Raw genomic sequence first — 48,407 nt, 5'->3', positions numbered from 1 at the left:
CCCACACACGCAGGCACATCATCAAAAGTGAAAGCTCACTACCCCAGAGGGCAGTCCGAATCAGATTGATTCTGCTGCAGAGACTTCGGTTCCAGTGGAAGCGGGGCCGCACCATTTAGAAGATCTTATCTTCGGCCTGGGGCCCGCTCGCTTCGGTGTTTTCCGTCCGAGCAACGAGGACTACTTTACACACAGTTCAGCGCGGGATGCAACTTTGCGCCGAAAGCATTTCCTGAGACCAGAAGATCCGCAGATTCTCGCGCCAAAACGGCCATTCAGCGGACGCGCAGCAGGGCTTATTCACCAATCTGCCACGTGTGAACCGGCTCACCTTTTGCCTGGTTCTCCATGTATTGTTCGAGCATGAGAGCCAGAGCTCGCTGTCTTTCGGGACTGCCCGGAGCAGTTTTCTTCGGCCTGATGCTGCTCAGGGTCCGCAGCTGCCACAGAGCACCGTTCTGCCTGCAGACAGCCCGGCCGTCGATGATTCCCATATAGCGCTCGATGAGCTTGTCGTTCACACCGAGCTTTTCGAGCCCCCTGCGCGCCTGCGGCACCAGGTGCTCGTGCACGAGCTTCGCCACGTCAATTGCACCGAGGGTCGGCCATTCCTGCCGGGCGTACAGGCCGGAGCGGGCGGCCGTCATGAAGTTCTTTTCGGCTGTTCTGAAGGGAAGCCGCGACCACACGGGCCGGGTCTGCTCCCCCAGGAACTTGACCAAGCCGTAGTACAGCGCCGCATCGGCGACCATGTCGACAACGGTCGGCCCTGCCGGAAGCAGTCGGTTCTCAACTCGCACGTGCGCCAAACCGTCGGTGCTGGGGGCATAGATGGGCCTGTTCCACCGCCACACCGTTCCGTTGTGCAGATTGAGGTAGTGCAGAGCCGGCGCTTCACCGCGCATGATCGGCGCACCCGAGTCTTCGCGGGATTCCGGCAGCAGAGCCGGGAAGTAGCGGACGTTTTCTTCAAACAGGTCGAAAATGCTCGTGATCCATCGTTCACCGAACCACACGCGCGGCCGCACTCCCTGGACGATGAGCTCCGGTGGGCGGGTTTCAATGGCCTGGGCAAAAACGGGTATGCGGCTTTCGTGCCACACTTTCCGACCCAAGAACAGCGGAGAGTTCGCACTCAGCGCCGTCTGCACACCGGCAATGGCCTGCGAGGCGTTCCACGCCTGAGCAAAGCGCTGCGGCGGCACCTGCAGGTGCAGCTGCATGGATGTGCACGACGATTCCGGTGCAATGTCCTCGAAATCGTGTTTGAGCTCTTCGCGGTCGGCAAGATCGATCGTGACAAGCTCGCCCCGGCTGTCCATCACCGCATTGCTCAGCGCTTTATAGCGATTCTCCTGGGTAACCCAATCGGGGCTTTCGAGGAACTGCTCGGTCAGCGTCGGCAGCGTGCCGATCATCGCGACCGAAGTGTCGTGTTCAGCCGCGGCACTGGCCGCGCGGTCAAGGCGTTCGCGCAGTCCGTCTTCAAGGTCTTGAAGCCCATCTCCCTCAACTGACAGAACCGGGTGGTTCATTTCGAAGTTGAACGAGCCGATCTCACTTTGGAAGTCGTCGTCATCGAGAGTCTTGAGCACGTCGAGGTTCACCGGGGCCGGCGCCATCTGCGCGTCGACCAGGTTGAGCTCAAGCTCCATCCCTATGGTTCCGCGGCTGACGAACTCCGCCTGCTGCAGATAGGCATCAAAGGTTTCGAGGTCATCGTTGAGCGCACGCCGGTAGTCGGTTCGCTCACGCGGGGTGTAGCGCTCTCGTGATACTGCGTCTCCCATAGATCAAGCCAACCACAAACCCGGCCTTTCAACCAGCCAGAGCGGCGTCGCCTCGGGAGAGCCACCTCGGGAAAGCCGCCTCGGGCAACAACCCGGGACGGTCAGTTCTGCGGGACCGGCGGACCCAGGAACAGCAGGAAGGCGAAAAGAGCCGAGACCAGCACAATGCCGACCACAACAGCCAGGACCGGATTCTTCAGAGCCCACAGGCACAGGCGCTCAAACGGGTTGGCCGGCTGCCGCTGCGATCCAAGACTCCAGGTTTCCGGCAGCAGCCCCCTGCGGCGCGCCCAGATCTCAAACGGAACCGTGGCGTAGGGGATGACGGCCGAACCCAGGCCCAGCAGACCGCGGGCTTTGCCCCAGCGCTCCGAGGTCGCCACGAGCACCGTGACAACGCAGTACGCCAGGAACACGAAGCCGTGAACACCTCCTCCGATGCGCACCCCCAGTTCAGTGGTCTGGGTGACGTACTTGAGCACCATGCCGATGATCAGCATGGTCCAGGTGATCGCCTCGGCAATTGCGAGAATCGAAAACAGCCGTTTCGGTGACATTGACCTTTTCCTTGTTTGGAGTGCTCCTGCGCCGAGGCCGGAACAGAAGCCGGACCAGGCGATGATACTTCTGATTCTCCAGGCTGCGCTGTGCGCAGGCGTCAGCCAAAAGTATGAATCGGCCCCGACGGCAGGCAAAGCCGCTCCTGAGAACCTCGCGGACTTAAGCCGCGCTAAGAAATACTGCGCCTGAGCACCCTTCTACCATTGCCTGTGTGGAACAGAATTCTGCTGACTTCAGTGCCGATTCGGGCTTTGGCACCGACGAGGCGGCGGCTTCGGCCGATCGCGCCTCGACCTCGTGCGGGAACGCTCCCGCCACCGACGACCCCCGCCTCATCAGACAGTGGCGCCGCTACCTGGCAAACGAACTCGTTGAAGAGCGGGTCTACCGCAGCCTCGCCATGAAGAAGACCGGCGATGAGCGGCGGATCCTCATTGCGATCGCCAACGCCGAGCGACGCCACCAACAGCACTGGCGCACACTCCTGGGCCATCACGCCGACAAGCCGGGCCGCCCCGACCTCGGCGTGGTCATTCTGGCCATGTTCGCCCGCATGTTCGGGTCGATCTTCGTACTCGCACTTGCCCAGCAGGCCGAAAGCAGCTCGCCGTACATCGTCGATGAGTACGCAACGGAGCAGATGGCCGCTGACGAGCGCGTGCACGCCGAAGTTGTGCGGGCTCTGGCCACCAAGAGCCGCTCTGACATGTCCGGCAACTTCCGCGCCGCGGTCTTCGGGGCAAACGACGGCCTGGTGTCCAACCTGGCACTCGTCATGGGCGTCGGCGCAGCCGGCCTGACCAGCGGACAGGTGCTGCTGACCGGCGTTTCGGGGCTGTTGGCCGGTGCGCTTTCCATGGGTGCTGGCGAATACATTTCGGTGCGCTCTCAGCACGAGCTGATTGACGCTTCGAACCCCGAACCCGACGCCGATTCGATCTTGCGGGACCTCGACATCAACGCCAATGAGCTCGCCTTGGTCTTCCAGGCTCGCGGTATGGCGGAGGACGAGGCGGAGCTTGCCGCCCGCACCGCCATCGGCAGGGCGCGCACTCCCCACGGCGCCACTTTCCTGCCGAACTCGATTGCGCAGGAAAAACACGAGGGCACCGGGTCAGGCCTGGGCGCGGCGGTGAGCTCTTTCCTCTTCTTCAGCGCCGGGGCCGTCATTCCGATCATTCCCTATTTCTTCGGCCTCGACGGCACGCTGCCGCTGCTGATCTCTGCCGTGCTGGTGAGCATGGCCCTGCTGTTCACGGGAGGTGTGGTCGGTGTGCTCTCAGGCAAGGCCCCGATGCCGCGCGCACTGCGGCAGCTGGCAATCGGCCTGGGAGCGGCCGCCGTCACCTACGCGCTGGGCATGCTGTTCGGATCTGTTGCCGGCTGATCTTCCGCAGCGCGGCCCCGCGTTGCTTTCACAACCTCGGCATGTGTCAGTGGGCCGGGATAGCATTCCTGGCAGAAGCTCAAAGCCGCACTGTGAACTGCCTGTGTCGTATCCTGTTGAGACAGAAGACACACAGAAGTTCACACTGATCTGAGGAGACATCATGGGCAAACTCGCTTGGAAGGTCATCGGCGTAGGCGGAGGCACGCTCGCCGCTATCGCAGCACGCAAGGCAATCGGCCTGGCGTGGGAGAAATCGCTTGGCCGTCCCGCCCCGAACGACCCCAATGACACCGACACAGACATGGCTGAAGTCATCGCCTGGACCATCGTTTCGGGTGTCGGAGTCGCCATCGCCCAGATCGTCGTTCAGCGCTACGCCGCTCAGGCCATCCGCAGCCAATTCGGCAACGAAGCTGTTGCGGAATCCAACTGAGCACCCTTTTCTGTCCATCTTTCTGATGGATTTTCAGCGCCCTTGCGAAAGGGCCCCCTGGAGGTAAAACACACATGACAGCCCTGCAGATCGTCGCAGCGATCATCGGTGTTGCTGCGACCATTGTCGGCTGGACGATGTTCTTGACCCGGATCGGCAAGTTCGTCCAGTTCTTCAAGCTCGGCGCACCCACGCGCGCCGGTGAGCGCACCAGCGACGCCGGCGCCCGCACCGGCACCCTCATCAAGGAGTTCCTGGGGCACACCCGAATGGCGCGACTGCCCGTTGTGGCAATCGCCCACTGGTTCACCATGATCTCCTTCGGCGTGCTCACGCTCACGCTTGCTCAGGCCACCATGCAGCTGTTCAACCCGGCTGCGACCCTGCCGATCATCGGCCACTTCGTGCCCTACGAATGGATCACGGAGCTGTTTGCGATGACCGGCCTGATCGGCATCGTCGTCCTGATCCTCGTCCGCCAGTCCAAGAAGCCCAAGGGCGAAACGCTCGATGAGCAGCGCAAGTCGCGCTTCTACGGTTCGAGCTTCTGGCAGGCCTACTACGTTGAGTTCACCATTCTGGGCGTCTGCCTGTGCATTGCCCTGCTGCGCGGCCTCGAATACGTGCTGCAGGGTCACGAAGGCCAGGCGAACCTCATCCTGCACTTCCCGCTGACCTTCTGGATCGGTGAGATCCTCTCCGGCCTGTCGATTCCGGTGGTGTCGGGTCTCATCGTCGCCATCGCACTGGCGAAGATCCTCATCTCCTACGCCTGGATGGTCACGGTTGCCCTCACCCCGACGATGGGTGTTGCCTGGCACCGCTTCCTCGCTTTCTTCAATATCTGGTTCAAGCGCCACGCAAACGGACGCACCTCGCTCGGCGCCCTCCAGCCGATGGTCTCCGACGGCAAAGAACTCGACTTCTCCGACCCCGACGCCATGGACGACTCCACCACAATGGGTGTGGGCAAGGTCGAAGACTTCACGTGGAAGGGCCTGCTGGACTTCTCCACCTGTACCGAGTGTGGTCGCTGCCAAAGCCAGTGCCCGGCTTGGAACACGGAAAAGCCGCTGAGCCCCAAGCTCATGATGATCAACCTGCGCAATCACTCCGCGGCCAAGTCACCGTGGTTGGAAGCCGCCAAAAAAGCGCAGGCCGAAGCACAGCCGCCGGCACCTCTTGCCGAAGACGCCGACAAGAAGGCCAAGCGCGCGTGGCAGAAGGAAATGGACGCCTACGAAGGCATTTCCGACCCGCACGAAAACCTCGACCTGCTGGGCACCCTGTCAGAGGCCGCACAGGCTGAGGCAGTCCGCCCGCTCGTAGGCGCACAGGACGTTGAAGAACTCGCAGAGCTCGGCGTCATCGACCCCGACGCCCTGTGGTCGTGCACCACGTGCGGTGCCTGCGTTGAGCAGTGCCCCGTTGACATTGAGCACGTCGACCACTTCGTTGACATGCGCCGCTACCAGGTGCTGATCGAATCGGCGTTCCCCACCGAGCTCGGAGGTCTGTTCAAGAACCTCGAAAACAAGCAGAACCCGTGGGGCATGTCCCAGCGCAAGCGCCTCGAGTGGGCAAAGGACCTCGACTTCGAAGTCAAGCAGGTCGGCGCCGACATCGAAGACCTCGGCGAAGTCGAATACCTCTTCTGGGTTGGCTGCGCCGGTGCGTTCGAAGACCGCGCCAAGAAGACCACCCAGGCAACTGCGGAGCTTCTCAACATGGCCGGTGTCGACTTCGCAGTCCTCGGCGACGGCGAATCCTGCACGGGTGACCCTGCCCGCCGCGCCGGCAACGAGTTCCTGTACCAGATGCTGGCTCAGGCCAATGTCGAAGTGCTCAACGAAATGAAGGCGCGCAAGATCGTTGTGACCTGTGCGCACTGCTTCAACACGATCGCCAACGAGTACCCGCAGCTGGACGGCAAGTTCGAAGTCGTCCACCACACGCAGCTGCTCAACAAGCTCGTCCGCGAAGGCAAGCTCACCCCGGTCGCTCCGTCCGAAGGCGAAAAGGTGCAGACCCCGGTCACCTACCACGACCCCTGCTACCTGGGCCGCCACAACCAGATCTACGAACCGCCGCGTGAACTCATCGGTTCGCTGCCCGGTGTGGAGTACCGCGAAATGGAGCGCTCCAAGGAAACGAGCTTCTGCTGTGGCGCAGGCGGTGCGCGCATGTGGATGGAAGAGACCATCGGTTCGCGCATCAACGTCAACCGCACTAAGGAAGCCGTGGCCACCGGCGCCGAGCAGATTGCGGTCGGCTGCCCGTTCTGCCGCGTCATGCTGTCTGACGGTCTAACCGCCGAACAGTCTGAGGGCAATGCTTCCGAAGGCATCGAAGTCCTCGACGTCGCACAGATGCTGTTGGCCGGTGTCAAGCGCGGTCAGGGCGGAGCGGAATCCGAACAGGAACCCGCTGAGGTCTGATCAGCTCACTCACGCATGAAGGGCGCCACCGATTTTCGGTGGCGCCCTTCACGTTGTCTGCGCCCGAACACCTCGTCAATCAGCCAGCCGGCAAGCTGCCCGGCACCTCGCCCCCTCGATCCACAACATCCACCCGCACCCGGCACCTCGTCTGCACCCACACACCGCTCAGCAACAAAAACACCCGATAGCAACGGTGGTTTTCGGGAGTTTCTGTTGCTGACGGGAGTTTTCTTACGGCTAAAGCGCAGATCCCGGCTGATGGGTGCCCTTTGGCGATGCCTGCCGCCCAGGACCCCTGCCGAGGTGCCTTCAGATTCTTCAGCGAACTTCAGTCCAGATTGAACGCAGCTTTGCCACGGAAATCTGGCCGGGTGCTGTCGGTTCGTCGTCCAGTGGGGCGAAAGTCGCAGCGGAGCCGAAGTCCCCGCCGAATACCCGAGTGGTCCGACCCAGGGCGCCCATTGAGATTGCAATGATAGGCACCTCGGCCGTTTCGACAGCTGACGAGCAGACTTCCAAGACCCGCGCAACATCGCTCGGGTCCTGGGGCATGACGGCGATTTTTGCGACATCTGCCCCCATGACGATCATGTCGCGGATCTTCGCCAGCAGAACCCCGGTACTCGGGGTGCGGTCGAAATCGTGGTGTGATGCCACCACCGGAATGCCTGCCTCCCCCGCGTGCTTGCGCAGCTGCTCTGCTGCTTCGCGATCGATTTCAATGTCAACAGCGATCCTCGGGTGCGCTTTGCTGGCCTGAGCAGATTCGGCGCAGCTGATGACTTCGGAGACGACGCCCGCGTAACCTGCTTCGTCGAGGTCAGCCTGCCCACCTTCTGCTGCCGACCGCAGTGTGATGAGCACAGGAAGTTCAGATTGGCCTTGAATGGCACGCTGGGCCATCTTCAACAGCTCGGCACTTTCGGCGCTGTGCTGACCAGCGCCGCCCACAAGCGCGTCGACCCGCCACTCGAAGGCATCGGCGCCAGCCTCTCGGGCGCGCCCAGCCCAATCAACTACCGCACGCGCTTGATCAAGCGTGCGCGGCGAAAACGGCACAATGACCTTCGGCCGATTGTTGTTCTGCGCGGTGGCGGGAATGAACGGAAGGCTGAGCATGATCTCAGCTTAGGCAATCATCCGAACAGGGTCTCGCCGATATAGCCGCCCTCAGACGCTCCGGGCGGAATTGCCCAAACCGTCGAACCGACCGGGAACGTCCATTCGTTGAGCAGGTCGCCTTCTGCCAGGCGCTTTTGAATCGGCTTGTACTGCCGTTCGATATCCGCCTGGTAGCTGGCGAACATGAGCCCGGCATCGTTGATCTGGCGGACACCCTCTACGTCGTCCCGGATGGGCCCCTTGGCCAGCGACTGGTAGGAGTACACCCGACGGAAGATCTGCTCTTCGGGCTTTTTGCCATTGCGGGAGCGTGCCACGTGGCTGGCCGGAGAGATCTTCTTGAAGCCGTCGCTACCTACGGCCTCAAGATCTGGGACGTCGTGCTCGCGTTCGCCCGTGAGCGGCGAGCCGTCTTTCATACGCCGACCCACCGAGAAATCGCGGGCCGGTTCGTCTGCCAGGTCCCAGCTTTCCAGGTCCATCACAATGTCGCGCAGAACGAGCGTCGTACCGCCTGCCATCCAGTCGGGGTGCGCCGAATCCAGGTCCGCAGGCGCTTGACCGCGCGGCGTTTCCACCTGCTTGCGCCCTGAACTGCCGGGCCTTTCGGGTGCGTTCGGATCACCCCATACGAGTGCGGCGAAGTCGTCGGTGTCGATTTCAGGGTTGACGGTGCCGTCCACCTGGCCAAAGGGGTTGCGCACCGTGGTTCCCTTCGGGTCGGTGCCATAGGCTCGGCGGAAGCACTCCTTGGACCACGCGATCTCAGAGAATGCGCGCGAATCCTTCATGAGCATGCGCGATGCGTGGGCGAGTGTCAGCGGGTCATCAGAGCAGATCTGCATGAGCAGATCGCCGCCACACAGTTCGGGGCGCAGCCGGTCGATCGGATATTTCGGCAGCGGCTTCAGCCACCCCGGCACCTTGTCGGCACCGGCGAGTTCAACGACTTTCCTGCCAAAGCCGAAGGTGACCGTCAGCGATGCCGGCTGGGCTGCCATTTCGGGTTCCGTGTCCGCCAGCGGTGCCCGGCCGTCGGTGAGTGCGGCCGCAGCGTCGCTGAGGATGCGCAGCCACCGGCGCATGGCAGCTGCGTCAACGTGATCTTTCAGTTCGACGGCAAGGAAGACGGCGTGCGCCTGCGGAGGTGTTTCCACCCCGGCCTGGTGCGCCCCATAGAACGGCACCGTCTGTTTGCCGGAAAAGCCTGCGCTGTCTTCACCGCCGCGGGCGGCGGCACCCATGACCCCATAGGTGCCGCCGATTCCCGCTGCGAGTCCAGCGCCGGCCCCAATGCCCGAAGCACCGAGGAGTCTGCGTCTGGAGATCTCAGTCATTGTTACTTTTTGCCGTCGCCGTGTTCGTGGTCACCGTGTTCGCCATGGTCGTCGTCGCCGCCCTTGTCGTCACTGCTTTCGTCGTCGCCGTGGTCCATGTGCTCACCGTGATCGTTTTCGCCCGGTGCGTACTCTTCCTTGGCGCCGGTGAATTCACGGGCGGCAGCGGTGATCTCAACATCGCCGGCCGAGGTGCTGAGGGTGATCTTGACTTCGTCGCCGGGCTTGATGTCCTTCTTGAGGTCCATGAGCATGATGTGCTCGCCACCGGGCTTGAGCTCAAGCTTTTCACCGGCGGGGATTACAAAGCCGCCTTCTTTTTCTTTCATGCTCATTCCGCCCTTGCCGTCGGACGTGGTCTCGTGCAGTTCCACGGTTCCGGCAACATCGGTTTCAGCATCAGCGATGATGATCTCCTGTTTGCCTTCGTTATCGATTGTGGCGAAGACACCGGTCATGCCCTTGTCCTTGGACACGGCCTTTGTCCACGGTTCGTCGACCTTGAGAACGTCAGCGGCAACAGGATCCGCACCGCAGCCGGCCAGGGTCAAGGTTGCGCCAGCGAAAGCAGCCAGAAGGGTCTTGCGGAGTTTCATGATTGTCCTTTCGCACCCGCTCATGGGTGCACAAATAGGGGGCATGCGCCCAGGGAAGCGGCGCGCGGCCGCGGAATTTTAAGGCCTGCTCGCGGTCCGTTGCCGCGGGGCAGGATGAGGGCTTCCAGCAGAAAGTCCCGTGCGTGTCACACGGCAGCGGGAGGACCGCGCACCGACACCGAGCTGAAACGCTCCGAGGTGCCTGGATTGCGGGTGCGAAACACACCGGGGCGCTGAACGCGGCGGACTTGGGGCAGCGCACCGGCGAGAAGAACGAAGACGAGCGGGCCCACGACTTCGGTTAGCACCGCTTCGATGGATTGTTCGCCGAACAGCACGAAGCCTGCCGTGAGGACAACGGCAGCGATGTGGGCGGCCAGCATGAGCGGAGCGGAGTGGTCTGCGTGGCTCGCGGCGGAGGGCGCAGCGGTTCCCGCTTCGGGTGATACAAGCCCCATGCAGAGCGCATGGGCGGAAGTCTCCAGGAGTGAACCCGATCCGCGAGGTGTCGGTGCGGCGGTCGAGGCGAAGGTCATGAAAACGTGCAGCAACCACTGTCCTGCTGCGACAACGGCAACGACCGAGAAGATGCGCAGCCGGAGGGCCGAAAGGACGATTCCCAGCCAAGCGGCGACGAGAAAAGCGAACAAGCACGCTGCCGCCGAAGCTGCGCCGCCGGCACCGGTGTGGAACACCAGACCGCTGAACACAGAAAAGAAGGCCGCGGCGCAACCGCGAAGCATGCGAGCACGCCGCATGCTGAGCTTCTGTTCAGCAGTCATGCTCGCATTCTATCGAGCGGCAGACTGCTCTCCACGGCCTGCCGAATTCAGTCGACCACAGCCCCTCTTGTCCGCAGATGTCCGCAGAGCCTCATTTCTGCGCGGCAGTGCCCGTCGTCTGTGCGCGCGGAATAGAGGGGAGCTTGGGGTAACGTTTCAATAACAACGAAACGCTTGCATAACCCCTGGTCAGATGGGGTATTCAGACAATTGTCCAAAAAGTGAGCCGAATCTGATCACGCACTTCCAGCCGCCTGAAAGTGCTCTGTGTTTACAGTGGAACGTTGCCGTCGTCCGATTTTCGGCCGTCGGCGCCAATGCCCGCGCCACCCGGCGCGGATGTGCACAGTCAACCGGAAGGTGGCCACCCAGTGGCATTAGTCCGTGCATCGCACGTCTACAAAGTCTTTGGCCAACACGAAAAAGAAGTCATTCGCCGCATTGAGAACGGCGAAGACCGCGACGACCTGCGCGATTTGGGAACCGCGGCCGTCATCGACGCGAGCTTCGAAGTCGAACGCGGTGAAATCTTCGTCGTCATGGGGCTCTCCGGCTCTGGAAAGTCGACCCTCATCCGCACCCTCAACGGGCTGTGGAGCACCAGCTCCGGCTCCGTTGAGATCGCGGGCAAAGACATCTCGAAGATGAACGCCACCGAGCTGCGGGCGGTTCGCCGTGACCATATCTCTATGGTCTTCCAGCACTTTGCCCTCATGCCTCACCACACGGTGCGCGAGAACGCCGCCTACTCGCTTCAGCTGCAGGGTGTGGACAAGGATGAGCGCCTGAAGAAGGCAGACGAATGGCTTGAGACCGTAGGGCTGAAGGGCTGGGAGGACAAGTACCCGTCCGAACTGTCCGGCGGTATGCAGCAGCGCGTCGGCCTGGCCCGCGCCCTGGCCGCGGAGACCGACATTCTGCTGATGGACGAGGCGTTCTCAGCTCTCGACCCGCTTATTCGCCGGGAAATGCAACAGCAGCTGGCTGAACTCCAGCACACCTTGAAGAAGACGATCATCTTCATCACCCACGACCTCAACGAGGCCATGTACCTGGGCGACCGGATCGCGGTTATGCGCAACGGCCGGATCGCCCAGATCGGTACGGCTGAGGACATTCTGTCCAATCCTGCTGACGACTACGTCCGCTCCTTTATTCAGGACGTCGACCGTTCGCGCGTCTACACCGCGCAGTCGGTCATGGGCCCGCCCACGAAATCGATCTACAACACCGCGGGGCCGAACGTGGCGATCAGGGAAATGCAGGAAGCCCAGGAATCGGCCGTTCTCGTCACCGACCGCAGCGGAAAGCTGCTCGGGCTCGTCACCGACGAGGACGCCGTCGGTGCTGCCAACCGCGGCGAACGCACCCTGGACAACATCATCCGCACCCAGGACATCCTCACCTGCCAGCCGGATGCTCAGATCGCTGACCTTTTCGCTCCGTCTGCCGAAGCCCCGGTGCCGTTGTGCGTTGTCGATGACAAGTGGAAGCTCTTGGGCGTTGTTCCCCGAGTCAAGCTGCTGCAGGCAATGGGCACTGAGTCCACCGCCACCGGCGAACTTCCCGCAGTCGCACCGGTACCGCAGCCAGAGACGAACGATGACGAAGACGCAGATACCGCAACCGGAAAGGAAGCGTGAGCATGAACCCGCTTGAACCCCACCTGCCGCTGGGCGAATGGGTCGACACTTTCCTCATCTGGTTCCAGCAGCACTTCGACTGGCTTCTGTCAGCCATCACCGATGTGCTCTCAAGCATGTACTCCGGGCTGAACTGGGTTCTGGAAACTCCGCACCCGTTCATCATGATCCTGATCTTCGCGGCGATCGCCTGGGCTGCCGCCACGTGGCGTCTGGGCCTTGTCACGGTGATCGGCTTCTACCTCATCCTGGCTCTGGGCCAGTGGGAAAACGCCATGAGCACATTCGCGCTCGTGATTGTGGCGGTGATCTTCGCTCTTCTCATCTCACTGCCGATCGGCGTGTGGGCCGCGAAATCCCGCGTTGTTTCGACCATTGTCCGGCCGATCCTCGACTTCATGCAGTCGATGCCCGCTCTGGCCTACCTGGTTCCGGCAATCGTCATGTTCTCCGTCGGTCAGGTGCCCGGTGCGATCGCAACGATCATCTTCGCGCTGCCTCCCGGCGTGCGCTTCACCGAACTGGCCATCCGCCAGGTTGACGGCGAGGTTGTCGAAGCAGCCCAGGCGTTCGGTGCAACACCGAGCCACATTCTGTTCAAGGTGCAGCTGCCCCTGGCGCTCAAAACGATCATGGCCGGCATCAACCAGGTCATCATGTTGGCCCTGTCAATGGTTGTCCTTGCCGGTATGGCCGGTGCTGAAGGCCTCGGCGGCGCTGTCATCGGCGCTATTTCCCAGCTGGACGTGGCTATCGGCGTTGACGCCGGTGTCGCAGTGGTCGTACTTGCCATCTTCCTGGACCGCGTAACGGCAGCACTGGGCAGCCGCAACAGCGAGCACACCACAGTTTGACCCAGACCGACCGATGAAAGAGCCGTGCAGAGCGAAAGCCGCGCACGGCGCGCCGCTACCGAAGCGGACTGATGTGAAAAAGGAGAGAAACATGAAGTTTCCGAGAATTGCAAAGGTGGGAGCTGCGCTTGCCGCTTCCGCACTCGTGCTGACCGGCTGCGGCAGCGCTGACAGCGGCGACGGCGGCGACACCGCTGCCGGAGACAAGAACTGGGCCGACTGCATCCCCGGGTCCGAAGCCAAGGACGTTTCCGGCGAAGATGCTGACGACAACAAAGAGCTCACCATCGGCGCGTTCAACGGCTGGGACGAGTCCTTCGCCGTGTCGAACCTGCTGAAGAACAAGCTCGAAGACGACGGCTACACCGTCGAAATCAAGGCATTCGATGCTGGTCCGGGCTACACCGCAGTTGCCAACGGCGATGTCGACTTCCTCGTTGACGGCTGGCTGCCGCTGACCCACGCCGACTACATCAAGAAGTTCGGCAACAAGCTCGAAGAGCAGGGCTGCTGGTACAACAACGCCAAACTCACGATCGCCGTGAACGAGGACTCCAAGGCCAAGACCATCGAAGACCTCAAGTCGATGAGCGGCGACTACGGCAACACCATCTACGGCATTGAGCCCGGCGCGGGTCTGTCCAAGGCCGCCAAGCAGGCTGTTGAAGACTACGAACTGTCCGACATGGACCTCAAGCTCAGCTCGACGCCAGCAATGCTGGCTCAGCTGAAGAAGTCGACCGAAGACAAGAAGGACGTCGCCGTGACCCTGTGGCGTCCGCACTGGGCCTACGATGCCTTCCCCGTCCGCGACCTTGAAGACCCCAAGGGCGTTATGGGCAAGGCTGAGGTCATCTACTCGTTCTCGTCGAAGGGCTTCGGCGAACAGAACCCGAAGGTCGCCCAGCTGCTGAAGAACCTCGTTCTGGACGACGAGCACCTGTCCAGCCTTGAAAACGTCATGTTCTCTGAAGACAACTACGGAGGCAAGGAACAGGACAAGGCTGCCCGCGAATGGATGGACGACAACAAGGACTGGGTCGAACAGTGGGAGAAGGGCGAGCTCAAGGGCGAACCCAACCCTGACGCCTGATCGCAGACGTCTGATTCAGCCGACAGGCTGAACTTCTACTAGACAGCAGTGGGGCCGCGGAAAAATCCGCGGCCCCACTGCTGTGTGCGCACGCAGCTACATCTTGAGCCAAATATCCTCTGCGGGCTTTTCGACAGCACCCAGCTGGAGGGCATCGTGCATCCAAGCCGGGCGATCTCCGGTGTCGGGCAGAACAACAGCCGTTTCTGCGAACACAACGCTGAACTGGTGCGCCAGAGCGGCAGCAGCGGTAGCCCAGACGGCACCTCGGCCCTCTGCGTCCGGCTCTGAATCGGCGCCTGCCACAATCAGCCTCTCAATGCCCATGTCCTGCAGTCCCAGGGCGAGGTCGTCATAGGACTCAAAGGCGTCCAGGGTGGGTGAGGCCAGAATAAGATCGTCTGCCGTGGGAGCGGCAGCAACCGGATCAGCGCCTTCAATCGGTTCGGCAAAAGCGGACTGTTCTGCCGGAGCAGTCACGTAGGCAATGACGCCGTCGGCCATACGGGCTTTGTCAAGAAGCTGGATCAGCGGTGTGACGGGAACCGCTGATTCGTGCGTGTTGATGAGCATGAGAGCATCCATGCCCCCATTTTGTCACGCCTCTGAGGCGGGCCCTTCCGAAACAGCGCCCTCGGAAGCACTGCCCCTGCGCAGCGCCTCCAGGCCGTCGGCAAAGGCCCAGCGCAGCAGAGCCGTGTCCGCGGCCAGCGACACCATCCGAAAGCCCATGTCGGACCAACGGCGGGCAAGTTCGACGGTCGGGGCGAAGATGCCGGGTACCTTGCCGTGCGCGGCACACGCTTCCAGAACCTGTTCGAGGGCGCGTTCGAGCACGGGAGCGGTGAAGTTTCCGGGCACCCCCAGATTCGTCGACAGGTCGAGCGGACCGACAAACGGCACGTCGACACCGGGCAGTGCGGCGATAGCGCTGACGTCGTCCAAAGCGCCAGGGGTTTCGATCTGCGGGAGGAAGAACGTGCGGGCGTCTGCTGTGCGCTGTGCGACTTCCGCCGGTCCGCCCACGTACTGGTCTCCGGCAATTCCAAAAGCCGAACCGCGCACGCCCACAGGCGGGTACTTGGTCCACGAAGCGATCCGCTCGGCTTCTTCAGCCGATTCAACCCACGGAACCATGATGGCGTCAGCGCCCGCGTCGAGCGCTGTAGACACCAAGTGCTGGTGAGGGCCGGGAACTCGCACCACCGTCGTGATGCCCGCCTGTCGGCCCACCGCGATGGGGGCTCGCGCAGAATCCAGGCCAAGGCCCGAATGTTCGAGATCGAGCAGCACCCAGTCCGCTCCCGCCTGTTTCAGCAGGGCCGGCAGTCCGGGGCTGAAGAACTCGATCACGAAAGTGCCGAACACGGGCCGGGTCCGCGCGGTACGCAGCAACGGGTTTTCGCGTCTGGTGTCTGCTTCACTCACGGTTTTCTCCTTCGCTGGGCTCATCATCGAAATCAGCGCGGGGTTCGCCTGCGTCGCGGTCCTCCGACCGGTCCTCACCGCGAGCGGCTTCAGCCTGGCTTTCAGGGCCCGACGGGTCCGTTCCGCCTACGTCCAGCCCACCGGCGGCTTCGTCCGGGGAGGCATGCGGCGCATCGTAAGAATCATCATCCGCACTCCCCTGCCCGAAGGCTTCGGTGCGGGCGGTCACTTCGCGAGCTTCGGCGCGGGACACGGCATCGGCAAGCTCGTCACGGTACAGCTGTGCACGCCGCAGGTGACGGGTCCGGTAGCCCGCGCGGCCGATCATGTGGGCGCCGACCGGGGCGGTTGCCATCTGGAAGCACGCAATGAGCAGGCTGGTGGTGATCAGCCCGAAGCTCGGATGGGTGACCGCAACGACGATGAGCACCGAAATGAGGCCGAACACCTGCGGTTTTGATCCTGAGTGCAGGCGCGACAGCAGGTCGGGAAAGCGCATGAGCCCGGCTGCCGCGGCAATCGAGAGGACGCCGGACAGGAGGATGAGCACGCTCAGAATGATCGAAATGACGAGGCTCATGGGCGGCCCTCTTCTGTTGGGCTGGGGTCTGCTGTGCTTTCGGCCGAGGCGCCCTGGTCCGAAGCGTCTTGGCTTCTGGAGGGCTGGTCCGAGTCGGCGGGTGGGGCCAGCTGTGCCGTGTTCTCGGAGCGGGCCACGTAGCGCGACACCGCGACTGAACCGACAAAGCCGAAGAACGCCATGGCCAGCAGGATGAACTGCAGGTCAGTCCGACCGGTTACGGCCATGAACACGGCGAAAGAGCACAGCATGGTCGACAGCAGAACATCGGTGGCGATCATGCGGTCGAGGATCGCAGGGCCGCGGACGATCCGCGCAATGGCGACCGCTGCGGCAATGGAGAACAGCACAAAGGCTGCGGGCAGAACGACTGCTGCAACGCGATGATCAAACTCCATCAGGCACCGCCCTCCCTGCTGTTCTCAGCACCCTGCTTCGCTTTGAGGTCATCCATTGTGCGTCCACCCAGAACGGGTTTCTGCCCCTGGGCGATGCGTGATTCGTTGAGCACGTGGATGTCATGTTCCGAGCCGATCGCCTTGATGACGTACACCTCGATTTCCAAGGCCAGTTCGCGGGCTCGCTCAATCTGTTCGTCCGTGTTGCAGTCGAGCACGTGGAGGAAGATGACGCCGCGAGCGCGGTCAACCTCGGTGACGAATGTGCCGGGGATCAGTCCGGCGGTCTGCGCAATGACTGTGATGAGCAGGTCTGATCTGGTGTGCAGATCGACTGCGATCACACTGCCGGGAGCGGTTTTGCGCGGCCTAAGCGCAACGGCCGCCACTTCGAGAGCGCCCCGAACCAGCTGCCCGGCAAACCATGCCAGGTACACCGCGAAATACCACGGGTTGATGCGGCCGGAAAGTTCGATCGGCGGCAGGTAGAAAAGGCGCGTGACAATGACCGCGACGATAATGCCGGCGACAATGTGCACAACTGACCAGGCGTCCCACAGCATGATCCACAGAACAACCAGTCCGGTGGTCAGCAGAAGCTGCCGCAGCAGCGCCCACCGCAGAGCCTTTTTGTCGGCGATGCGCGCCGCCTTGCTCTTAGGCTCCTGCTTTCCCGGCTTCTGTTTTTTCGGCGGCTGACCGGCCGAGGTGCCGGGGCCGCTGTGCGCGGTCCCTTCCGGTTTGGGTGTGGGTCGGTTCGTCATTGCTCACCTCCCCTTTCGTGGGCACCTTCGTGCTGGTCGGAGGCTTCGGAAATGTCGTCGGAGTAGCCCGGCGGGACGGATTTGCCGTCCGGGTTCGGTGTTTCGTCCTGTCCGACTTCGAACACTGCTGACACGTAGATGCGCGGATCGATGAGGTTGGCTGCCGCGTTTTCGGCTGTCCTCCACAGCGGTCCGGCGAAAACCGTCAGCGCAATTGACACCGCGAGCATCAGCACTGCGGGCCGGGCCATGGGGCCGGGCAGCTTCTCACGGTCGGGTTCAGTCGCACCGATTGCCCGTGCGCCTTTGATCGCTTTGATCTGGCTGATGAGCTGTTCGGTTTCCGGCAGCCGTTCGGGGGCTTCGACCGGGGAGCGCCAGAACACCTGGTTCCACGTGCGGCCCATGACGTAGAGCGTCAGCAGGCTGGTGAGCGCGCCGATGGCCACGAGTGTGATGGTCAGCCAGTCTGCGTCGAAGACACCGGCGAAGAACAGGGCCACCTTGCCGATGAACCCTGACAGCGGAGGAATGCCGCCGAGGTTGAGCGCGGGTATCAGGAAGATCCACGACAGTGCTGGCGACAGGGTCATAAGACCGCCGAGTGCGCTGATCTTTGTGGTTCCGGTCCGCTGTTCGATGAGTCCGACGGCGAGGAACAGCGTGGTCTGCACAACGATGTGGTGGACGGTGTAGTACAGCGCAGCGGCCAGTCCCAATTCCGTTCCCAGGGCGACGCCGAACAGCAGGTAGCCGATGTGGGATACGAGCGTAAAAGAAAGCATTCGCTTGAGGTCGGTTTGGGCGACGGCGCCGAGGATGCCGACTATGAGCGTCAGCCCTGCGACTATGAGCAGCGGAGTGCGCAGCGACTGGCTGAAGAACAGCAGGGTTTCGGTGCGGATGATGGCGTAGATGCCGACTTTTGTCAGCAGCCCGGCGAACACCGCGGTGACCGGCGCCGGTGCCGTCGGATAGGAGTCGGGAAGCCAGAAGGACAGCGGGAAGACCGCGGCTTTGATGCCGAAGCCCAGCAGGAGCGCTATGTGGAGGAACAGCTGGACATCGTCCGGCAGCATGCTGAGTTTGACGGCCAGGTCGGCCATGTTGACGGTTCCGGTTGCCGCGTAGATGAAGCCTATGGAGCCGAGGAAGATGAGCGAGCTCAGCAGGGATACGACGATGTAGGTGGCGCCTACGCGCACGCGCTCTGGGGTCACGCCGATTGTGATGAGCACAAATGACGCCACCAGCAGCATCTCGAAGCCCACGTAGAGGTTGAAGAGATCGCCGGCTATGAACGAAGCTGCCACACCAGCGCAAAGGATGAGGTAGGCGGGATTGAACACCGACACGGGTGACTGGTCGGAGTCGTCGGTCATCTCCTGGCCGACTGCGTAGATGAACACGCTGAGGGTGACGAACATTGAGACCACCAGCATGAGCGCTGAGAGTCGGTCGACTACGAGCGCAATGCCGAACGGAAGTTCCCATCCTCCGACTGCGACCACTTGGATGCCCTGGTTGTCTGTGGCCCAGAGGAGCACACCGCTGATGCCGAGCATGGCCACCAGCGTCACGACTGTCACCAGGTTCTGCAGGCGCACGCGCATTCCCGCCAGCAGGTTGATGCCGGCTCCCAGCAGCGGCAGCACAACCGGCAGCGGAACAAGGGCTGCGAGTGTCATGAGTCCTCTCCCCTTTCCCGCTGCTGTGCCGAGGTGCCGTTTGGCTCATCGTGTGCTGTTCGCTGATCGTCTGGTTCGCCGTCGAGGTCCAGCAGTTTGACGGCCCCGGTGACGGGGAATTCCGCGTCACCGCCGAACTCGGTGTCGTCCTGTTCTTCGGAAACATCTCCCTCATCGCCCATGGTGGCGCGCGACTGCAGCCCGATGCGGATGTCTTCAAGGTCGTCGTCGAGGTTTTCGCGCCTCATGAGCCTCCAGGACCGGTAGATCATTGCAAGCATGAACGCGGTCACACCGAAGGTGATGACGATTGCGGTGAGCGTCAGTGCGTGCGGCAGGGGGTCTGACATTCCCGCCGTGGACAGGTTCTCTCCGTCTGTCAGGGGTGCGCGTCCCGGTTTTCCGGAGGTGAGCACCAGCAGGAGGTTGACGGCGTTGCCGAAGAGCACGATTCCCAGCAGCACGCGGGTCAGCGAGCGCGACAGCATGAGGTAGACGCCGCCTGCGAACATGACGCCCATGGCTGCGGCCATGATGAGAGGTACGGTCACAGCGAATCACCCCTGTGCTGGCCGGCACCGTCCAGCCGGTCGATGCGGCCCATGATGGCGTGCATGCGGGAAGTGTCGAAGCTTTCGTCAACGTCCGACAGCGCCTGGGTCAGGCGGCGTTCGTCTTCTTCCTGGTGGCGGTCCACCTGTGCGCCGAGGGTGCGGAGGATGTCGAGCATGAGTCCCAGGACGATGAGGTACACGCCGATGTCGAAGAGCGTCGAGGTGCCGAATGCGATGTCGCCCAGGGGGCCCAGCGGGATTTCCACGAACACGCTGGAGAGCACTGCATCGCCCCACAGGAGTCCGCCCAGGGCGGTCAGAGCGGCAAGCGTCATGCCCAGGCCCAGCAGAACTCCCGCATTGATGGGTGCGGCTTCTGCCAGTTCCCAGCGGCCACCGGCCAGGTAGCGCATGATGAAGGCGATGCCGGCCACCAGCCCCGCTGCGAAGCCGCCGCCGGGCAGGTTGTGACCGGCGAACAGCAGGTAGACGGAGAACACCATGACGGGGTGGAAAAGCAGCCGGACGGTGACTTCGAGGATGATTGACCGGTTGCGCGGGTTGAGCGTTCGGCCGGCCAGAAGCCAGGCGCCTCGGCTGCTGACTTCATCGGCAGCTTCCGGCGCGTTTCGGTAGTTCTGCGGGTAGCGGGACACGTCGGCGCCTTCGCTGGACACGGCGTCGTGAACCGGGTTGAAGCGCCACAGGATGCCCCGCTGGCGGCCGCGGGCGCTGTCTGCTTGCATGCGCTGCAGCGAGGCTCCCCGGTTGTTGATGAAGATGAGGCTGGCGATGCCGGTGGCGGCCACGACGACCACGGCGAGTTCGCCCAGGGTGTCCCAGGCGCGAATGTCGACGAGTGTCACGTTGACGATGTTTTTGCCGTGTCCGCCGAGCCACGCCAGAACGCCCCAGTCCGATGAGACCGGCCGTTCAGTGCGGGCGGCCATCGCCACAATCGTGCCGACTGCCATAACAGCGCCGAAGGCCACTGCCAGGGTGATGCGCACTGTCTGTTTGAGCTTCCGCTTGGGTTGTCCGCTGGACATGTCACCGGGCAGTCGACGCAGCACGAGGATGAAGACGACGAGAGTGATCGTTTCGACCAGCCCCTGGGTCAGGGCGAGGTCAGGAGCACCCTGGAAGGCGAAGAACGCCACCATCGCGTAGCCGGAGATGCTTACGACGACGACCGCGGCAAAGCGCTTCTTCATCATGAGCACGCCGATGGTTGCGGCTATCAGTGTGGCCGCAACAGCCCACTGCTGCCAGCTGTCTGCGAGGGTCAGCCGGTCGGGCCACGTGCGGTTGAGAGCGAGCGCAGCGATGAGCGATCCGACTGTCACCAGGAGGATCACCGCCTGGTAGAACGGCAGCGAACCGCGCTGTGTGCGGGCGGTGACGAACGCGGCGGTGCGTTCGAGACCTTGGATTGCACGACGGTAGCCCTCGTTGAAGTCGATTTCGGGCACGTACTTGTGCAGGCGTGCGTCTCGGCCGGAAATCCAGGCCGTCAGCGCGCCCAAGAGGATGGTCGCTGCCGACAGGCCGAGTGCTGGGTTGAAGCCGTGCCACAGGCTCAGTTCGACGAGTTCGGACTCTCCGGCAGCCGGTGGGACGAACAGCACGTAGGTCTGCAGGAGGACCTGCAGCGCACCCGGGAACAGGCCAAACGAAACGATGCCCGCTGTCAGAACAACGGTCGGCAGAATCAGGATTGGGTGGGTGTTGCCCGGTGCGACGGCTTCGACTTCGGGTTTGCTGAAGAACGCACCCCACACGAACCGCACCGCGTAGGCGAAGGTGAACACCGATCCCACAAAAATGCCGATCAGCGCGATAGTCGCCCCGGTGGAACCGTCGTCCAGCAGGGTTCCGTAGGAGGCTTCTTTTGCCACAAAGCCCAACAGCGGGGGCACTCCGGCCATGGAGGCCGCCGCGATCGTTCCGACTGCCGCAAGCAGTGGGTCTTCGCGCCCGAAGCCGGAGAGTTTGCGCAGGTCACGGGTTCCCGCCCAGTGGTCGATGATGCCGACCACCAGGAACAGCGTCGATTTGAACAGGGAGTGGGAGACCAGCATCGCCAGAGCGGCCATCGTGATGCTGGCTGTGCCGAAGCTTGCCATGACGGCAAGAAGTCCAAGCTGGGACACGGTGCCGTAGGCCAGAATGAGTTTGAGGTCGTACTGTTTGAGCGCCCGCCACGCACCCAAAAGCATGGTGCTGATGCCGACCGTCAGCAAGACGGGCTGCCAGCCGGGCATTGTCGAAAAGCCCGGCGCCAAGCGCAGGATCAGGTAGATGCCCGCTTTGACCATCGCGGCGGCGTGCAGATAGGCGCTGACGGGGGTGGGGGCGGCCATCGCGCCGGGAAGCCAGAAGTGGAAGGGCAGCAGGGCGGATTTCGCCATCGCTCCGACCAGCAGCAGAAGAACGCCCGCAATGACCATGGGGTACGTTCCGGAGTCCGGGTAGCCTGTCTGGACAATCCGGGTGAGGCTCATGGTTCCGTAGCTGGCGGCGAGGAACACAATGCCCACGAGCATTGCCAGACCGCCGAACGTGGTCACGATGAGAGCCTGCAGGGCGGAACGGCGGGACTGCACGCGCGTGTTGAAATGGCCGATCAGCAGGTAGCTGAAGACCGTGGTGCCTTCCCAGAAGATGAAGATGACCAGCAGCTCATCGGCAATCACCAGGCCGTACATCATGCCGGCAAAGGCCATGAGGACGCTGGCAAACCGGCTGAGCGACCAGTCGTCCGCTTCGAAGTAGCGCGCGCTGTAGATGAAGATGAGTGCGCCTACACCCGTGACGATGAGCGACATGATCCACGACAGAGCATCTAGTTGGAAGACGATGCTCATCCCGAGTTCGGGAAGCCACGAAAACTCCTGGCGCACAGGCGGCGCACCGGCAGCATCGAGCACCGGGGCCGAATTGAGGATCGTGTAGAGGAAGCCTGCCGCTGGAACTGCGGCGAGAATGAAGAACGCCCCGCGTTCGAAAACACGAAACAGCATCGGGGCGAGCAGGGCGGCGGCAAAGAAACTCAGAAGAATCGTCGCCATTGCGCCCCCCGGGGTTAGAAAATCAGTGAATATTTTTGCATACCCGGCTTTGCCGCGTGAGCATCACCCCTTCAGCTGGTGTTCCGCGAGCAGGAAGCCGTCGCGGTCGACCGCCGCCCCACCAGTGGCTTCGACGACCGCTGCGGCGAGGTCGCCGATGATGCTTCCGGCGGTTTTGCGAATCCGCCGGTGCGCGCGCGAAGAATCGTCGTCATCATCTGCGTGCCAGCGGATCGAGTAGGCCACCTGGGGGCCGTCGGCGAAGCGCTCCACGATTGTCGGCAGGGCGGTTTCGACGATGACGCCCAGTTCGATCAGCCCTCGCCCCTCGCCCAGATCGACGTCGAGGGAGTAGCCGTCGAGTTCTTGGTCTTCGGGAACATAGGCCGAGGTGTCGACCACCTTGCCTTCCGGCACCGCGTTTTTGATGTGGGGCATCAGGAGGTCCGAAGTGATCCAGTAAGGGGAGAACACGGTGATTGCGGGGTGAGCGCTGGGATCGGGCGCGATGATCCGCTCGTGCCCGCCGGGTTCGGCATCGTCGGCTATCCGCACAGCAGAGTGCAGGCGGCGAGCGAGCGCTATGAGCAGTTCGATGCCGCGCTCTTCTTCGCGAATCGGCAGCCCGTTCGGAAACAGCTTTTCGATTCCCTCGGAGTGGAAGAACCATTCCGGTGGAGGCTCTGGTTCGCGCTCTCGCGGACTGGACAGCGCGTAGGCCTTGCGGAAAATGGTTGGGATCTGGGCTTCTGCGGCAGCGCTGGCAGTGATCTTCAGCGGTCCGGTCAGCGTGGAGTATCGGCTGAGCGTTCGCACAGCGCCGTCGGTTTCGACACGCGGCAGCACGTTTGACAGGAGAACGTCGATGTCGCTGTCGAGAATCGTGTTGTCGACAAGCAGCAGGTGTTGGCTTCGCAGGGTCTGCGGATCAGCGACCTGGGACATCAGCGTGGGTCCTCCTGGTTCATAGGTGCGCGGTAGAAGTTCTCAAAGGACCGCGAAGCCGTGGGGCCGCGCTGTCCCATGTAGCGGTTCGCGGTTGCCGGGTCGGCTCCGTAGGGGCGCTGAGCCTGCGCGCCCAGACGGAAGAAGCACAGCTGGCCGATCTTCATGCCCGGCCACAGGGTGATGGGCAAAGTGGCGACGTTCGACAGTTCGAGGGTCACGTGGCCAGAGAACCCGGGGTCGATGAAGCCTGCGGTGGAGTGGGTGAGCAGCCCCAGGCGGCCGAGGCTCGACTTGCCTTCCAGGCGGGCCGCGATGTCGGTTGGCAGGGTCACGACTTCCAGGGTCGAGGCGAGCACAAACTCACCGGGGTGCAGCACAAAGGGCTCATTGCCGTGGGTCTCCACCAGGCGGGTCAGTTCGGGCTGTTCCTGGGATGGGTCGATGACCGAGTACTTGTGGTTGTCGAACAGCCGGAAGCTGCGATCCAAGCACACGTCGACGGAAGCCGGCTGAACCAGACTTTCATCCAGCGGGTCCAAGCGGATGCGGCCTTCGGCAAGTTCGGCCCGGATTTCGCCATCAGATAGGAGACTCACGTCACCAGGCTACATCGGCCTTATACCACGCGCATTGAGCAGATTCTTAACATCGGGGCAAAAATCGTTTACAGTTGAACCTGACCTACACCCCGCACCGATGGTGCCTTCCCCTTTCAACCTCGTTGGGCGGGTAGGTGTCGTCGCCTTGTTGGGTGTGTTCACAACACAACCGAAAGGCTAACTGTGAAGACTCTTCCCAGTCTTGTTCTTGCCCCCGCAGTGGCCGCGGTTACAGGCTTTGCAGCCGTTCCCGCTTTTGCCGCTCCCGGGGATCAGGCCCCGGATACATCAACCGGCCAGAACTCCACTCCGTCATCTGACTCTCAAACCGGCCAGGTCAGCGTCTCACTCGCGCAGAGTTCGATTCCTGCCGAGCAGATCGCCGACAGCAAACAGGGTCTGAAGTTCACCGGTACGGGCTTCACCCCCGGAGACAAGGCAACCGTCACGGTCATCGGCACCGACGGAATCTCCTACACCCCTGACACCCAGCTGGCGGTTTCGAAAGCCGGTGTGGTTAAGGGCTCCTACTTCTTCTCGACCGAGAAGGATTCGAAGGTGCCCGAAGGCAGCTACCGCCTGTTCCTCACGGACGTGAAGACGAACGAAGCCACCGAACTGGCTGCGTTCACCGTCGGCAGCAAGGCCGCGGACAAAGCCGACAAGCCTGCAGAGTCTGACCAGAAGCCGCAGCCGGAGGGCTCGGCAAAGCCGGCAGGCGCATCGAAGGCCCCCGCGGGTCAAGGCGGCGAAAAGACCGCCGAGGCAGCGAAGGCCAGCCAGGCCCAGCCGAGCGAATCCCCCTCGACTCCGGCTGGCGACAAGGCTGAGACGAAGTCGGCCAGCCCGTCCTCGCAGCCGACGCCGTCTGAGACTCCTTCGCCGACCCCCAGCCCGACGAGCAAGTCGGCACAGCCGAGCGAAACGCCTTCCCCGACTCCCAGCGAAAGCACCAAGTCGGCACAGCCCACTCCGTCCGAGACGCCCTCGGCTTCCCCGTCGCCTAAACCCAGTGAAAGCTCGACTTCCAGCGAGTCCTCGAAGCCTGCCGAAAAGGCAGACGACAAGAAGGACGACAAGGCTGAGGCAGACAAGTCCGACGACAAGAAGGCCGAAGACAGCACTCCGAAGGTCACTCAGGAACAGCTGCCCACTTCGACCGTGTCGTTCAGCTCTAAGCGCATCAAGGACTCTGACTTTGCCCTGACCAAGGAAGAAATCGCCCAAGTCAAGGTGCCCGGCAGCGCTTCGAAGAAGCAGAAGGACGCCGCTCAGAAGAAGTCAGCTGAATTTGCCAAGGCTGGCAAGGGTGCAGCCCTGACCCTGAAGAACGGTCTGCCCGGCGCCACATACACCTTCAAGGTGCAGGAACCCGGGGCTTCGAAGCCGTTTGAGCTTCAGGCCAAGACGGATGCGGCAGGCAATGCCTCGGTGTGGATCTACGCTTCAGAGAAGGCCGCCGCGGGCACCTACAAGGTGACCGTCGAAGGCAAGAAGGCCGTCGTGACCGAACAGGCTGGTGACAAGGCCGACAGCAAGAACGCCGACAAGGCATCTGAGGCCAGCAAGACCAAGCCTTCTGAGGCGCCCACCGTGAGCGCAACGGCAACCCCGTCCAGCACGCCGTCATCGACCGCCGAGGCTGCAAAGAAGGATGGCGTGGCCAAGAAGTCTGAAACCAGCACGGCCAAGCCTGACACGCCTGAAGCGGCCAAAGCCGAGTCCGGCAAGCAGCTGAACTGGGCCGAGACTACGAAACTGGCTAAGGACAAGAAGTCCGGCGTCGGGATTGAGGACAAGGCACAGGTTGCTTCTGACAAGTTCACGGTCTACGCCACACGATCTGCACCGGCACCCACAAAGGAGACCCCGGAGCAGAAGAATGCTCCGGCACAGAAGGAAGCGCAGCAGCAGGACAAGCAGGCTGCCGCTGAGAAGACCACACCCTCCGCAGCCCCGACTCCGGCCACACCCTCCGAAGCCGAGGGCATGAACAAGACGCCAGCGGCACCGGAAGCTCAAAAGCCGGCGGCTGAAGGCGACGCGGAACAGAAGCCGGCAGAAGACGCCCAGGCAGAGGACACCGTGCCGGAAGCCGAACAGACCGACCAGGCTGACCAGTCCGATCAGACTGCAGCGGTCGACTGGGGCCAGGCAGACACCTCGGGTTCGCAGCAGGGCCGCGAACTTCCCAACACCACTCCCGGTGACGACTACGCACAGTCCCAGGAGCAGTCAGGTTCGCAGATGCCGCGCACCGGCGGGGATCTCACCGGACTTGCGCTCGGTGCTGGACTCGTTGTAGTCGGTGCAGCATCGATCGTCGTGACCCGACGCAAGGTGAGCGGCGTCTGAAAACAGCGGTATCTTGAGTACATGACTGAACTTGACCTCAGCGATGTCGTGTTCTCGGGAACACCACTGACAGACGGCCCGATCGGCACCTCGGAGCGCCTCGTCATAATGGGGCAAAGCGAGGACGTGGGGACTGCCCTTCGGGCCGTCTGCACCAAAACTGAGGTCTGCGCTATGGCGGGGGAAGCCACAGCGTCAGACAGCCTCATCCGCTATGCCAAGCACCAGCTTCGCGCCCTGACCTACAGCCGTGCGGCTGCCCGGTCAGGGTTTGAGCATGTGCATACGGCAGCCCGCTTCTTCGGCATCACCGTCGACGGGCGGCGGGCAGAGGAACTCGACCCCGCGGACCGCGGTCGACTGCGCTTAGCTGTCACGATCGCAGCCGCACTTACGCGGAACAGCCCCTGGCTGGTCTTAGACCGGCCGTTCGAAGGGATCCCCACACGTGCCCGAGCAGGTATACGAGGAAGACTGCTGGACGCACTGGATCACTTCGAACTGGGGGCTGTTTTTGCTCTCGACTCGGCCGTCGATGCGGGAATCATCGGCGGCCGAACAGTCGTTTTGGAACTTGATCAGGTTGCTGATGCCGGTAATTTCGGCCAGCAGCTTCGCACTCCGCGCTCTAACCTGGCCGCGGATCTCGCCGGGGTGAATGTGTTCTCCGGTTTGGCCAGGCGCGGTTGGCTTTCCATTGGGCATTCGCAGGTTCGCGCCAAAACGGAACTGGACGGCAAGGTGTTCGTCACGATTCCCACCGGCGCTGTCCGTCTGTCCTTTGACGAATTCTCACCGATTTTCGACGGCGAGGCTGTTTTCGAAGCCCTCGTCGTAGGTCTGCACGACAAGGATTCGAAAGTGCAGATCACGCTTTCTCCATCCGATACCGAGGTGGGGCTGGCTCTGCAGTGCGACCTGTTCGACTTCAGCGCCGAAGCTGCTGAGAACACCGAGCTGGCGTGGGGTGTTCTCCACCCGGACCTGGGCGCGGACATCGCCAAGCAGAATGAGGCTGTGCGCCCCGGCACTCGCCTGTGGGTCGAAGTGGACACCGCGCAGATGCGCGCCTATCCCGTGTCAGACGCCGCACCGACCGCTGTTATGAGCGCAAAGGAATGATATGCGCAGATGGTTGAGTGCGGCTGTCGTCCTGTTTGTTCTGGCGGGCTTGAGTGTGCCGGTTTTCAATCTGACCCGCTACTCCCCCGCGACTGTTGTCAGCCGCTATCTTGGCGCTTTGGCCGATGGTGACGGCGCACGGGCCCGCGGCTTTGTCATTGGACCCGATCTGCAGAGCACTGACGGCATGACCGACGAAGTCATTGACGGCGCTCAGGGTGTGCCCACCCAGGTCAAAACGAAGGTTGAGGAGTCTGAAAAGAACACGGCAAGGGTCCGCGCGGACTATGTTCTCGGGTCGAGTCCGCACTCCACGGTGTTCACAGTCGAAAGGCTTCCGCGTTCGTGGGGCCTGTACAGCCAGTGGAGAATCCGAGTTGACGAATGGCCCACGCTGTCGGTCCGGGGTCCCCAGGCGCAGGCTGCCAACATCAACAATCAGCCCATGGAAAACGGCACGAACGCCGTTCCGGTTCTCTTTCCCCTGCAATACGGGATCGGCTTCAACCAGAAATATATGAAGGCCGACTATGAGACTGTTGACGTCGTAGAACCCGGTGAAGAGCACAGTGTCACGGTCGAGGCTCAGCCCACCCAAGCGCTGAGCGAAGAGGCTCAGGCTCAGCTGCACAAACAGCTTGCAGACTGCACAAAGCAGAAAGTGCTCATGCCGACCGGCTGCACTTTCGGCTATGAAACGAACAACACGATCCTCGGCGATGTTCAGTGGGAACTTGTGTCCGCCCCGGATGTTGAGCTTGTGAACGATTCCAGTTCGAACGGGTCGGCCTCGCTCAGCAGCGGTGAGAACACAGACGGCAAAAGTGCTGGCAGCAGCAGTCAGCAGGACCAACAGTCGGGCGGTCTGCTCATGCGCTCAGCCGAAGCGAAGTTCACAGTCTCCGGCAACTACCGCGACGCCGTCACCGGCACCGAAACCGATTTCAGCGAAGAAGTCACCGCGCTCATCTCTGCCCGCATCATCCTCACCGAGGACGGCAAGGTAGAGGTAGAACAGATCGAACCCTGAAATGACGAGGCGCCGCTCAGGCGAGCTTTTGAACTAACCCGAGTGGCGCCTCGTCCGTAGATGGCGACTTGTCAAACGATCCTGCTATGCTGAGACTGATCGACCCCCTCCCAAGCCTCTCGTGGAAGCTCAAATGGGAGGGGCCTTTATCTTTCTGGGGTGCCGCATGAAACCTTCGCTGTCGTGGGACGAGCAAGTCGCCCTTCTAGACAACCGAGGCCTCACTATCCCTGACAAGGCGGAATGCGCCCAATTCCTCGCAGCGACAAACTACTACCGGTTCTCCGGCTACGCTCGATATTTCCAGAGGGCCCCTCATCTCGGTGACGATGATTTTCGGCAGGGCTCCTCGTTCGACGAGATTCGGGCAATCTACGACGCCGACGAAGCACTGCGCGCCCGGCTGGTTATTCCTCTCGCCCGCGTTGAGCTTGTGCTCCGGTCACACGTTGCCCGCGTCATCGCCGACAATCATGGCGCCTACGGCCGGTATCTCGACGAGGACTTCTACACCGAGATCGGCGACCGCAAATCGACCGTCGAATTCTGTTTGCGCGACATCGATCGGAGCAAGGATCGTCATATCCTCCGTTATCGGGAGGCCGGCATCGACCGAGCAGACTACAGCAAACTGCCTGTGTGGTCAGCCGTCGAGGCCTGGTCGTTCGGCACCCTGTCGAAAGTGATCGAACGCGGCGGCCAAGGCACACTTGCCGATGCGGTTGCGACGAGCACCGGGATCGCCAAAGCGGGATTCGCCTACCGTGTGCGGGCAATGGTCTATCTTCGAAACCGCTGTGCGCACCACAGCCGCCTGTGGCACCATTCTGTCCTCGATGCCGGGCCGACCCCGAACAACGTGCGCAACAAGGCAAAGCGGGTAGCCGGACAGTTCGAACCCCGGTCCGTCCTCGACGTGATCGCCTCGCTCGACGATATTGCGTGCCGAACCGGAGTTGCTGACCCGCTTCTTCCGAGGCTCGTTGCCGACTACGGGCGGAATTCTGCATTCTGGCAGGGTCTGGCCAAGCCGCAGAGCCCGCGTGATCACGGTCGTGACGGGCTCTGAGTGCCCCCTGCGAAGACGGCAAGGTAGAGGTAGAGCAGATCGAACCCTGAAATGACGAGGCGCCGGTCAGGCGAGCTTCCTAACTCACCTGAGCGGCGCCTCGTCATTGAGGAGTGTGTTCAGACCCCGCGCAGGTCCAGGTCGAGGCGGTTTGGGCCGCCTTCGCGGATGACCAGCGGAATACCCCAGTCCTGCTGGTACAGGTGGCAGGCGGCGTGCAGCGGGATTTCGCCGCCCGGTTCGCCGTCGCAGGATGCCGCGCGGGCCGTCACGTGCAGAACGCCTTCGCCGTACCCCTCGGCCAGGGTGATGGTGCGTGTCTGTCCCTCCGCTCCCCCGGCGCCGTCGGCGATGAGCTCGGGTGGGGTTGATGAGATCTGCAGCCAGGTGGGGTCACCCCAGCGGTCGTCGAGCTTTTGGCCCTGCGGGACGGTGAAGTGGACTTCAACGTCGATAGCTCCCGTGCCGATTTCCGTGGGCGGCCGCTTGGTCTGTTTTTGGCCTTCATTGACTTCGAGCGCTTCGGCAGGGATTGTCACGGCGGTCAGTGAGTGGTTGGCAGATTCTGCAACCAGCAGGTAGGGGTCGCCGTCTTCCGGGGTCACCACGAGGATGTCGGAAGGTTCGCGCAGGTCACGGGCGAGTGTGGAGACTTCGTCGCTCGTGCGGTCATAGCGGCGGATGGCGCCGTTGTAGGTGTCGGCAATCGCAATCGAGCCGTCCGGCAGTTCCGCCACACCCAGCGGGTGCTGCAGGCGGGCTTCGGCTGACGGTCCGTCCTGGAAGCCGAAGTCGAACAGGCCGGTGCCCACATAGGTTTCAACCGTGCCGTTTGCCGGGTCGAGGCTGCGCAGAGCCGAGGTTTCCGAATCTGCGAGAAGCACCTTGCCTTCGGCAGTGAGAGCCAGCCCGGACGTCTGAGCGAACCACGCTTCTTCCGGTCCGCCATCGGTGAGGCCTTCGTTCATGGTGCCGGAGAACAGGCGGACGGTGGCCTTTTCCGGGTTGAACGCCCAGATGGTGTGATTGCCGGCCATCGCGATGATGACGTCGCCGGTTGCGGGCACAAACTGCACGTCCCACGGGCTGGACAGCTTGATGCCGCGGGCTGGGCCGTTATAGCGCAGTTCGGTGCTGCGACCTTCGACGGTGTTGTCTGCAGCGCCGACCATGTACTGTTCGCCGGTGCCCGCGACGGTTGTCACTTCGCCGGTGTCCAGGTTCAGGCCGCGCAGGGCGTGGTTGACGGTGTCGGCGACAACCACGTGGTAGCCGACTTTGGCGGCCAGTTCTGGGCTGAGCTCAGCCATGCCGCCGGGCTCGGAAAAGCGCGCTTGGGCGGTTTCAGTGTTGGCTGCGTCTGTTGAGACGCCTGTCGAGGTGGCAGAGGCAAGCGCCGGGCCGCCAGCGAATCCGCGTTCTTTGGCCCCGAAGCGGCGCAGTTTTGTCACACCGTCAGGGGCGTATTCGACAAGGCTGTGGTGGCCGGAATCGCCGACGAGGATATTGCCTTCGTGCCCGGCGGTTTCCAGGCGGATGAGTTTGCCGGGGTAGAACAGTTCACCTTCGCGCGGCTCCGGTGCCACGTAAGGGTCGTCGCCGGAGCGCAGGGTGCCCTTGACGCGGTGTTCTTCGACGAGGTCTTCGATGAGGCTGGTGATGCCCTTCGAGTGGCCTTCACCGGACATCTTCGCCACCAGGTAACCCTCGGGGTCGATGAGCGCCAGTGTGGGCCATGCCCGGGCGGTGTAGGCCTGCCAGGTGACGAGGTCGGGGTCGTCAAGCACGATGTGCTCCACCTGGTAGCGCTCGACCGCCTGGTCGACGGCTTCCACGGTGCGCTCGAATTCGAACTTCGGTGAGTGCACGCCGATGACCACGAGTTCGTCGTGGTACTTTTCTTCGATTTCGCGCAGTTCATCCAGCACGTGCAGGCAGTTGATGCAACAGAACGTCCAGAAGTCCAGCAGAACAATTTTGCCGCGCAGATCCTGCAGTGAAAGGTCTTTGCCGCCGGTGTTGATCCAACGCCGCCCCACGAGTTCGGGTGCGCGCAGACGGGGTGAAGAAAGGTCAGTCATAGCGTTCATTGTTCCAAAAAACGCCACAGCCGAGTGCAGCTGACCCGCTAGGCAAGACGCGCCGCCTGGTACGAGGTGAATCGGCACTTGCTCGACCTATGGCGCCAGTGAAGCTCGTTGTCGATTGTGACTATCAGCTCACCACCATTTTGGTGCTATGCTTTCTACCATCATGATCAGCCCGTAGTCGCAAGGCGCGGGTTGATTTTCTTTTGCAGGAGACGCGCAGGAGTGCACAAAGGAGTGGCTGCTGTCTTACCGATCAGTGCGGGGTGATGCGGCCTTCTTCGGGTGGGCCCAGGTGGGCGTGTTCGTTGAACGTGATGAGCCTGTGTCCGTCCGTCTGGCCCAGTGAGGCGTTGACGAATTCGCTGTTGAACAGCACCACCTGCTCGATTTCGCGAACAGCCCGCGCCGCGTCTGCCGTTTCTGGAGCTGACAGCGCAGACCCACCGGCGGAGCCGCGACCAGACCCACCACTTTGACGGCCTGCCACAGTGTCCAGTGGGATGCCCGCGCCGAAGTCGAGAAACGCTGCGGGCCCTGTTTCTTGGGTGAAGTCGTGCCCTTCCAGGCCGAAGTCCAGAATCCCGGTGGTGGAAGATTCAGCCGATGGCGCTTCGAGAGCGTGTCCTGCAAAAACCTCCGGCCTGCCCGCCATGAGCCAGGCGAAGATCACCGCGGACACACCCCCCGGAGCTGACGATCAGCCCATCGCGACCTTCGGGCAACCGGTCAACGAACTCCCGGTACGCGGCAATGACCCGACGCATAAATGGCGGGAAGTCCGACTGCGCGTCAGCCATCCACAGGGCCATTGCACGATCCAGCCGTCCGGCCTCGCCCGGCTTCATGTCCGGGGTGTAGTCGGCCATGACGCGCCGGTGATCGTATTCGTTGAACCGCTCGTCACGAAGAACCTCGGCACCGGCGCCCTCAGCAGCACTGCCTGCCTCGCCGTCACCCTCAGCATTGGCGCCGAAGATGATCTGCGCCGTGTCGATCTGCCGTTTGAGTGTGCCGGTGACCACCACGGGTTCGCGCAGCTTCAGCGCGGAAAGCGCGCTGCCCAACAGCCGGGCCTGCTGACGGCCCAGATCAGACAGAACGTCATAGTCTTCAGCGTGCGCGGATGCTTGCCCGTGGCGGGCCAGAACAATGCGAGCCATGTGGGCTATCAGATGTCGCGGGCTACGAGTTCGTCGAGGCTTGCAGTCGACAGCAGGTAGGGCGCAACTTCGAGTACCGTGACGGCACCCGTGCGGCCTTCGCGGGCCATGCGGACTGCGGCACGGCCGTAGGCCAGCTGCGCGGCAGCGGTGAAGTCGGGGTTGCGCTCAAGTTCGAGGGTGAACTCGACGGAGTGGTGCGTGCCGCCGAGGTCGCCCGAGGTGATGACGTGGCCACCGTGGGGCATGCCCTGGTGTTCACGGTCGAAGACTTCTTGGCTGACGAACTCGACGGTCGTTTCGTAGGGTTCGAAGTAGTCGGGCATCGACACGATTTCCTGGCGGATGCGCTCCTGGTCGGCTTCGTCTGCTACGGCTACGACGCGGCGGCGGTGGGCATTCGCACCGGTGATCTCCTCACCGCGGCCTTCTTTTGCCGCCTGCATGGCTTCTTCTTTTGGCAGGGTGTACTGCACGCCGGCTTTGACACCTTCAACCCGGCGCACGGCATCGGAGTGTCCCTGCGACAGTCCCGGACCCCAGAAGGTGTTCTGCTGGGCGTTGGGGAACAGGGCTTCACCGATGGTGCGGTTGATGGAGAACATGCCGGGGTCCCAGCCGGTGGAAATCATGGCGATGTTGCCCCCGGCCTTTGCTGCGGCGTCCATCTTTTCGCGATGGGCGGGGATGAGGTGGTGGTTGTCGTAGGTGTCGACCGTAGTGAAGTTCTCGGCAAACGACGCAGCCTGCTGGGGCATATCGGTGGCCGAGCCCAGGCACAGGAACAGCAGGTCGACTTTGTCTTTGTGCTCGGCGGCCTCTGTGACGGGGTAGACGGCAGCGTCGGTCTCAAGTGAGTCGCGGCGGGAGAAGATTCCGTAGAGCTCCATGTCCGGCTGCTCGGCTATCAGCTTTTCAACGCTCTTGCCGAGGTTGCCGTAGCCGACGATTGCGGCACTGATCTTCTGAGTCATCGTTTCACTCCTTCGCGCCTTGTGCGCATAGATTCTGAAACGGCTTGTTGCCCGCTCCGGGTGATTATTTTACGTCGTCAGCGGTGTCCGCGGCCTCAGCAGAACCGGCAGCTTCGCGAGCGGCTTTTTCCTTCTTGAGGGCGCGGCGTTCGCGGATGACTTCGATGGCCACGGGGATGAGCGACAGGCCGATGATGACGATGACCCACAGGTCCACGTGGTCGCGGATGATGGCGAAGGTGCCCAGGTAGTAGCCGGCCAGCGGCAGGACAAAGCCCCACGTGAGCCCACCGGCGACGTTCCAGAAGATGAATTTGCGGTACTTGTAGTGCGCAACGCCCGCGGCCAGCGGAACGTAGGTCCGCACGATCGGCACGAAGCGAGCCAGAAACAGCGATTTCCCACCGTGTTTGACGAAGAACTCTTCTGCTTGGCGCAGGTGTGCGGTCGACAGGACGCGCGCGTCGTCCTTGAAGAACCTGCGGCCGAACCTGTAGCCGAGGAAGTATCCGACTTGGTCACCACAGATGGCGGCAGCCCAGATGACGGGAATCAGCAGCCACAGGGGAACGCCCATTGCCGGGGACATGAGGCCTGCTACGAACAGCAGCGAGTCGCCGGGCAGGAATGGGAACAGGACTCCGGATTCGATGAAGACAATGAGCGCCACGACCGCGAGCATCCACGGGCCGGCTGATTCGATGATCTTCTGCGGGTCGAGGAACGCCGGGGCGGCGATGATGTCAGCCGTCCCTGCTGAGGCGGCGGCAAGGGTGTCGAGCATGGGTTTCCTTCTGTGTGGTTCCCCAATACTATGCCGTGTTTTTCTGTGTGATTGCCGCACGGTCCGGTGTGGTTCTCGCCTCGTTCGGCGTGGGCCCGCTCTGCAGCGCGGGCTGCGCCGTTTCACGGCGCGGATTGCGGTTCTGCGGCCGCCGAGGCGGAGTTCGGCTCCCCGGAAGCTCTCGTGTCAGTGCCCTGGTCTAGATTGTAGAAAACTCAGGAGGAACTCATGCAGCTTATGCGGATTGGTCAGCCCGGGCAGGAAACCCCGGTTGTCACGGACGGCGAACGCTTCTTTGATGCAAGCTCTGCGGTCACCGAATTCGGCGGGGACTTCGGTCCGCACTTCTGGGCGGAGGGGTTGCCTAAGCTCCAGTCGCTTGTAGAACTGGGTCAGCTGCCGTCGTTTGATGCAGACGGCAAGCGAATCGGCGCACCGGTCGCCTCCCCGCAGGCTGTTGTGTGCATTGGCCTGAACTACACCGACCACGCGGCAGAAGCTGGCCAGCCGATTCCCTCCAACCTGGTCACGTTCCTCAAGCACCCCAACACGATCGTCGGGCCGAATGATCCGGTCGGCATTCTGCCGGGTTCTGAGAAGACCGACTGGGAAGTCGAATTCGCTTTTGTCATGGGCAAGCGCGTCCACGCACTGAATTCCCCGGAAGAGGGCTTGCAGGCGATTGCTGGCTTCACTTTGGCAAACGATGTCTCTGAACGCGCTTTCCAGAACCTCACACCACAGTGGGGCCTGGGCAAGAACATCCCCGGTTCCACCCCGCTGGGTCCGAAGGTCGTGACCGCTGATTCCATCGACCCGAACAATGTTGGTCTGCGCACCCTGGTCAACGGCGAAGTGCGTCAGGACGGCAACACCTCGAAGATGATCTTCGATGTGGGCACCATTGTGTACAGACTGTCGCAGTACATGACGCTCGAACCGGGCGACATCGTGTCAACCGGCCCGCCCGCCGGTGTGGCAATGGCCGGAACCCACCCGTTTCTGACCGCCGGTGATGTCGTGGAGCTCGAAGGTGACGGACTGGGCTCTCAGCGTCAAGAGTTCTTCCAGCGCGAAGGCTGACGCTCTGTGCGCTCACCGCGCAGGTGGGCTTGTGCAGCGCTGGTCACACTGCTCACACTGAGCGGCTGTGCCCCGCTGCCGGAAGCCTCACCCGGCAAAACACCTGTCCCAAACACCAGCCCTACGGCATCCGAAACGGAACCCGAAGGGCAAAGCGCTCCTCCCACCGCACCCCTGCAGAAACCGCAGGCCAAGAAGCAGCCGGGCGACGGTTCGGATGTCGGGCCCAGCAGCCCGGGCGCCCAACAGTCACTGGCGGCACTGAAAAAGCTGCCCGTCAAAGGCAAAGCACCGGCCACCGGCTATGGGCGGGTCGAAAAGTTCGGCAAAGCGTGGACGGACACCGATTTCAACAGATGCCGCACCCGCGACGACATTCTGACCAGGGACCTGGTCAACATCACCCGCGATGGCCGCTGCAAGGTCACATCGGGCACGCTTGTCGATGCCTATACGGGTAAGCGGATCGACTTCAAACACGGGCAGACCACCAGCCAGAAAGTGCAGATCGACCATATTGTTGCGCTGCACAATGCGTGGATCACCGGCGCACAGCAGATTTCACAAGAACAGCGCATCGAGTTCGCCAACGACCCGTTGAACCTCATTGCAGTCGACGGGGCGACGAACTCCGCGAAGGGCAACAAGGACGCCGCTTCGTGGCTGCCGCCGAATAAGTCATACAGGTGCACGTATGTGGGTCTGCAGATTCGGGTGAAGGAAAAGTACTCACTGTGGGTCACAGAACCTGAACGAGCAGCCATGGAGCGAGTGCTCAGCAAGTGCTGAGACGGCGAGAGCCGGAGGTGTGAACGCGTGTGTCGTTGTTGAATGCTCGCGGTGTCCTGCGGCGCTACGCTGGCCGTATGCATCCCTATGACAGCATCACTCGCAAGCAGATCGAAGAGCGCGGCAGCCGGAAGTGGACGGAGTACCCCGGGGCGATCGGCGCGTGGATTGCGGAAATGGACTTCGGCATTGCGCCGGTCATCCGCGAAGCGCTCAAAGTCATCGACGAAGACCAGCTGTACGGCTACACCCCTCCCGCTCTGCTGAAGGGACTGGGTGAGGCAACCGCGGAGTTCTACGCTTCGCGCTACGGGTGGGAATTCTCCGCTGAAAACGTGTTCCCCGTGTCCGATGTTCTGCTGGGCATGGGCGGTTTTCTCGACATTCTTGTTCCCCGCGGGGCCAAACTCGTTGTGCCCACCCCGGCGTACATGCCGTTCCTCACAATCCCCGGTGCGTTCTTCCGCGAACATGTCGAAGTGCCCCAGAAGATTGTTGACGAACCGTCCCCTGAACTGCTTCCCGGTTCGTCTGATGGGCAGCCGGTTCCTGGCCCGCTTGCTGGGCGGCACTGGGAAATGGACTTCGATGCGATCGATGCGGCACTGTCGACAGCGGGACCGGATGGCGGCCCCGGTGGTGTGCTGGTGCTGTGCAACCCCCACAACCCCACGGGGCGGGTGTTCACTAGGGCCGAACTTGAGCGAATCACCCAGATCGTCGAAAAGAACGGTGCGCTGGTCTTCTCGGATGAGATCCATGCGCCGTTGACGTACAGCGGTTTCCAGCACATTCCCTACGCGTCGACTTCGGAAGCTGCCGCACGGCACACGCTGACTGCCACATCGCACACCAAGTCGTTCAATACTCCGGGTCTGAAGTGCGCGCAGCTGATCTTCACGAACGAGGATCACATTGCCGCATGGAAGAAGCACGGAACGCAGTTCTCGGGGTCGGCGGCAACTCCGGGTGTCATTGCGGGCATCACCGCCTACCGCGAAGGTGGGGAATGGTTGGCCGACACTCTTGGCTACCTGGAGCAGACACGGGATTTCATTGCAGAGTTCGCCGCTGCTGAACTGCCAGAACTGGGCTACATCAAGCCGCAGGGCACATACCTGTCATTCTTTGATGCGACCTCGCTGATCCCTCGCCTGCCTGACGGTGTGAGCCCTCAGCAGTTCTTCGTAGAAGAGGCTCGGGTTGCCATGAACGACGGCGCCACCACTGGCCGTGCAGGCCGGGGCTGGGTGCGCTTCAACATGGGAACGCCGCGGCCGATTGTGCAGGAGGCACTCGAATCTATGGCCGCAGCACTGCGGAAGCTGTAACGATCGCGGGATACCGTATCCCACAGCACATTTAGTGCATCTTCATGAAACTTACAGTAGTCTGTACGCTTGTAAGCGGTAACAGGTTACGTTGACAGGAATCGCCTGCTACTTGTTGCCATGAGTTAAACACGCCCCTCAGCTGCTCGGCGAATCACATAAGTCCCAGCATCTGAGGGGTTCGTCACCTCAGAAAGATAAACGTATGAAAACAAAGAAGCGCAGCCTTGGCGGCCTGCTCTTAACATTGTTTCTGACGGCGTCATACCTGGTTGGAGGCGCCGCCCCGGCTAATGCGGACGACCTCACCTACCCTGGCGCTATTTCGGAAGTCAACGTCACCTTCAACAACAAAGAAGGCGGCAAGGCCCAGGTCGATGACGAAGTCAAGGTCACGGCCAAGTGGAACGTTCCCAACGGAGCAAAAGCTGGCGAAACCTTCGGCATGACCCTGCCCAAGGAGTTCTCCAACTACGCCAACGGCGAATTTGCGGTTCCGGACACAAAAACCGGCGAAACTGTTGCTGAGTGCAAAGTCACGAACGACCCTGCACCGACTGTTACCTGCACCTTGACTGACTTTGTCAACGGCAAGGAAGACGTCGGCGGCGAACTGTGGTTCCTCGCAACCCTGGACGAAACAACCGACAAGAACACGGTCGACTTCACCATCGACGGCAAAGCTGTCCCGGTCCCGGTTCCGGGTGACGGCGGCATCGGTCCCGTTGGTCCTGGCCACGCATCCAATGACCCGCTCAAGTACAGCGCTCGCACAAAGCTTGGCAGCGACCTGATTGCTTGGGGCATTCAGTTCCCCAACACCATCGCTGAAGACGGCACCGTCACGGTCACCGATGCGCTCGTCGATGACACTGAATTCGAACGCCACAAGGTCAACGACTTTGACGTTGAAGTTGAGTACCGCAACGTCGACGCCGATGGCAACTTCGTCGAAGGTGAAGACTGGACATCCGTTGACCCAGCTGACTTCGAGACTGACGTTAAAGAAGGGGATAAGGACTTCACCGTGACGGTGAAGAACGTTCCTACCGATAAGCGCGTTCAGTACCGCGTCCTCTACTGGACGAAGATGGACGGCAAGGCATTCGAAGGCGACGTCTACAAGAACACCGCCAAGGTCAACGGAAAAGACGTCGACGCCGAGTACGAGTACACCGCAATCGGCGGTGGCACCGGTTCCGGTAAGGAATACACCCGCTTCTCGATCGCAAAGTCGGTTGAGGGCGACGGTGCAGACCAGGTCCCGGCTGACACCAAGTACACCGTGAAGTACACCGCTGGCGACGAAGAAGACACTCTCGAACTCAAAGCTGGTGAAGAAAACCGCGTCAACTCGAAGCGCTACAAGATCGGCACCGAGTTCAAGATCACGGAAGTCAACCTTCCGGAAATTGACGGCATCAACTGGGGCGACTACGAAATCACCGGCGACGGTGTTTCGAAGAACGACGACGGATCCTTCAGCGTGACTCCCGAGACGAATGAGCCGGTCAAGCTCAACCTCGTCAACAAGGCTGAGAAGCCGGAGCCCACGCCGGAACCGACTCCGGAGCCTTCAGAAGAGCCGACTCCGGAACCCTCCGACGAGCCTTCGGAAACACCCTCTGAAGAGCCCACGCCGGAACCCTCCGACGAGCCTTCGGAAACGCCTTCCGAAGAACCGACTCCGGAGCCCTCGGATGAACCTTCGGAAACACCCTCTGAAGAGCCCACGCCGGAACCCTCCGACGAGCCTTCGGAAACGCCTTCCGAAGAACCGTCTGAGGAGCCCTCGGATGAACCTTCGGAAGAGCCCACGCCTGGTGCTTCTGAAGAGCCCTCCGAAGAACCTTCGGAAACCCCGGCTCCGGGTGGTTCGGACACTCCGAACACACCTGAAACCGAAACCAACAACCCCGCGCTTCCGCGCACCGGTGCCAACATCGGCGTAGCTCTCGGCGCAGCCGTGCTGCTGATCGCTGCTGGTGCCGCAACCCTGATCATTTCCCGCAAGCGCATGCAGAAGTGATAAGGGCATGAGCTGACAGGCTCAACCCATAAGAAGTGCCCTCGCTGGTCAAACCGACCAGCGAGGGCACTTCTTTGTTATCGAAGGGCTTTCGGCCCGAAATCAGCTGCGCGCCCCAAAAACGCTGGAACCGACGCGCACGATTGTGGCGCCTTCTGCAATAGCAAGTTCGAAATCAGCGGACATGCCCATCGACAGTTCACTGGCATCCGCCGGCAGCACACCCCGCGCACGGAAGTCTTCTGACAGCTGTCGAAGCTCTGCGTAGGACGGCCGAATCTCGTCAGCTGTCGTGCCGGGCAGTCCAATGGTCATCAGCCCCCGAATCCGCAGTCGCTCCAGACCGCGCACTTCTTCAATGAGCTTTTCGGCCTCATCCGGGGCGACACCGAACTTGCTGTCTTCGCGCGAAGTGTTGACTTGAATGAAGACATCCAGGCTGCTGCGCTCCAGCAGTTCCAGGCGGTTGTCAATCCGCTGGGCCAAACGCATATTGTCAAGCGATTCAATGCACGCACACGATTCAACGGCCAGCGTGTGATTGACCTTATTGCGCTGCAGCGGCCCAATGAGGTGCGCCACCGGGTTCAGATCGGCCAGCCCCTCTTCTTTTGCAGTGAGCTCCTGCTGTCGATTCTCGCCGATCAGCCGGTATCCGTGTTCAATCGCAGCCCGAATCTTCGCAACCGGCTGTGTTTTCACTGCCAGAAGCACTTTGACTGCATCGGCATCAGCTTCTGGATCACCGCCGCCGTATTCGCGCCCTGCCGCTGCTGCAGCAGCTGAGGCACGCTCGGCAACATCGTCCAGTCGTGCGCGAATCTCATCGCGCTCAGAATCAGTCAGAACCAACTCGTCAGCATTCTCCACGGGCACTCCTTGAATAGACAGACAAATCCGCTCTAAGGGTAGCCGGGCCCGCCACAGCGCAGCTGGTCAACGGTCGACCCTGCCCCGCTGCACCCAGGACCGCTCACTTCCCCACAGACAAAGAGGTGGAGGTCGGCACAGTGCCGACCTCCACCTCGGGAGTGGGTCAGGTGAGAGCCCGTCAGCTCCAGTTCTTCGGAAGGCCCTCAGCGTCGGGGTCGACGTTGCGGATGAGAGCCATGGTGTCGGCCAGCTCCCAGCCTTCGTCAATGAGTTTGTCGAGCTTGTCCGCGACAAGCTGTGCGGCATCCAGTGGAACGCCCTGGGTTTCCCCACCGGCGAGCGCCAGGCCGAGGTCCTTGCGCATGAGCGAAACCGCGAAACCGGGCTTGAAGCCGTTGTTGGCAGCAGCGGTGTCGACTACACCGGGGACCGGGTACCAGGTGCGCAGCGGCCAGGAATCCCCGGATGAGACCTTGGCGATGTTGAGGAAGGTTTCGGGCGACAGACCAAAGCGGTCGGCGAGTACGGCACCTTCGACAACACCCTGGGAGCTGATGGCCAGCATCATGTTGTTGACAATCTTGGCGGCCTGACCGGCGGCATCGCCACCGGCGTGGAAGATGTTTCCGGCCATGGGCTCGATGTACTTCTTGGCTGCTTCGAAGTCTGCGTCTTCTGCGCCGACCATGAAGGTCAGGGTGCCTGCGGCCGCACCTGTCACACCGCCGGATACGGGTGCGTCGAGGAATACGTAGCCGGCTTCGCGGGCCGCGCTGTGGAGATCTCGGGCGGTGTCGAAGTCAATGGTGGACGAATCCACGAGGATCGTGTCCTTTGCCGCAACTTCGAGCACACCGCCTTCCGTGAGGTACACCGAGCGGGCGTGTTCGCCCTTGGGAAGCATGGTGAAGACGATTTCTGCGTCCTTCACGGCCTCTTCAATTGACTTCGCCGGAGTGATGCCGTCTTCTGCTGCCGCGGTGACTGCGGCTTCGACAACGTCGAATCCCTGAACAGTGTGGCCTGCCTTGACGAGGTTTGCGGCCATGGGCCGTCCCATGTTGCCCAGACCTACCCAACCGATGATTGCCATCATGCCTCCTTGCAAATGGTGAGTACACACTCCTGAAATTCATGATCAGCATAGCGCCGAGAATTGCGCAGATCACACTGTTCGGCTCGGTTTTCGGACGGCACTTGCGCACCGTGGGAGTGCGTCAGCGCACATGCCGCTCAGTAGACTGGCGCTATGAACGTCTCCCGTCCCCCGGTGTCGCCAGATGATCTGCTGGCCCTGCTGGCGGTTTCTCGCCTGGGCAAGTACACGGCGGCCGCAGCGAGCATGGGAGTTACGCACACAACCGTGTCGCGGCGCATTGCGAACCTCGAAAGGGCGGTTGGCGAAACCCTTCTGACCGCCACCCCGGACGGGTGGGAACTGAGTGCGGCTGGCCGCAGGCTCATGCCGGGGGCCGAAATGATCGAGAAGGCTCTCGGCTCAATACAGGTCGATTCACCGGACACATCGATGTACGGCAATGTGCGCATTGCCTGTCCCGAGGCTTTTGCCATGTTCTATGCGGTCGATGCACTCGCCCAGCTGCAGGCAGAACACAAGCGCCTCAACATTGAAATGACCACTTCCACGCAGCGAGCCCGCCAGCACCGGTCGGGTTTCGATGTTGAGATCGTGGTGGAGAAACCGGATGTTTCCAATGCCACGGTGCACCACCTGCGGCCCTATGAGCTGGGCTTCTTCGCCGCGGACAGCTACTTGGCGGCAGCACAGGCACCGCAGACCACGGAGGATCTGCGGGCGCACCGGCTGATCTACTACGCCGAGCACTCACTGGGCGTAGCCAGCCTGGAAAGCGCGTGGAACGTCCTGCCGGAACCAGCCGGGCACTTCTATTCGAACTCGGCACTGGCTCATGTTCAGTCATGCCGCCGAGGCGTTGGGGTAGCTCTTCTGCCCACCTTCGCCGGTGAAGGCCTCACCAGGGTGATCCCCGACTTTTCGCTGCCGGTGCACTACTGGGCTGTTGTCAGGCCCGAAGCACTGCGACGGACCGCCGTGCAGGCTGTTGTGCGCGCCCTCAGAGTGCCGGATAGCAGCTGAGCCTGGGTTGGAGCCCATGGAGGGTTTTTCAGGGCTGGGCCCCGCCCTTTCAGGGCTGGGGCTTCAGTCTGGGGGCTTTGTCAGACCTCACGCGGCAGACCATCCTCCGTCAATCGAATGTGCCGATCCCGTGATGACCCCAGCGGCATCAGAGGCCAGGAAGACGGCCAGCTGTGCCACCTCGTCGGCTTCGGGCAGACGAGGCACAGCCGAATGTCCAAGGAAAACCTCTTCAAGCGCGTCAATGTGTTGGATTCCGGCGTTGTTGACCAGAATGTCGAAGTTCAGATTGAGGGCATCGAGCGCTTCAGTGTCGGCCAGATCCACCTGCCAGTGCTTGCCGCCGATCTTTTCCGCAATGTCCTTCGCGGCATCGCCGTTGATGTCGGCAACCGTAACGGTCGCGCCTTCGGCGGCAAAGGCTTCCGCGATCGCCTGGCCCAAGCCGGACGCTCCCCCGGTCACAAGGGCTCTTCGTCCATTCAGTCGAGCTTCTGCCATCGTGTACTCCTCCTGCTTTCGGGGTTCGGTTCGCGCCGAGCGGCGCCCGCACAGTGCGGGCCCGGCTGGGCCCGCAGCCCACGGTACTCGCCCGGCAGCCACACCGGGCATACCCCGGATATGCCAACCGGCGCCTCGTCACCCGGGAACCGAGTACCGGGTTTGTTTTCCGCAGAACGAGGCGCCGGTCGGCTGTGCCCGATTGTGCAACTTGGTCAGCGCTTGACTCCGAAGCGCTCGGCGTCGGCACGGTCGATGTCCGCGAAGTCAATGCCGCGGGTCTCTTTGGTGAACGCCAGTGCAATGAGCGAAATGACCGCGGCGATTGCGGCGTAGATGGCGATTGGAACAGCTGACTTGAACGTGTCCAGCAGGAACACGGCGATGATCGGTGCGAAGGACCCGGCGACGATAGCCGTGACCTGATAGCCGAACGAAACACCCGAGTTGCGCATGCGGGTGGGGAACATTTCGGACATGATCGCCGGCTGTGGGGCGTACATGAGGGCGTGGAACACCAGGCCCGCGAGCATCGCGATAAAGATGTTGAACGGGTCGGCCGTCGAGTACAGGGGGTAGGCGAAGAAACCCCAGGAGGCCGACAGCAGAATCCCCACCATATAGGGCGGTTTGCGGCCCACAATGTCGGTGACCTTGCCGACCAGTGGCACCAGGCAGGCGTGGATGGCGTGTGCGCCCAACAGAAGGCCGAGGATGTCGCTGGACTTGATGTCCACTTCAACCGACAGGTACGTGATCGTGAAGGTCACAACCAGGTAATAGTGGATGTTTTCGATCAAACGCAGACCCATAGCGCAGAAAATGCCGCGCGGGTACTTCTTCAGAACCGAGAAAACACCGTAGTCAGCTGCGCCTTCGTCGATGGCGTCCTTGGTTTCGTGGAAGATCGGTGCATCTGAGACCTGCGTGCGGATGTACCAGCCGATGAGCACAATGACGGCCGACAGCCAGAATGCGATCCTCCAGCCCCACGACATGAAGTGTGCTTCATCGAGCGTGGTCGAGAGCACCCACAGGACAGCGGTGGCGAGCAGATTGCCCAACGGCACACCGGCCTGGGGCCAAGAGGCCCAGAAACCGCGAGATTCCTTGGGCGAATGCTCTGCGACCAGGAGCACAGCGCCACCCCATTCGCCGCCGACGGCGAAGCCCTGCACAAAGCGCAGGAACACCAGCAAGAGGGGTGCGAGGATGCCGATCGTCTGATAGGTGGGCAGACAGCCCATGAGGAAGGTCGACACGCCCACCAGGATGATCGACAGCTGCAGCAGCTTCTTACGGCCGAGCTTGTCGCCGTAGTGGCCGAACACGATACCGCCGACGGGACGGGCGATAAAGCCCACCGCGTAGGTGACGAACGCCGCCAGAATCGGGGTGAGCGGGTTGTCCGACGGTGGGAACAGAATGTGGTTGAACACCAAGGTTGCGGCTGAACCGTAGAGGAAGAATTCATACCACTCGACGACCGTTCCGGCCATCGAAGCGGCGACGACCTTCTGCAGGCTGCGACGTTCCTGTACGTCCTGTGACATATCGGCTCCTTTGCCTCATGTTGCATTCGCCACGCTGCGTGTGGCTGTCGCTCACGCATTTGTGGGATGACTCACTATATGCCTGAGGCGGAGCATTGGACGGCCAGGAATCGCAATGAGGCGCTGAAAGAATGCGCACTCTCCCTGTGCCAGGACGCACAGAGGGCGGTGAGTATTACCTGCTCACCCGGGGCAAAGGCAGCCCGCCGACCCACATGGGCGATGGTGAGCCGTGGCGAGCACTGTTCGCGACTGAGCCGGGCGGCGCCTCGTGTGATGAGTCCGGCGCTCAGCGCTTGCGGCTGAGCGAGGCCAGGTATTCGTTGTATGCGCGCAGTTCGGCGTCGCCGGAGCGGGCTTCGGCGCGGTCTTTGCGTTTGGCTTCACGGTCGGAGGCTTTCGACCATTGGACCGCCGCAATGAACGCCAGAATAAGTGTGGGGAATTCGCCGATGCCCCAGGCGATTCCGCCGCCCAGCTGTTGGTCGTCCAGCGCGCTGATCCACGTTTGGCCCATGTTGCCGTACCAGTCCGGTTCGATGAGCACTTCAGTGGTCATGATTGAAATGCCGAAGAACGCGTGGAAGGTCATGGTCACAAGGAGCACCACGAACCGCACCGCGTGGGGGAAGCGCTTGACACCCGGGTCCACGCCGATCATGGCCTGTGCGAACAAGTAGCCCGCTGCCAGGAAGTGGATGAGCATGAGTTCGTGGCCCAGGTGGTACTTCAGCGCGTACCACATGATCCCGCTGTAGTAGAAGACGATGAGTGATCCGGCGAAGTTGATCGAAGCGACGATCGGGTGGGCCCAGAAGCGAATGTACTTCGAGTGCACCAGAATGAGAATCCATTCGCGCACCCCGCGTGAACCGTCCTGGCGCGGGTGAATGGCGCGCATGAGCAACGTGATGGGCGCCCCCACCACCATGGGGATGGGCACGAGCATGACGATCAGCATGTGCTGAATCATGTGGCCGGAGAACAGGGTGCGACCATAGACCATCGGGCCGCCGCACGTGACGTAGATGAGCATGGCCATGCCGCCCACCCACGAAATGGTGCGCCACAGCGGCCAGTGTCCGCCGCGCTTCTTCAGTTCGCGGTAGCCCATGATGTACAGAACCGAGGCACCTATGCCGACAACCACCCACAGTGGGTCAAAGCGCCACTGGAGGAAGTAGTTGTACCACAGCGGTTCCGGCGGAAGGAGCTCGCCGGACAGGATTTCCGAGGGGGTGGGCTCGGCGCGAAGTTCCTGTGGGACCGGCGGCTGTGAACTGGCCAGCACAATGCCAATAGCCACAACAGCACCGAAAATGGCGATCTCGGCAAGAACCAGACGCCAGAATTCGGCAGCCGCGCGCATGCTCGAACCAAGGCGGTCAATGATGCGTTCGCGGTGCCAGAAGCCGATCAGGCCGAGGATGACGGTGAGCACCGCCTTGATGATGACCAACTGCCCGTAGGGAGTCATCCAGTCATCGAAGGTTTTGACGCGCAGGGTTGCGTTGACAAAGCCCGAGTAGGCCATGATGACGATCGAAAACAGTGCGATCGTCGAATAGCGCTTGATGATTTCGCCGAGATCTGGGCGGGCCGTGAGTGTGGGCGAAATAAGCGCGAGGACTAAGAGCCCGCCGACCCAGGCCATGACCGCCACCAAGTGCAGGCCCAGGCTGTTGACGGCTTCAATGTGCCCTTTGGCTTCTGCCGCATGCCCCATGAGCGCTTGCGGCAGCAAGATGAGCACCGTCAGAAGCGCCGACCAGCCAATGCCCGCGAAGCTGCGGGTGGCAAAGAGCACCATTGACATGATGATCGCGGAGATCACAACGAGCGACCACAGTCGCCCCGAATCAATTTGGGTGATGTAGGCGCCCAGCTGGGCGGAGAATTCGGCCTGTGTTGCGTTTGTCGCCGCCGTTCCCGCGGTGTTGACATAGCGCAGGATCAGCGTGGCAACTGAGGACAGGACGAGGACAACCGAGCCGATCTGCGCTGCCACCAGCGCCGCAGCCCACGATGGGTCGAGGTCCGCGTCGCCATCTGCTTTGCGGTCAGCCGAGCTTGAAGCCTCGTGCTCAGCCTCAGCGGCGGCGGTTGTCGCTTCATCGACTGCCAGGCTGAAGGCCGCTGTGGATGACGCAGAAGTCTCAGAATCAGGGCTCGCACCGGAAGAGCGGTTTGCGGCGGCGGCTTTTTTCCGCGCCTGCTGTTTGGCTTTCTTTTCTGCCCGCCGGGCCCCTGCCCCGCGACGGCGCCGTGGTTTGGAGCGCGGCAGAACGAGCATCATAAGGATGATGGCGCCGATGACGACAACAGAAGCTGCTTGGAAGAAGAATTCGGCGATGGGCAGGCCAATGCGACCAAGCGGACCGGAATCGCCGACGAGCAGAGGGTTCGTAGCGCCGGTGAAGATCAGCGCCCAAGCGCCGAACGCAGCGCCGATGACCGTGAAGAGCGGAATAGCCAAGCGGCGTGCGAGCACAGCTGCTGATGAAGCTCGCTTGGAGTCCGCAGAACCAGAGGAACGATCATTGGAGCGCATGCATTTAGGGTACTAAGCGCCACTGACACGGCAGTTGGGACATCGCGTTTTGCTGACGTGGACGCAGAAAGTGGACGCACAAAGCTGCGGGCACTGAAAAGCCGCAGCGCCAGGACCCTGGTCGCTGCGGCTGATCTGCGCGGCTGCAGAAGAATCAGTCGCACATATCAGGCGAGGCTTTCAAGCTTCTTCTTGACGTCGCCGATGCTCGGATTGGTCTGGGTGGTGCCGTCCGCATAGAGAAGAGTAGGCACGGTCTGGTTGCCGTCATTGGCGGCTTCGACGACCTGAACACCGTTTTCGATCTCTTCGATGTTCACTTCGCGGAACTCAATGCCCTGCTGCTTCAGCTGAGGCATCAGACGCTTGCAGTAGCCGCACCACGATGTGGTGAACATGGTCACTGCGCCGGCTTCAGGAAGGAAAGGTTCGGTGATGTCGGACATGAACACTCCTTACGCAGAGTCTCGTGGTGTCTTGCTGAACTGGGAACGAAAGGTGAGGGAGCCTTATTCCCTCACCTTCCACCTCGAGCCCCGAAAGCGACCGAGGTGGAGGTCGGCTCACCGCCAGCCGACCGGCTGGGGATCAGCGGCCGAATAGGCGAGCGAAGACTCCGCCCGAACCCGCTTGCCCTTTTTCTGCGTCCGAGTGTTTGCCGTCGCACCACTGCGAGGCCGGCACCTGCTTTTTGACATCGGCCACGTGCTGACCGCATCCAGCCCACGTGGTTTTGCTGCACACCCGGCAGGTGACTGGTCGGCACATAGCAGAACTCCTTATCTGAGAGCCGCCTACGAAACCGGCAGCTGAGCTACTGCCCATTGTCCTTATCTAAGGGCCCGTGTGCTTGCAGGGCGCACTCCCACAGCTCGTTCTGTGAAGCGTCCTGGGTTTAGTTCCGCTTCTATTACGCCCCTGT

43 protein-coding genes are annotated in these 48,407 nt (G+C 62.1%); 15 read left to right on the top strand and 28 right to left on the bottom strand.

Features of this window, described 5'->3' with window-relative positions:
• Positions 1 to 296: 296 nt before the first annotated feature.
• A complete protein-coding gene (locus tag HMPREF3162_RS05025) occupies positions 297 to 1,790 on the bottom strand; it encodes a glutamate-cysteine ligase family protein (RefSeq protein ID WP_070777109.1) in 1,494 nt (497 codons plus the stop codon).
• 101 nt (positions 1,791 to 1,891) lie between these two features.
• Positions 1,892 to 2,347, bottom strand: coding sequence for a DUF3817 domain-containing protein (locus tag HMPREF3162_RS05020; protein WP_070777108.1), 456 nt, complete (start codon positions 2,345 to 2,347; stop codon positions 1,892 to 1,894).
• Positions 2,348 to 2,562: 215 nt separating this feature from the next.
• Here HMPREF3162_RS05020 and HMPREF3162_RS05015 point away from each other — a divergent pair, with 215 nt between their 5' ends.
• From HMPREF3162_RS05015 to HMPREF3162_RS05005, 3 genes are all read left to right on the top strand, one after another.
• On the top strand, positions 2,563 to 3,738 hold the full coding sequence (locus HMPREF3162_RS05015) for a VIT1/CCC1 transporter family protein (RefSeq protein ID WP_371089262.1): 1,176 nt from the start codon (positions 2,563 to 2,565) through the stop codon (positions 3,736 to 3,738).
• A gap of 163 nt (positions 3,739 to 3,901) precedes the next feature.
• Positions 3,902 to 4,174, top strand: coding sequence for a DUF4235 domain-containing protein (locus tag HMPREF3162_RS05010; protein WP_070575493.1), 273 nt, complete (start codon positions 3,902 to 3,904; stop codon positions 4,172 to 4,174).
• A gap of 74 nt (positions 4,175 to 4,248) precedes the next feature.
• The gene (locus tag HMPREF3162_RS05005; protein ID WP_141759545.1) at positions 4,249 to 6,612 is read left to right on the top strand and encodes a (Fe-S)-binding protein; all 2,364 of its coding nucleotides are present in this window, start codon (positions 4,249 to 4,251) and stop codon (positions 6,610 to 6,612) included.
• A 321-nt stretch (positions 6,613 to 6,933) separates the two neighbouring features.
• Here the strand turns inward: HMPREF3162_RS05005 and aroD are convergent, their stop codons facing one another.
• The 4 genes from aroD to HMPREF3162_RS04985 all read right to left on the bottom strand — a co-directional run bounded on the left by aroD (position 6,934) and on the right by HMPREF3162_RS04985 (position 10,452).
• Positions 6,934 to 7,734, bottom strand: coding sequence for a type I 3-dehydroquinate dehydratase (gene aroD / locus HMPREF3162_RS05000; protein WP_070777107.1), 801 nt, complete (start codon positions 7,732 to 7,734; stop codon positions 6,934 to 6,936).
• Between the two features lie 17 nt (positions 7,735 to 7,751).
• Positions 7,752 to 9,074, bottom strand: a complete 1,323-nt coding sequence (locus HMPREF3162_RS04995) for a Dyp-type peroxidase (RefSeq protein WP_070777106.1) — start codon at positions 9,072 to 9,074, stop codon at positions 7,752 to 7,754.
• A 2-nt stretch (positions 9,075 to 9,076) separates the two neighbouring features.
• Positions 9,077 to 9,670 carry a copper chaperone PCu(A)C gene (locus tag HMPREF3162_RS04990; RefSeq protein WP_070777105.1) on the bottom strand — a complete coding sequence of 198 codons (594 nt, stop codon included), beginning with the start codon at positions 9,668 to 9,670 and terminating at the stop codon, positions 9,077 to 9,079.
• Positions 9,671 to 9,816: 146 nt separating this feature from the next.
• On the bottom strand, positions 9,817 to 10,452 hold the full coding sequence (locus HMPREF3162_RS04985) for a hypothetical protein (protein ID WP_070777104.1): 636 nt from the start codon (positions 10,450 to 10,452) through the stop codon (positions 9,817 to 9,819).
• A gap of 371 nt (positions 10,453 to 10,823) precedes the next feature.
• Between HMPREF3162_RS04985 and HMPREF3162_RS04980 the strand changes: the two genes are divergently transcribed.
• The 3 genes from HMPREF3162_RS04980 to HMPREF3162_RS04970 all read left to right on the top strand — a co-directional run bounded on the left by HMPREF3162_RS04980 (position 10,824) and on the right by HMPREF3162_RS04970 (position 14,042).
• Positions 10,824 to 12,095, top strand: coding sequence for a quaternary amine ABC transporter ATP-binding protein (locus tag HMPREF3162_RS04980; protein WP_070777103.1), 1,272 nt, complete (start codon positions 10,824 to 10,826; stop codon positions 12,093 to 12,095).
• 2 nt (positions 12,096 to 12,097) lie between these two features.
• Positions 12,098 to 12,949 carry an ABC transporter permease gene (locus tag HMPREF3162_RS04975; RefSeq protein WP_070575476.1) on the top strand — a complete coding sequence of 284 codons (852 nt, stop codon included), beginning with the start codon at positions 12,098 to 12,100 and terminating at the stop codon, positions 12,947 to 12,949.
• Between the two features lie 91 nt (positions 12,950 to 13,040).
• Positions 13,041 to 14,042, top strand: coding sequence for a glycine betaine ABC transporter substrate-binding protein (locus HMPREF3162_RS04970; RefSeq protein WP_070575473.1), 1,002 nt, complete (start codon positions 13,041 to 13,043; stop codon positions 14,040 to 14,042).
• Positions 14,043 to 14,138: 96 nt separating this feature from the next.
• Here HMPREF3162_RS04970 and HMPREF3162_RS04965 read toward each other — a convergent pair whose 3' ends face one another.
• The 10 genes from HMPREF3162_RS04965 to dcd form a co-directional block, all read right to left on the bottom strand.
• Positions 14,139 to 14,627: a hypothetical protein gene (locus tag HMPREF3162_RS04965; protein ID WP_070575471.1), complete on the bottom strand. Its 489-nt coding sequence runs from the start codon at positions 14,625 to 14,627 to the stop codon at positions 14,139 to 14,141.
• Between the two features lie 12 nt (positions 14,628 to 14,639).
• Positions 14,640 to 15,470 carry an HpcH/HpaI aldolase family protein gene (locus tag HMPREF3162_RS04960; protein WP_176747337.1) on the bottom strand — a complete coding sequence of 277 codons (831 nt, stop codon included), beginning with the start codon at positions 15,468 to 15,470 and terminating at the stop codon, positions 14,640 to 14,642.
• On the bottom strand, positions 15,463 to 16,050 hold the full coding sequence (mnhG, locus tag HMPREF3162_RS04955; RefSeq protein WP_070777102.1) for a monovalent cation/H(+) antiporter subunit G: 588 nt from the start codon (positions 16,048 to 16,050) through the stop codon (positions 15,463 to 15,465). Before mnhG ends, HMPREF3162_RS04960 begins: the two co-directional genes overlap by 8 nt.
• Positions 16,047 to 16,448 (bottom strand): MrpF/PhaF family protein, encoded by a 402-nt coding sequence (locus HMPREF3162_RS04950; RefSeq protein WP_070777101.1) that lies wholly within the window; start codon positions 16,446 to 16,448, stop codon positions 16,047 to 16,049. The genes mnhG and HMPREF3162_RS04950 overlap by 4 nt, the downstream gene beginning before the upstream one ends.
• On the bottom strand, positions 16,448 to 17,212 hold the full coding sequence (locus HMPREF3162_RS04945; protein WP_083318912.1) for a Na+/H+ antiporter subunit E: 765 nt from the start codon (positions 17,210 to 17,212) through the stop codon (positions 16,448 to 16,450). The genes HMPREF3162_RS04950 and HMPREF3162_RS04945 overlap by 1 nt, the downstream gene beginning before the upstream one ends.
• Positions 17,209 to 18,900 carry a Na+/H+ antiporter subunit D gene (locus tag HMPREF3162_RS04940; protein WP_070575462.1) on the bottom strand — a complete coding sequence of 564 codons (1,692 nt, stop codon included), beginning with the start codon at positions 18,898 to 18,900 and terminating at the stop codon, positions 17,209 to 17,211. The genes HMPREF3162_RS04945 and HMPREF3162_RS04940 overlap by 4 nt, the downstream gene beginning before the upstream one ends.
• Complete coding sequence (locus HMPREF3162_RS04935; protein ID WP_070575459.1) at positions 18,897 to 19,451, bottom strand: Na(+)/H(+) antiporter subunit C; 555 nt, start codon at positions 19,449 to 19,451, stop codon at positions 18,897 to 18,899. The genes HMPREF3162_RS04940 and HMPREF3162_RS04935 overlap by 4 nt, the downstream gene beginning before the upstream one ends.
• Positions 19,448 to 22,525, bottom strand: a complete 3,078-nt coding sequence (locus HMPREF3162_RS04930; RefSeq protein ID WP_070777100.1) for a Na+/H+ antiporter subunit A — start codon at positions 22,523 to 22,525, stop codon at positions 19,448 to 19,450. The genes HMPREF3162_RS04935 and HMPREF3162_RS04930 overlap by 4 nt, the downstream gene beginning before the upstream one ends.
• A 63-nt stretch (positions 22,526 to 22,588) precedes the next feature.
• Positions 22,589 to 23,470: a hypothetical protein gene (locus tag HMPREF3162_RS04925; RefSeq protein ID WP_070777099.1), complete on the bottom strand. Its 882-nt coding sequence runs from the start codon at positions 23,468 to 23,470 to the stop codon at positions 22,589 to 22,591.
• The gene (gene dcd / locus HMPREF3162_RS04920) at positions 23,470 to 24,069 is read right to left on the bottom strand and encodes a dCTP deaminase (RefSeq protein ID WP_070575450.1); all 600 of its coding nucleotides are present in this window, start codon (positions 24,067 to 24,069) and stop codon (positions 23,470 to 23,472) included. Before dcd ends, HMPREF3162_RS04925 begins: the two co-directional genes overlap by 1 nt.
• 186 nt (positions 24,070 to 24,255) lie before the next feature.
• Here dcd and HMPREF3162_RS04915 point away from each other — a divergent pair, with 186 nt between their 5' ends.
• The 4 genes from HMPREF3162_RS04915 (at position 24,256) to HMPREF3162_RS04900 (ending at position 29,648) form a co-directional block, all read left to right on the top strand.
• The gene (locus tag HMPREF3162_RS04915) at positions 24,256 to 26,427 is read left to right on the top strand and encodes a hypothetical protein (protein ID WP_070777098.1); all 2,172 of its coding nucleotides are present in this window, start codon (positions 24,256 to 24,258) and stop codon (positions 26,425 to 26,427) included.
• 21 nt (positions 26,428 to 26,448) lie between these two features.
• A complete protein-coding gene (locus HMPREF3162_RS04910; protein ID WP_070777097.1) occupies positions 26,449 to 27,549 on the top strand; it encodes a hypothetical protein in 1,101 nt (366 codons plus the stop codon).
• A gap of 1 nt (position 27,550) precedes the next feature.
• Positions 27,551 to 28,579 (top strand): hypothetical protein, encoded by a 1,029-nt coding sequence (locus HMPREF3162_RS04905; protein WP_070777096.1) that lies wholly within the window; start codon positions 27,551 to 27,553, stop codon positions 28,577 to 28,579.
• A gap of 166 nt (positions 28,580 to 28,745) precedes the next feature.
• The gene (locus HMPREF3162_RS04900; protein ID WP_070777095.1) at positions 28,746 to 29,648 is read left to right on the top strand and encodes an Abi family protein; all 903 of its coding nucleotides are present in this window, start codon (positions 28,746 to 28,748) and stop codon (positions 29,646 to 29,648) included.
• Between the two features lie 119 nt (positions 29,649 to 29,767).
• On the opposite strand, the gene HMPREF3162_RS04895 is transcribed toward HMPREF3162_RS04900, so the two are convergent.
• From HMPREF3162_RS04895 to HMPREF3162_RS04875, 5 genes are all read right to left on the bottom strand, one after another.
• Positions 29,768 to 31,729: an NHL domain-containing thioredoxin family protein gene (locus HMPREF3162_RS04895; RefSeq protein WP_070777094.1), complete on the bottom strand. Its 1,962-nt coding sequence runs from the start codon at positions 31,727 to 31,729 to the stop codon at positions 29,768 to 29,770.
• Positions 31,730 to 31,991: 262 nt separating this feature from the next.
• Positions 31,992 to 32,390 (bottom strand): hypothetical protein, encoded by a 399-nt coding sequence (locus HMPREF3162_RS04890; protein WP_070777093.1) that lies wholly within the window; start codon positions 32,388 to 32,390, stop codon positions 31,992 to 31,994.
• A complete protein-coding gene (locus HMPREF3162_RS04885) occupies positions 32,335 to 32,898 on the bottom strand; it encodes a histidine phosphatase family protein (RefSeq protein ID WP_070777092.1) in 564 nt (187 codons plus the stop codon). The genes HMPREF3162_RS04890 and HMPREF3162_RS04885 overlap by 56 nt, the downstream gene beginning before the upstream one ends.
• Before the next feature lie 8 nt (positions 32,899 to 32,906).
• Positions 32,907 to 33,872 carry a diaminopimelate dehydrogenase gene (locus HMPREF3162_RS04880; protein WP_070777091.1) on the bottom strand — a complete coding sequence of 322 codons (966 nt, stop codon included), beginning with the start codon at positions 33,870 to 33,872 and terminating at the stop codon, positions 32,907 to 32,909.
• 64 nt (positions 33,873 to 33,936) lie between these two features.
• On the bottom strand, positions 33,937 to 34,656 hold the full coding sequence (locus HMPREF3162_RS04875; protein WP_070777090.1) for a DedA family protein: 720 nt from the start codon (positions 34,654 to 34,656) through the stop codon (positions 33,937 to 33,939).
• 228 nt (positions 34,657 to 34,884) lie between these two features.
• Between HMPREF3162_RS04875 and HMPREF3162_RS04870 the strand changes: the two genes are divergently transcribed.
• The 4 genes from HMPREF3162_RS04870 to HMPREF3162_RS04855 all read left to right on the top strand — a co-directional run bounded on the left by HMPREF3162_RS04870 (position 34,885) and on the right by HMPREF3162_RS04855 (position 39,888).
• The gene (locus HMPREF3162_RS04870; RefSeq protein WP_083318911.1) at positions 34,885 to 35,739 is read left to right on the top strand and encodes a fumarylacetoacetate hydrolase family protein; all 855 of its coding nucleotides are present in this window, start codon (positions 34,885 to 34,887) and stop codon (positions 35,737 to 35,739) included.
• Between the two features lie 6 nt (positions 35,740 to 35,745).
• Positions 35,746 to 36,528, top strand: a complete 783-nt coding sequence (locus HMPREF3162_RS04865; protein ID WP_070777089.1) for an HNH endonuclease family protein — start codon at positions 35,746 to 35,748, stop codon at positions 36,526 to 36,528.
• Between the two features lie 77 nt (positions 36,529 to 36,605).
• Entirely contained in the window at positions 36,606 to 37,859 is a 1,254-nt protein-coding gene (locus tag HMPREF3162_RS04860; protein ID WP_070777088.1) for a MalY/PatB family protein, read from the top strand.
• A gap of 205 nt (positions 37,860 to 38,064) precedes the next feature.
• Entirely contained in the window at positions 38,065 to 39,888 is a 1,824-nt protein-coding gene (locus HMPREF3162_RS04855) for an Ig-like domain-containing protein (RefSeq protein WP_070777087.1), read from the top strand.
• Positions 39,889 to 39,990: 102 nt separating this feature from the next.
• Here HMPREF3162_RS04855 and HMPREF3162_RS04850 read toward each other — a convergent pair whose 3' ends face one another.
• Both HMPREF3162_RS04850 and mmsB read right to left on the bottom strand, forming a co-directional pair.
• Complete coding sequence (locus HMPREF3162_RS04850; RefSeq protein WP_070777086.1) at positions 39,991 to 40,758, bottom strand: YggS family pyridoxal phosphate-dependent enzyme; 768 nt, start codon at positions 40,756 to 40,758, stop codon at positions 39,991 to 39,993.
• A 181-nt stretch (positions 40,759 to 40,939) separates the two neighbouring features.
• Positions 40,940 to 41,854, bottom strand: a complete 915-nt coding sequence (gene mmsB, locus HMPREF3162_RS04845) for a 3-hydroxyisobutyrate dehydrogenase (protein WP_070777110.1) — start codon at positions 41,852 to 41,854, stop codon at positions 40,940 to 40,942.
• Positions 41,855 to 42,010: 156 nt separating this feature from the next.
• Between mmsB and HMPREF3162_RS04840 the strand changes: the two genes are divergently transcribed.
• Positions 42,011 to 42,880, top strand: a complete 870-nt coding sequence (locus HMPREF3162_RS04840) for a LysR family transcriptional regulator (RefSeq protein WP_070777085.1) — start codon at positions 42,011 to 42,013, stop codon at positions 42,878 to 42,880.
• 87 nt (positions 42,881 to 42,967) lie between these two features.
• Here HMPREF3162_RS04840 and HMPREF3162_RS04835 read toward each other — a convergent pair whose 3' ends face one another.
• The 5 genes from HMPREF3162_RS04835 to HMPREF3162_RS12000 all read right to left on the bottom strand — a co-directional run bounded on the left by HMPREF3162_RS04835 (position 42,968) and on the right by HMPREF3162_RS12000 (position 48,253).
• On the bottom strand, positions 42,968 to 43,381 hold the full coding sequence (locus tag HMPREF3162_RS04835; protein ID WP_070777084.1) for an SDR family oxidoreductase: 414 nt from the start codon (positions 43,379 to 43,381) through the stop codon (positions 42,968 to 42,970).
• A 215-nt stretch (positions 43,382 to 43,596) separates the two neighbouring features.
• The gene (locus HMPREF3162_RS04830; RefSeq protein ID WP_070777083.1) at positions 43,597 to 44,934 is read right to left on the bottom strand and encodes an MFS transporter; all 1,338 of its coding nucleotides are present in this window, start codon (positions 44,932 to 44,934) and stop codon (positions 43,597 to 43,599) included.
• A 289-nt stretch (positions 44,935 to 45,223) separates the two neighbouring features.
• Positions 45,224 to 47,485, bottom strand: coding sequence for a bifunctional copper resistance protein CopD/cytochrome c oxidase assembly protein (locus tag HMPREF3162_RS04825; RefSeq protein WP_256278298.1), 2,262 nt, complete (start codon positions 47,483 to 47,485; stop codon positions 45,224 to 45,226).
• A gap of 167 nt (positions 47,486 to 47,652) precedes the next feature.
• Entirely contained in the window at positions 47,653 to 47,931 is a 279-nt protein-coding gene (locus tag HMPREF3162_RS04820) for a mycoredoxin (RefSeq protein WP_070575404.1), read from the bottom strand.
• A 142-nt stretch (positions 47,932 to 48,073) separates the two neighbouring features.
• A complete protein-coding gene (locus tag HMPREF3162_RS12000; protein ID WP_070424784.1) occupies positions 48,074 to 48,253 on the bottom strand; it encodes a hypothetical protein in 180 nt (59 codons plus the stop codon).
• Positions 48,254 to 48,407 lie beyond the last annotated feature (154 nt).

The sequence above is a fragment of the Brevibacterium sp. HMSC07C04 genome (assembly GCF_001815905.1).
Classification (GTDB): domain Bacteria; phylum Actinomycetota; class Actinomycetes; order Actinomycetales; family Brevibacteriaceae; genus Brevibacterium.
Note: the sequence above shows the minus strand (reverse complement) of the source record. Positions and strands in the feature narration are given on the sequence as shown.

Excerpts from the sequence above, each read along its gene's own strand:
- HMPREF3162_RS05025 (WP_070777109.1), bottom strand. The coding sequence starts at position 1,790 with ATGGGAGACGCAGTATCACGAGAGCGCTACACCCCGCGTGAGCGAACC.
- HMPREF3162_RS05020 (WP_070777108.1), bottom strand. The coding sequence starts at position 2,347 with ATGTCACCGAAACGGCTGTTTTCGATTCTCGCAATTGCCGAGGCGATC.
- HMPREF3162_RS05010 (WP_070575493.1), top strand. The coding sequence starts at position 3,902 with ATGGGCAAACTCGCTTGGAAGGTCATCGGCGTAGGCGGAGGCACGCTC.
- HMPREF3162_RS05005 (WP_141759545.1), top strand. The coding sequence starts at position 4,249 with ATGACAGCCCTGCAGATCGTCGCAGCGATCATCGGTGTTGCTGCGACC.
- aroD (WP_070777107.1), bottom strand. The coding sequence starts at position 7,734 with ATGCTCAGCCTTCCGTTCATTCCCGCCACCGCGCAGAACAACAATCGG.
- HMPREF3162_RS04995 (WP_070777106.1), bottom strand. The coding sequence starts at position 9,074 with ATGACTGAGATCTCCAGACGCAGACTCCTCGGTGCTTCGGGCATTGGG.
- HMPREF3162_RS04990 (WP_070777105.1), bottom strand. The coding sequence starts at position 9,670 with ATGAAACTCCGCAAGACCCTTCTGGCTGCTTTCGCTGGCGCAACCTTG.
- HMPREF3162_RS04985 (WP_070777104.1), bottom strand. The coding sequence starts at position 10,452 with ATGACTGCTGAACAGAAGCTCAGCATGCGGCGTGCTCGCATGCTTCGC.
- HMPREF3162_RS04975 (WP_070575476.1), top strand. The coding sequence starts at position 12,098 with ATGAACCCGCTTGAACCCCACCTGCCGCTGGGCGAATGGGTCGACACT.
- HMPREF3162_RS04970 (WP_070575473.1), top strand. The coding sequence starts at position 13,041 with ATGAAGTTTCCGAGAATTGCAAAGGTGGGAGCTGCGCTTGCCGCTTCC.
- HMPREF3162_RS04965 (WP_070575471.1), bottom strand. The coding sequence starts at position 14,627 with ATGGATGCTCTCATGCTCATCAACACGCACGAATCAGCGGTTCCCGTC.
- mnhG (WP_070777102.1), bottom strand. The coding sequence starts at position 16,050 with ATGAGCCTCGTCATTTCGATCATTCTGAGCGTGCTCATCCTCCTGTCC.
- HMPREF3162_RS04950 (WP_070777101.1), bottom strand. The coding sequence starts at position 16,448 with ATGGAGTTTGATCATCGCGTTGCAGCAGTCGTTCTGCCCGCAGCCTTT.
- HMPREF3162_RS04945 (WP_083318912.1), bottom strand. The coding sequence starts at position 17,212 with ATGACGAACCGACCCACACCCAAACCGGAAGGGACCGCGCACAGCGGC.
- HMPREF3162_RS04940 (WP_070575462.1), bottom strand. The coding sequence starts at position 18,900 with ATGACACTCGCAGCCCTTGTTCCGCTGCCGGTTGTGCTGCCGCTGCTG.
- HMPREF3162_RS04930 (WP_070777100.1), bottom strand. The coding sequence starts at position 22,525 with ATGGCGACGATTCTTCTGAGTTTCTTTGCCGCCGCCCTGCTCGCCCCG.
- HMPREF3162_RS04925 (WP_070777099.1), bottom strand. The coding sequence starts at position 23,470 with ATGTCCCAGGTCGCTGATCCGCAGACCCTGCGAAGCCAACACCTGCTG.
- HMPREF3162_RS04910 (WP_070777097.1), top strand. The coding sequence starts at position 26,449 with ATGACTGAACTTGACCTCAGCGATGTCGTGTTCTCGGGAACACCACTG.
- HMPREF3162_RS04905 (WP_070777096.1), top strand. The coding sequence starts at position 27,551 with ATGCGCAGATGGTTGAGTGCGGCTGTCGTCCTGTTTGTTCTGGCGGGC.
- HMPREF3162_RS04900 (WP_070777095.1), top strand. The coding sequence starts at position 28,746 with ATGAAACCTTCGCTGTCGTGGGACGAGCAAGTCGCCCTTCTAGACAAC.
- HMPREF3162_RS04895 (WP_070777094.1), bottom strand. The coding sequence starts at position 31,729 with ATGACTGACCTTTCTTCACCCCGTCTGCGCGCACCCGAACTCGTGGGG.
- HMPREF3162_RS04890 (WP_070777093.1), bottom strand. The coding sequence starts at position 32,390 with ATGGCGGGCAGGCCGGAGGTTTTTGCAGGACACGCTCTCGAAGCGCCA.
- HMPREF3162_RS04885 (WP_070777092.1), bottom strand. The coding sequence starts at position 32,898 with ATGGCTCGCATTGTTCTGGCCCGCCACGGGCAAGCATCCGCGCACGCT.
- HMPREF3162_RS04880 (WP_070777091.1), bottom strand. The coding sequence starts at position 33,872 with ATGACTCAGAAGATCAGTGCCGCAATCGTCGGCTACGGCAACCTCGGC.
- HMPREF3162_RS04875 (WP_070777090.1), bottom strand. The coding sequence starts at position 34,656 with ATGCTCGACACCCTTGCCGCCGCCTCAGCAGGGACGGCTGACATCATC.
- HMPREF3162_RS04870 (WP_083318911.1), top strand. The coding sequence starts at position 34,885 with ATGCAGCTTATGCGGATTGGTCAGCCCGGGCAGGAAACCCCGGTTGTC.
- HMPREF3162_RS04860 (WP_070777088.1), top strand. The coding sequence starts at position 36,606 with ATGCATCCCTATGACAGCATCACTCGCAAGCAGATCGAAGAGCGCGGC.
- HMPREF3162_RS04855 (WP_070777087.1), top strand. The coding sequence starts at position 38,065 with ATGAAAACAAAGAAGCGCAGCCTTGGCGGCCTGCTCTTAACATTGTTT.
- mmsB (WP_070777110.1), bottom strand. The coding sequence starts at position 41,854 with ATGGCAATCATCGGTTGGGTAGGTCTGGGCAACATGGGACGGCCCATG.
- HMPREF3162_RS04840 (WP_070777085.1), top strand. The coding sequence starts at position 42,011 with ATGAACGTCTCCCGTCCCCCGGTGTCGCCAGATGATCTGCTGGCCCTG.
- HMPREF3162_RS04835 (WP_070777084.1), bottom strand. The coding sequence starts at position 43,381 with ATGGCAGAAGCTCGACTGAATGGACGAAGAGCCCTTGTGACCGGGGGA.
- HMPREF3162_RS04830 (WP_070777083.1), bottom strand. The coding sequence starts at position 44,934 with ATGTCACAGGACGTACAGGAACGTCGCAGCCTGCAGAAGGTCGTCGCC.
- HMPREF3162_RS04825 (WP_256278298.1), bottom strand. The coding sequence starts at position 47,485 with ATGCGCTCCAATGATCGTTCCTCTGGTTCTGCGGACTCCAAGCGAGCT.
- HMPREF3162_RS04820 (WP_070575404.1), bottom strand. The coding sequence starts at position 47,931 with ATGTCCGACATCACCGAACCTTTCCTTCCTGAAGCCGGCGCAGTGACC.
- HMPREF3162_RS12000 (WP_070424784.1), bottom strand. The coding sequence starts at position 48,253 with ATGTGCCGACCAGTCACCTGCCGGGTGTGCAGCAAAACCACGTGGGCT.